The sequence below is a fragment of the Rhizobacter sp. P5_A1 genome, assembly GCF_056400745.1.
In genome coordinates this window covers 1-55,814 of sequence record NZ_JBFUKR010000022.1, presented here as the reverse complement: position 1 = coordinate 55,814, position 55,814 = coordinate 1, and the positions used below count along the sequence as shown (strand labels likewise).

Below are 55,814 nucleotides of genomic sequence, written 5' to 3'. Positions count from 1 at the left end.
GCAGCGAGGTCCAGGCCTGCAGGTCGCGCACCTGCTCCGGGAAGTTTTCGGCCGCGCTGTGCGCGTTCGGGTTCAGCGCACGCGCAGTACGCATGTCGCCGCCCGGCGCGCGCCCGACGCCGAGGTCGATGCGGCCCGGCGCCAGCGCCTCGAGCACGCGGAACTGCTCGGCGACTTTCAGCGCGCTGTAGTGCGGCAGCATCACGCCGGCGCTGCCGATGCGGATGCGCGTCGTGCGTGCCGCGATCGCGGCCATCAGCATCTCGGGTGCGCTGCCGACGATCGTCGGCAGACCGTGGTGCTCGCTGACCCAGAAGCGCGCGTAGCCGAGTTGCTCGCAGTGCTGCGCGAGCGCCAGCGTGTCGCGAATCGCCGCGCCTTCGCTGCTGCCTTCGACCGAGACCGATTGATCGAGAACCGAGAGCTTCAGCATCGGTTTCATTGCGGATGCGTCGGGTCGATCCAGCGCACCGACTCCGGCTTCTCGACCGGCTCGATGTCGAGGTTCACCGCGACCGCTTCACCATCGCTGCGCACCAGCACGCACTCGAGCGCCTCGGTCGGGCTCGCGTTGATCTCCTGGTGCGGCACGTACGGCGGCACGTAGATGAAGTCGCCCGGGCCGGCCTCGGCGGTAAATTCGAGCGCGTCGCCCCAGCGCATCCGCGCGCGGCCCTTGACGACATAGATCACGCTTTCGAGCGGCCCGTGATGATGCGCGCCGGTCTTCGCGTTGGCGTGGATGTGCACCGTGCCGGCCCACAGCTTGCGCGCGCCGACCCGTGCAAAGTTGATCGCGGCCTGCCGGTCCATGCCGGGCGTCTGCGCGGTGTTCGGGTCGAGCTGGTCGGCACCGACGACACGCACGCCATCGTGCTTCCAGTGGGTCGGCGGCGCCGCGGATGAAGGGTCGGATGACATGCCCGCGTTCCTCGCGTGATTCGAATCTGCTGTCGATTCTGGACCACAGTGCGCAGCGCTGCAGGCAAGGGCAAATCAAGCAGTGGCATGAAACCGGCCCGTTTCGTGTACAGTCCGCTCCACAGTTATGCGCAAGACAGTGGTTGCTAGAGATTCTTCCCCTTACCTGCTGCGGTGCTCGGTTCCCGAGATTCCTCAACAGGCTTCGATAGAAATCCCCCAGATCGTTTCTTGAGTGTCGCTGCATGCGCCGCATGTGCTGCGCATTCTTTGAAGATAGATAGGATAGTTTTCCATGACGACCCAAACCGGTACCGTGAAGTGGTTCAACGAGAGCAAGGGCTTCGGCTTCATCGCTCAAGACGCGGGCGGCGCTGACCTGTTCGCCCACTTCCGTGACATCCAGGGCAATGGCTTCAAGACCCTGCTGGAAAACCAGCGCGTCGAATTCGAAGTCAAGCAAGGCCAGAAGGGCCTGCAGGCCGCGAACATTCGCGTGCTGTAAGGCGCGGGGCGCAAGCCCCGCAACCAGAAGAACCGCGGCGACCCCGCGGTTTTTTTTCGCCTGCGCCGGGTCCGGCGTCCGTCGCGTGGGTGACTCGGTGCGCGCAGCCTGCGCTCTAAGATTCGGAGCTCACTCCAGGAGACACAAGATGACCACCCTCGCCGCGCTCACGAACCACCAGATCCGCCTGAAGGCACGCCCGAACGGCCTGCCGACGCGCGATGGCTGGGATTTCACGACCGAGCCGGTGAACGAACCGGGCGAAGGCGGCGTGCTCGTCAAGACCCTCGCGATCTCGCTCGACCCGGCGATGCGCGGCTGGATGAACGAAGGCAAGAGCTACATCCCGCCGGTCGCGATCGGCGAGGTGATGCGCGCCGGCGGCGTCGGCGAGGTGATCGCCTCGAAGAACCCGGCGTTCCAGGTCGGCGATGTCGTCGGCTGCACCCCCGGCGTGCAGGCGTACTGCCTGATCGCGGCCGACCAGATCAAGCGCAACGGCCTGTTCAAGCTCGACCTGCGCCTGGGCACACCGACGCAGTGGCTCAACGTGCTCGGCATGCCCGGCATGACGGCGTATTTCGGCTTGCTGGACATCGGCATGCCGCAGCCGGGCGAGACCGTCGTCGTCTCGGGCGCGGCCGGTGCGGTCGGCCAGACGGTCGGCCAGCTCGCGAAGATCAAGGGCTGCCGCGTCGTCGGCATCGCCGGCGGCGCGGCGAAGTGCGATTGGGTCGTCAAGGAACTCGGCTTCGATGCCTGCATCGACTACAAGGCCGGCAACGTCAAGGCCGACCTGCGCGACGCCTGCCCGAAGGGCGTCGACATCTACTTCGACAACGTCGGCGGCGAGATTCTCGACATCGTGCTGACGCGCCTCGCGCGCAAGGCCCGCATCGTCATCTGCGGCGCGATCAGCCAGTACAACAACACGACGCCGGTGAAGGGCCCGGCGAACTACCTGTCGCTGCTCGTGAATCGCGCGCGCATGGAAGGCATGGTCGTGTTCGACTACACCGATCGCTTCCCGGTCGCGGTCGCCGAACTCGCCGGCCACCTGAAAGCCGGCCGCATGAAGAGCAAGGAAGACGTCGTCGAAGGGGGTCTGAACGCCTTCCCCGAGACGCTGCTGAAGCTGTTCAACGGCGAGAATTTCGGCAAGCTCGTGCTGCAGTTCGCCTGAAGCCCCCGCCGGCGCCGCGAAAGCGGCGCTGATCGGGGCTTCCCGGGCGCAGGGCGCCGCTAGACTGGACGGCCGGCGCCGCATCTCGCGCGCGCCGCGATGCCGGCCCCGATGATCGATCCGACCGCTTCACCACCGCCTGCAGCTCCGCTCCCCGAGGGCGTGCTCGCGGCGTGGCTGGGCCAGAGCCACGACCTGCTGGCGCTGACCGACGCGGACGGGCGCCTGCACTGGTGCAACCCGGCGTTCACGTTGGCGACCGGCCTGCGTGCGCCGGCCGAGCTGCTCAGCCTGGCACCGCCCGACTGGCATGACGGCTCCTCCCACGCCACGCTCGCGACCGCGCTGCGCGGCCAGACGCTCGGCACGGCGCCGCTCGAACTGCGCGCGGCGAACGGCAGCGCGTTGTGGGTCGACGTGCGCGTGACCCGCATCGGCACCGAGTGGCTCTGGACCCTGCGCGACTGCAGCGCGGCGCACGAGCTTGCCGCGCGTGCACAGCACCTGTCCGAACTGCTCGACATGGCGCAGGAATTCGGCCGTCTCGGCGTCTGGGAGCGCAACCTGGTCACCGGCGTGGGCCGCTGGGATCGCCACGTCTTCAGCTTCTGGGGCATGGAGCCGACCGGCGGTACGCCCGACTATGCCGCCGCGGCGGCTCGCATCCATCCCGACGACCAGAACACGACCTACGTCGATTCGATGCGCCGGGCCGGCCGCTACGCGCAGCGCTATCGCGTGATCCAGCCCGACGGCAGCATGCGCTGGATCCACTCGCAGTGGGAGGTCAAGCATTCGCCGCGGGGCGTGCCCGAACGCACGATCGGCATCATGGTCGACGACACCGAGGTCTACGAGCTCGCCCGCTCGCGCGACGTGGCCGCGGCCCAGCTGAAGCTCGCGACCGAGCTCGCCGACATCGTGATCTGGCGCCATGACCTGAAGACCGGCCGGGTCCACTACAACGACCACGGCTTCAAGGTGCTGGGCATCCCGTACCGGCCCGGCGGCGTCTCGCTGGCCGAGGCCCGCGCGCCGACGCACCCGGAAGACGTCGGCAAGCTCGCGGCCTCGACCGCGCATGCGATGAAGACCGGCGTGCCGATCGACGTCGAAGTGCGCCACCGGCGCCGCGACGGCGCGTGGCGCTACATGCTGGTGCGCCGCGTGATCGAGCGCGACGCGGCCGGCGAGGTCGTCGCGTTCGTCGGCATCACGCTCGACGTGACCGCGCAGGTCGAGCAGTCACGCCGCGCCGAGCAGCTCGCGTTGCGCCTCGAGGCCGCCGCCGAGGGCGCGCGCATCGGCATCTGGACCACCGTCGTCGGGACGCGCCGGACCGAATGGAACACGCAGATGTACGAGCTGTTCGACCTGGTCGGCGCCAGCAAGCCGCCGACGCTCGGGCAGTGGATCGGCCAGTGCGTGCACCCCGACGACACCGCGCGCGTGACGCAGACGACGCGCTCGTTCCTGCGCCACGAGACGCAGGCGTTCGAGATCGAGTTCCGCATCCGGATGCGCGACGGGCGCATCCGCTGGATGGTGCTGCGCGCCAATCTCGACCGCAGCGGCGTCGACCCGACGCGCGTGTTCGGCATCGCGATGGACGTGACCGAACGCCACGACGCGATTCATGCGCTGCACGCCGCCAGCGAACGCGCCGCACTGATTGCCCGCCACGCCGGCATCGGCACCTGGGAGTCCGACCAGGACGACGTGCCGGTGCTGTGGGACGAGCAGATGTGGCGCCTGCGCGGCCTCGCACCACGCCCGACCCCGCCGGCTCGAGGCGAGCGCCTCGGCCTCGTCCACCCCGACGACCGGGCCCGCGTGATCGGTGCCAACCCCGGGTCGATCGGCGGCCAGGCCGCCTACGAGTTCCGCATCCGGTTGCCCGACGGCAGCCAGCGCTGGATCGCGTCGCGCTCGGCCGCGCTGCACGACGAGCATGGCAGGGTGATCCGCCGGGTCGGCGTGAACTGGGACATCACCGAGGCGAAGAACGCCGACCTCGCGCGCCAGCAGGTGCTGCTGGCCGAGCGCGAGAGCCTGGCGAAGTCGCAATTCCTGTCGCGCATGAGCCATGAGCTGCGCACGCCGCTGAACGCGGTGCTCGGCTTCACGCAGCTGCTGCAGCTCGAAGCCGGCACGGGCACCTTGGCCAGCCAGTCTGCCAAGCTCGACCACATCCGCGCCGCCGGCGAGCACCTGCTCACGCTGATCGACGATGCGCTCGACCTCTCGAGCCTGCAGGCCGGCATGCTGCGGCTCGAACTGCAGCCCGTGTCGATGGCGGCCGCAGTCGCGCAGACACTGCCGCTGGTCGACGCGCTCGCGGCCACGCACGGCACCACGCTGCACCACGGCGCGCTCGACGGCGCCGTGCTCGCCGACCCGACCCGGCTGCGCCAGGTGCTGCTGAACCTGCTGACGAACGCGATCAAGTACAACCGCGCAGGCGGCCAGGTGCTCGTCGACAGCGCGGTCGACCACGACACCGTTCGCTTCAGCGTGCGCGACACCGGCCGCGGTCTGCGGCCCGAGCAAGTGGCACACCTGTTCGAGCCCTTCAACCGGTTCGGTGTCGAGAGCGAAGGCATCGACGGTTCGGGCATCGGGCTGACGATCGTGAAGGCGCTGGTCGAGGGCATGGGCGGGCGCATCGGCGTCACCAGCCAGGCGGGGCGCGGCACGGTGTTCGAGGTCACGCTGCCGCTGGCACCGGCACCAGCACCGGCGGCCGCATCGCACGCCGCGGCGCCGCCCGCGCGCGTACCGATCCCGCGGCTGCGTTCCGGCCAGGTGCTCTACATCGAGGACAACCACGTCAACGTGCTGCTCGTCGAAGAGCTGGTGAAGAGCCTGTCGGGGCTGCGTATCGTCTCCGAGGCGACCGGCGCGGGCGGCGTCGCGCGTGCCCACGCGTTGCGACCGGACCTGATCCTGATCGACATGCAGCTGCCCGACTTCGACGGCTTCGAGGTGCTGCGCCGCCTGCGCGACCAGCCGGAGACCGCTTTGATCCCGTGCATCGCGCTGTCGGCGAACGCGATGCCCGCCGACATCGAGCGCGGCCTGGCCGCCGGCTTCAACGACTACTGGACCAAGCCGATCAAGTTCAAGGCTTTTCTCGATGCGCTCGACGAGCGCTTCCCGGTGTCAGGGGCCGGTCACTGATCCTGCGGCACGAGGCCGCGCTGCCTCAGCATCGGCAGCGGCGTCGGCCCGCGGCCGCGGAACGCGCGGTACGCCGCCGAGGGTTCGATCGAGTTGCCGGTCGAGTAGATGAACTCGCGCAGGCGCTGCGCGACCGCCGCGTCGAACGGGCTGCCGGCTTCCTTGAACGCGTCGAAGCCGTCGGCATCGAGCACCTCGGCCCACAGGTAGACGTAGTAGCCCGCGGCATAGCCGGAGCCCGCAAACAGGTGCTGGAAATGCGTCAGCCGGTGGTTCAGCCCGACCACCGCCGGCGCACCGATGCGCGCCAGCTCGGCGCGCTCGAACTCGACCACGTCGGGCGCTTCGGCGTCGGTCAGCGCGTGCGCCGCCATGTCGACGAGCGCCGAGGCGGTGTAGCGGACCGTCTCGTAGCCCTGGTTGAACAGGCGCGCGTCGTGCAGCTTCGCGATCAGCGCGTCGGGAATCGCCTCGCCGGTCAGGTAGTGGCGCGCATGGCGCTTCAGCACCTCGGGTTCGGCCAGCCAGTGCTCGAAGATCTGCGACGGCAGCTCGACGAAGTCGCGCAGCACGCTGGTGCCCGAGACGCGCTCGTAGGTCACGTTCGACAGCAGCCCGTGCAGCCCGTGGCCGAACTCGTGGAACAGCGTGCTCGCGTCGTCGAAGCTGAGCAGCGTCGGCTCGCCCGGCGCGCCCTTCGCGAAGTTGTTGTTGTTGATGATGATCGGCAGCGCATCGATGCCCGCGCTGCGCGACTGCTTGCGAAACGAGCTCATCCACGCACCGCTGCGCTTGCTGGCGCGCGCGAAGTTGTCGTGCAGGAACACGCCGATCGGCGCGGCATCGGCGCCGCGCACCTCGTAGACCTTGACATCCGGGTGGTACGCGCGAATTTCGGGCCTGGCGACGAAGGTGATGCCGAACAGGCGCTGCGCGCAGTCGAACACGGCCTCGACCATGCGATCGAGCGGGAAGTACGGCTTGACGACCGCCTCGTCGAGCTCGTAACGCAGCTGGCGCACCTTCTCGGCGTAGAAACGCCAATCCCAGGGCTCGAGCGGCGCGGCCTCGCCGCGCGACAGCGCGAGCGCCTTCAGCGCCGCGAGCTCTTCGGCGGCACGCGCCTTCGCCGGCTCCCAGACCTGCGTCAGCAGCGCCGTCACGGCCGCCTGCTGCCCGGCCATCGTGTCGGTCAGCGCGTAGTCGGCGTAGCTCGCGAAGCCGTGCAGCCGCGCCTGCTCGTTGCGCAGCGTCAGGATCTCGCGTGCGACCGGCCGGTTGTCGTGCTCGCCGGCGTGCTCGCCGCGGCTCGTCCAGGCGCGCCAGGCCTGCTCGCGCAGATCGCGCCGCTCGGAGAAGGTCAGGAACGGCACGATGTGCGATCGCGACAGCGTCACGAGCAGGCCGTCGTCGATGCCGCGCTCGCGCGCAGCCTGCTTCAATGCAGCCTGCACGAAGTCCGGCAGGCCGGCCGCCTCGGCCTCGCCGCGCAGCACGAGGCGAAAACCCGACTCGTCGGCGAGCACGTTCTGCCCGAAGCGCGTCGTCAATTCGGCCAGGCGCTCCATGACCTGCGCATAGCGCTTCTGCTCGGCTGCACCGAGCTTGGCGCCGGCGCGCACGAAGTCGAAATGAAAGCGCTCGAGCACGCGCTTCTGCTCGGGCGTCAGCGGCAGCGTTTCGCGCTGGGCGTGCAGTGCGTCGACGCGCGCGAACAGGCCGCGGTGCATCGACACCGCACTGCGGTGCGCCGCGAGCAGCGGGGCCATGCGCATCTCGACCGCCTGCAACGCCGGCGAGGTCTCGCTCGACGTGAGGTTGAAGAACAGCCCCTCGATGCGCCGCAGCAGCCGCGCGCCGCAGTCCATCGCGGCGATCGTGTTCTCGAAGCTCGGCGGGCGCGGATCGGCGGCGATCGCGTCGATCTCGCCGAGTTGCTCCTGCAGCGCCAGCGCGAACGCCGGTTCGAAATGTTCCGCCCGCACGGCCTCGAAGGGCGGCAGCTCGTACGGGGTCTCCCACGGCTGCAGAAGGGGGTTGCTCGTGGCAGGTGACATGGCGCTTCTCGGGGTGGGAGAAGCGCGGATTCTAGGGCTCGACCGAGCTGCCGCGGGTCGGTGCGGCGCGCCCGCCGAACCACAGCGGGCGGGCGTTCGTCACGGCTTGGGCCGAAATCATTTGCCCTTCTTGATCGCGGCCTCGTCTTCCTCGAAGTAGCGGCGGTTGCTGCAGGACTGGCCGAACGTGGCGTGCGCGGCCTGGTTCGCGTCGACCCGGCCGTTGAACGCGGTGACGCGCGCCTGGTACGCGTCGATCTGCTTGTCGCGCCCCTGCACGGCCTCGTTGTAGGCCGCGATCGCCTCGGCGTTCGTGCGGTCGACGGTCTCGAGCTGGCTCTTCAGCGTGTCGCCGGCGCGCGTGATCTGCTCCTTCTGCGCGGCGATCGTGGCCTGCTCGGCGAGCAGCTCGCCGTCATCGGCCTTGACCTTGTCGCGCTGCGCGATACAGCTGCGCAGCTGCTCCTTGGTCAGGTAGGCGCCGCTCGCCTTGTCGCCGAAGCCGCCCTCCTTCTTCGCCGGCTTGTCGGCGGCACAGGCGACCCCGGTGGCGAGGACGAACGGCAGCAGGATCAGCAGGGAACGGGTCGGATGGCGCATGGCGGTCGGCAACGGAACACAAAACGAGGCCGGCATCATGCCACCGGTTCGCGCATCGTCACGAACTCCTCGGCGGCGGTCGGGTGAATGCCGATCGTCGAGTCGAACACCGCCTTGGTCGCGCCGGCGCGCAGCGCGACCGCGAAGCCCTGGATCGTCTCGCCGGCATCGGCGCCGACCATGTGCAGGCCGACGACGCGGTCGGTCGCCGCATCGACGACCAGCTTCATCAGCGTGCGCTCGGTGCTGCCCGACAGGGTGTGGCGCAGCGCCTTGAACTCGCTGCGGAAGATGCGCACGTCGCCAAGCCGCGCGCGCGCCTGCGCCTCCGAGAGCCCGACGCTGCCGACGCTCGGGTGCGTGAACACCGCGGTCGGGATCATCTCGTAGTCGACCGCCCGCCTGCCCGCGTCGAACAGATGATCGACCAGCGCCATCGCCTCGGCCAGCGCGACCGGCGTCAGGTGGACGCGGTCGATCACGTCGCCGACCGCATGGAGGCTCGGCAGGTTGCTCGCGTAGTGCGCGTCGACCAGCACCGCGCCGTTCGCGGCGAGCTTCACGCCGAGCTCGGCCAGGCCGAGGCCCGCGGTGTTCGGCTGCCGGCCGGTCGCATAGAGCACCTGGTCGGCGAGCCGCGTGCCGCCGTCGCGCAGGCTGACGCGCAGGCGCCCGCCGGGCTCGCGCGCGATGCGCTCGACATCGCTGTGCGTGTGCAGGTCGATCCCCTTCTTGCGCATCTCGGTGGCGACGAATTCACTCACGTCGGCATCGAAGCCGCGCAGCACCTGCGCACCGCGGTACAGCTGCGTGACCTGCGCGCCGAGGCCGCGAAAGATCGACGCGAACTCGCAGGCGATGTAGCCGCCGCCGACGACGACCAGGTGCTGCGGGAACGTCGGCAGGTCGAAGATCTCGTCCGAGGTGATCGCCAGTTCGGAACCGGGGAACGGCGGCACGACCGGCCGGCCGCCGGTCGCGACCAGGATGTGCTTCGCGGCATGGCGCACGCCGTCGACCTCGACATCGTTCGCGCCGGTCACGCGTGCCCAGCCGCGCAGGATGCGAACGCCGGCATCGGTCAGCAGCTTCGCGTAGATCGCGTTCAGGCGGCCGATCTCGAGCGCGCGGTTCGCCTTCAGCTGCGCCCAGTCGAGCACCGGCGCGGCCGCGGACCAGCCGTAGCCGTGCGACTCCTCGAACGCCTCGGCGTAGTGGGCCGCGAAGCTGTAGAGCTTCTTCGGGATGCAGCCTAGGTTGACGCAGGTGCCGCCGAGCGGCGCCGCGTCCGCCACCGCGACACGCGCGCCGCGCAGCGCCGCCATGCGCGCGGCGCGCACGCCGCCGCTGCCGGCGCCGATCACGAACAGGTCGAAAGGCGATTCACTCATGCGCGGGCTCCGGCGGCGGGATGCGGGCGGCCGGCTCAGCCGAGCGCCTTCTGCAGGGCTTGCGCGACCAGCGCATTGACGCCGCCCTCGAAGGTCGCGGCGCGCTCGTGCAGTCGCTTGACCAGTTCGGCCGGCAACTTGCAGGCGAACGGCACGAGCCCGGCCGCGGCATCGCGGCGGCGCTGCTCGCGCTTGTCGACGGCCTCGGCCGCGCCCTGCGCGAAACGGTCCGGCACGCCGGCGGATTTCATGCGGCCGTCGAGCTTCTTCGCGAGGTGTTTGACGAGATCGGTCTTCTTCATGCTCATGGCGGGCCCTGTGCGGATGGTCGTTCGACGAATGGCGCGATTGTCTCGCGCTCCGCGGCCCGGCGCAGGCCTCTGGTCTAATCGGCCGCTTCCCTTTCGGCGCAGACCCCCACCCATGGCCATCAAGGCGATCATCTACAAGGCGAACCTGCAGATCGCCGACATGGACCGCAACGTCTATGTCGACCACGCGGTGACGATCGCGCGGCATCCGTCCGAGACCGACGAACGCATGATGATCCGCCTGCTCGCGCTGGCGCTGAACCTCCCGGTCGACCCGAATCACGGCATGCTCGAACTCGCGAAAGACCTCTGGGAAGCCGACGAGCCCGCGCTCTGGCACAAGGACCTGACCGGCGAGCTCAAGCACTGGGTCGAGATCGGCCAGCCCGACGACAAGCGCCTGATGAAGGCCAGCGGCCGCGCCGACCGCGTCGGTGTCTACAGCTTCAGCCAGAGCACGCCGATCTGGTGGGCCGGCATCGCGACGAAGATCACCCGCGCCAGCAACATCGCGGTCTGGCAGATCGACGCCGCGCAGAGCCAGGCGCTCGCCACGCTCGCCCAGCGCAGCATGCAGCTGCAGATCAGCGTGCAGGACGGCACCGCCTACCTCGGCGACGGCGAGCGCTCGGTCGAGATCACGCCGATCCGGCTGAACCCACGCTGAACCTGCGCCGGGCAAGGCGTTTCCGGCCTCGTCCACAATCGCGGCGTCGAGTTCTCCTTCACCGAACCGCAGGCGCCCCCATGGCCGAGACCGCAGCCCCGACATCACCCGATCCGATCGACCCGTTCCTGTGGCTCGAGGACGTGCTCGGCGACGCGGCGCTGGGCTGGGTCCGCGAGCGCAACGTGGAGTCGCAGCGCGTGCTGCAGGCACGGCCCGAGTACGAGCCGATCCGCGCCGCGCTGCTCGAGATGATGAACTCGAAGGAGCGCATCCCGCAGATCTCGCGCCGCGGCGACTTCTTCTACAACCTGTGGCAGGACGAGACCCACAAGCGCGGCCTGTGGCGCCGCACGGGCTTCGACGACTACCGCCGGCCCGAACCCGCCTGGGAGACCGTGCTCGACCTCGACGCGCTCGCCGCCGCCGAGGGCGAGAACTGGGTCTGGGGCGGCGCGGTCGGGCTGCCGCCGACGCATGGGCGGGTGTTGATCTCGCTGTCGCGCGGCGGCGCCGATGCCACGGTCGTGCGCGAGTTCGACACGGTCGCGAAGGCCTTCGTCGACGGCGGGTTCGCCCTGCCCGAAGCGAAGTCGGACGTCGACTGGATCGACGCCGACACGCTCTACGTCGGCACCGACTTCGGGCCCGGATCGATGACGAGTTCCGGCTACCCGCGCATCGTCAAGCGCTGGGCGCGCGGCACGCCGCTCGAGAGCGCGACGACGGTGTTCGAGGTCCGGCCCGACGACATGACCGCGGCGGTGTCGGTCGATGCGACGCCCGGCCACGAGCGCACGCTGTTCGTGCGCATGATCGACTTCTACACGCGCCAGTACTTCCTGCTGCGCGGCGCCGAGCAGCACCTGCTCGACGTGCCCGGCGACGCGTCGATCGCGTTCTGGAACAGCGCCGGCGCCCCCGAGGACACCTTGCTGATCGAGCTGCGCAGCACGTGGAGCGTTGCCGGCCAGACCTTCCCGAGCGGCGCGCTGCTCGCCGCCGATGCTGGCGCCTACCTTGCCGGCGAGCGCCGCTTCGAGGCGCTGTTCACGCCGACCGCGACGCGTTCGCTGGCCGGCTACACGACGACGCGCAGCCACCTCGTCGTCAACGTGCTCGACAACGTCGCGAGCCGGCTCGAGGAGTGGCGGCGCTCGGCGCGCGGCTTCACGAAACGCGACATCGCCGCACCCTTCCCCGGCACGCTCGGTGCGAGCGGCCTGCACGACACGATGCGCGCCGACGACCCGCTCGCCGAGCACTACCTGCTCAGCTACAGCGACTTCCTGACACCCGACACGCTGTGGCTCGGGCAGACCGGCAGCGATGCACGCGCGACGCTGAAATCGCAGCCGGCGCGCTTCGACGCCAGCGGCATGCACGTCGACCAGTTCTTCGCGACCAGTGTCGACGGCACGCAGGTGCCCTACTTCGTGATCTGGCCCAGCGGCGTGAGTGACGCGTGGCCGGCCGACGGCAGCACGCCGACGCTGCTGTACGGCTACGGCGGCTTCGAGATCTCGATGCAGCCGAGCTACCGCGCCGGCTACGGCCGCGGCTGGCTCGCGCGCGGCGGTGCACTCGTGATCGCGAACATCCGCGGCGGCGGCGAGTACGGCCCGGCCTGGCACCAGGCGGCGCTGAAGGCCCGCAAGCAACGCAGCTACGACGACTTCATCGCGGTCGCCGAAGACCTGATCGCGCGCCGCATCACGAGCCCGCAGCGCCTCGGCATCGAGGGCGGCAGCAACGGCGGGCTGCTCGTCGGCGCGAGCGTCACGCAGCGCCCCGAGCTGTTCGGCGCCGTCGTCTGCAGCGTGCCGCTGCTCGACATGCGGCGCTATCACCGCCTGCTGGCCGGCGCCTCGTGGATGGCCGAGTACGGCGACCCGGATGCGCCCGACGAGTGGGCCTTCATCTCGAAGTACAGCCCGTACCAGAACCTGAAGCCCGGCGCGGCGTACCCGGAAGTGCTGTTCACGACCTCGACCCGAGACGACCGCGTCCACCCCGGTCACGCCCGCAAGATGGCCGCGAAGATGCTCGCGCAGGGCCACCCGGTGCTGTACTACGAGAACATCGAAGGCGGCCACGGCGGCGCCGCCGACAACGAGCAGCGCGCGCACGTGCAGGCGCTCGAGATGAGCTACCTGTGGCGCCAGCTCGGCAGGCCATCATGAGCGGCGCCGCGAGCGCCACCGGCGCGTTACTGGCCGAGGCGCAGGCGGTGCTCGACTTCTGGTTCGGCGCGGTCGGCAGCCCCGAGCACGGCACCCTGCGCGAGTTCTGGTTCCGCAAGAGCGAGGCGACCGATCGCGAGATCGCGCAACGCTTCGGCGCGCTGATCGAGCGCGCGCTGCGCGGCGAGCTCGCCGACTGGGCCGCGCACCCGGCCGGCGCGCTCGCGCAGATCCTGCTGCTCGACCAGTTCACCCGCAACACCTGGCGCGACACGCCGCGCGCGTTCGCCGGCGACGCGCGTGCGTTGCGCGCCGCCACCGCGATGGTCGGCGCGCGCCAGGACGAAGCCCTGCCGCCGGCGCAGCGCAGCTTCGTCTACCTGCCGTTCGAGCATGCCGAAGGCCTCGCGATGCAGGACGAGGCGGTGCGCCTGTTCACGCGCCTCGCCGCCGAGGCGCCCGAGATGCGCGACATGCTCGCCTACGCCCACAGGCATCGAGCGGTGGTGCAACGCTTCGGCCGCTTCCCGCATCGCAACGAGACACTGGGCCGACAATCCACGGCCGAGGAATTGGCCTTTCTGCGCGAGCCCGGCTCGCGCTTCTGATTCATCGAGGTGACCCGGATGCGCTACACGGAACCCAAGGACCGCAGCGCCGAGCTGCTGCGCGTGGCACTCGGCCACATGGGTCGCCACGAGGCGGCGTTCAACCCGGTCACGTTCACGCTCTGGTACGAGTACGCTGCCGGCATCAACGCCGGCCTCCACGCGGCGATCGAGCAATTGCTTCAGGCCAACGCGACGATCGACGACGCAAGCGTCGCGCGGCTCTACCAGGACCACATCGTGGCGGGCAACGCGGCGGCCGTGCAGCGCATTGGCGGTGAACTGAACAAGGTGATGACGCGCATCGCGAGTTCGGCCTCGCACACCGGCACGCGTGCCGGCCTGTTCGGCGCGCAGCTCGACGGCCTCTCGGCCGCGCTGCGCTCGAACGATGTCGCGGCGCTCTCGCCGCAGCTCGACGAGGCGCTCGCCGGCACCGCCGAGATGAAGCACTCGGCCGATGCGCTGCAGCAGCAGGTCAGCGCGAGCCAGACCGAGATCGCGCGGCTGCGCACCGACCTCGACCGCGCCCGCGGCGAGGCGCTGCTCGACCCGCTGACCGGCCTGCTGAACCGCAAGGGCTTCGACCAGCGCATCGCCGCGCTGCTGCACGAGCCGCCCGGCGCGGGCCGCCAGCATTGCCTGGTGATGCTCGACATCGATCACTTCAAGAAGGTCAACGACGCGCACGGCCACGTGATGGGCGACCGCGTGATCCAGGGCCTCGGCGAGATCCTGCGCGACAGCGTCGCGCACGACGGCCATGCGGCGGCGCGCTACGGCGGCGAGGAATTCGCGATCGTGCTGCCGCACAGCACGCTGACCGACGCGCAGCAGCTCGCCGAGCAGGTGCGGCTGCGCGCGAAGGCGATGAAGATCCGCAACCGCAACACGCAGGAAGTGCTGTTCAGCGTGACGATCTCCGGCGGCGTCGCCGCGCTGCACGACGGCGACGACGCGCAGGCGCTGATCGCACGTGCCGACGGCGCGCTGTACGGCTCGAAGAACACCGGCCGCGACCGCGTCGGCTGCGGCTGAGCGAGGCGGCCGGTGCGCGCCGAGGTCGTCGCGGTCTGCGCCGGCGCCGCGCATGATTTCAGCAAGCCCGTGCGTGCATCGATTCGGCTGCTGGCCGGCCTCGGCGTGCAGGGCGACGCCCACCTCGGTGTCACGGTGCAGCATCGCTCGCGCGTCGCGATCGACCCGACGCAACCGAACCTGCGCCAGCTGCACCTGGTCCACGCCGAACTGCTCGACGAATTGCGCGATGCCGGCTTCGAGATCGGGCCGGGCCAGATCGGCGAGAACCTCACGACGCGCGGCATCGCGCTGCTCGACCTGCCGCGCGGCGCCCGCCTGCGGATCGGCGCCAGCGCGGTCGTCGAGGTCACCGGCCTGCGCAACCCCTGCGCCCAGCTCGATCGCTTCCGGCCCGGCCTGATGGCCGCGACGCTGGGCCGCGCCGCCGACGGCACGCTGCTGCGCAAGGCCGGCGTGATGGCGATCGTGCTCGCGGGCGGCGACGTGCGCGCCGGCGATGCGATTCGCGTCGAGCACCCCGCAGGGGCACACTTGCCGCTGGAGCGCGTTTGACGACGAGGAGACGAGCGATGACGAAGCCCCTGGTCGCAGCCCTGGCGCTGCTGTTCGCAAGCACCGGCGTCGTGGCCCAGGCCAGCGGCGCGCAACGCCTCGCCTGGTTGCAAGGCTGCTGGGCGCTGAACAGCCCCGAGCGCACGGTCGAGGAGCAATGGATGGCGCCGCGCGCCGGCAGCCTGCTCGGCATGAGCCGCACGCTGCGCGGCGGCAAGCTCGCGGCCTACGAATCGGTGCTGCTGCGCGAGCGCGACGAGCGCTTCGAGTACGTCGTCAGCCCATCGGGCCGGGCGGCGACGGTGTTCACGTCGACGACGGTCGGCGACAGCAGCATCGTGTTCGAGAACCTGCAGCACGACTTCCCGCAGCGCGTGGCCTACGAGCGCCGCGGTGCGGTGCTGCAGGCCTGGATCGAGGGACCGATGAACGGGCAGACGAAGCGCATCGAGTACGCGTACCAGCGCGTGTCGTGCGGCGGCGTCGACTGATCTTGGTCGTTGGGCCCCCTTTCTCCGCCGAGGATGTCTTCGCAGAAGCGCGCCGCATTGCCCCGTGAAGCAAGCGCGCTTCACGAGAGAGACTCGCTCCGAGTTGCTGGCTCAGACTGCCTACTACGAGACCATCCGTAAAGGTCTCGTACTGGCTGAGTCGTGTCCCGAGGAGTGACGGCTGACCCCTCGGTCAATCGGTCAGGCGCCCCAGCTTCAGCCGCAGCACGCGGTCGCAACGCGCCGCGAGGCCGGGGTCGTGGGTGACGACGACGAAGGCCATGCCCCGGTCGCGCGCCAGCTTCAGCATCAGCGCGAAGACGCCGTCGGCGGTCTCGCGATCGAGGTTGCCGGTCGGCTCGTCGGCGAGCACGCAGTCCGGCGCACCTGCCAGCGCACGCGCGATCGCGACGCGCTGGCGCTCGCCGCCCGAGAGCTGCGAGGGCCGGTGCTGCACCCGGTCGGCGAGGCCGACCTGCGCCAGCACCTCGCGCGCGCGCTCGCGCGCCTCGGGCTTCGTCTGGCGGCGGATGCGCAGCGGCATCGCGACGTTGTCGAGCGCGGTGAACTCGGGCAGCAGGTGGTGGAACTGGTAGATGAAGCCGAGGTGCCGGTTGCGCCAGTCGCCCTGCATCGCCGCGGTCATGCCGGCGAAATCGTGGCCGGCGAGCTCGACCTGGCCGCCGCTCGGCGCCTCGAGCCCGCCCATCAGGTGCAGCAAGGTACTCTTGCCCGAGCCCGACGCGCCGACGACGGCGATCGTCTCGCCGCGCCGCACCGTCAGGTCGACGCCTTGCAGCACGTGAACGTCGAGCGCGGCGTCGCCGCTGTGCTCGATGAAGCGTTTGTGCAGGCCGGTGGCCTGGATCACCACCTCATTCATACCTGAGCGCCTCGGCGGGTTGAACGCGGCTCGCGCGCCAGCTCGGGTAGAGCGTCGCGATGAACGACAGCAGCAGCGAGATCACGACGATCGGCGCGATGTCGGCGGCCTGCGGGTCGCTCGGCATGCGGCTGATCAGGTACACGCTCGACGGCAGGAAGCTGACGCGCAGCAGCGCCTCGATGCCCGCCACCAGCGTGCCGACGTTGAACGCGATCAGCAGCCCGAACAGCACGCCGGCCAGCGTGCCGATGATCCCCGACAGCGCGCCCTGCACCATGAAGATCCCCATCACCGAACGCGGGCTCGCGCCGAGCGTGCGCAGGATCGCGATGTCGGCCTGCTTGTCGGTGACCGTCATCACCAAGGTCGAGACCAGGTTGAACGCGGCGACCGCGACGATCAGGGTCAGGATGATGAACATCAGGCGCTTCTCGAGCTCGACCGCCGAGAACCAGTTGCTGTTCGTGCGCGTCCAGTCGCGCACCGCGAACTGCGGCCCGAGCGCATCCTGCAACTGGCTGCCGACGCTGCGCGCATCGTTCTGGCTCGTCAGGCGCAGCTGCACGCCGGTCGGGCCGTCGGTGCGGAACAGCTTGGCCGCGTCGTCCAGGTGCACCAGCGCCAGCGTGCTGTCGTATTCGTAATGGCCGGCGTTGAAGGTGCCGACGACGGTCAGCCGCTTGGTGCGCGGGATCGCACCGGCCGGCGTGACCTGCCCGCCCGGCAGCACGACGGTGACCTTGTCGCCCTCGCCCACCCCCAGCGCACGCGCGAGCTCGATGCCGAGCACGGCGTTCCATTCGCCGGGCACGAGGCGCGCGAGCACGGTGTCCTTCAGCTGCGCCGCGACGGCCGTGACCGTCGCCTCGTCGTTCGGCGAGATGCCGCGCACGATCGCGCCATGGATGTTGTCGTCGCCGCGCGTGATCAGCGCCTGCGCCGCGACGAACGGCGCCGCGCCGACGACCTGCGCGCCCGCCTCGGGCACGGCCTTGACCTTCGCGAGCGTCGCGCGCCAGTCGGGCAGCGCGTTGCCGTCGGCGCTGAGCACCTCGACGTGCGGGATCACCGACAGCATCCGGTCCTGCACCTCCTTGCGGAAGCCGTTCATCACCGACAGCACGATGATCAGCGCCGCGACGCCGAGCGCAATGCCGAGCATCGAGACGCCCGAGATGAACGAGATGAAGCGGTTGCGGCGCCCGGCGCGGCCGGCGCGCGTGTAGCGCCAGCCGATCTGCAATTCATAGGGCCAGTTCATGGGGACCGGATGCTACAGGACGGTGCGCGCGTCGAATCGCGGCGAGCACCCGCCGGGCCGCGCCGGATCGCACCGGATAATTGCTCGCATGCACTTGCTGATCCCTTTCGCGTCGGCGCTGTCCGAGGCCGCGCCGCACGTGCTGCGCGATCTGGCGCTGCCGAACCTGGCGTCGCTGCTGGCCCGGCTGACGCTGACCCGGCGCGACGACGCGGATGCCCACCGGCTGTCGCCGCCGCACGAGCGCGCGCTCGCCGCGGCGGCCGACTGGCACGGCAGCGACGGCTGCCTCCCGTTCGCGGCGCGCGCCGCCGTGGCCGACGGCATCGAGGTCGGCGATCTCGCCTGGGGCCTCGTGACGCCGAGCCACTGGCACGTCGGCCACGACCACGTGACGCTCCTCGACCCCGACGCGCTCGAGCTCGACGCGGCCGAATCGCGCGCCGCATTCGATGCGGTGCGCGCGCTGTTCGAGAGCGAAGGCTTTCGCCTCGAATGGGGCGCGCCGCTGCGCTGGTACGTGGCGCACGAGAGCCTCGCCGAGCTGCCCTGCGCATCGCTCGACCGCGTGATCGGGCGCGACGTCGAGCTCTGGATGCGCGGCAGCGAGGCGCGCAGCGAAGCCGCTCGACGCGTACGGCGCCTGCAGAGCGAACTGCAGCTGCTGCTCTACCCGCATGCGCTGAACGATGCGCGCGAACAGCGCGGCGCATTGACCGTGAATTCGTTCTGGCTCAGTGGCTGCGGGCCCGCGCAGCCCGAGGCCGGCGAGCCGGTCGAGGTCGACACGGCGCTGCGCGCGCCGCTGCTCGCCGGCGACTGGGCCGCGTGGTCCGAGGCCTGGCAGGCGCTCGATCGCGGCGCGATCGCCGACCTGCTCGCCGCGGTGCGCGCCGGGCGAACCGTCGCGTTGACCTTGTGCGGCGAGCGCAGTGCGCACCGCTTCGAGAACGCGCCGCGCTCGCTGTGGCGCAAGCTCGGCAGCCGCTGGTCGGCGCCGGCGCCGCACGCGCTGCTGGAGGCGCTTTGATGGCCGCCCCGCATGCGCCGACGATCCAGCTGCGCGACGCGCCGCCGCGCGCCGTCTGGGCGCTCGAGCAGGCCGGCGTGCCGCCGCTGCTCGCGCGCCTGTACGCGGGCCGCGGCGTGCGTGCCGCGGACGAACTCGACGACGGCCTCGCGCGCCTGCTGCCGCCCGCCGACCTGCTCGGCGTGCAGGCCGCCGCGCGCTTCCTCGCCGACGCGCTGGCCGCGCAGCGCCGCATCTGCGTCGTCGCCGACTACGACTGCGATGGCGCGACCGCCTGCGCCGTCGCGCTGCGCGGCCTGCGCCTGCTCGGCGCGGCCGAGGGCTCGCTGCACTACGTCGTGCCCGACCGTGCGGTGCACGGCTACGGGCTGACGCCGGCCATCGTCGACCTCGCGAGCGCGCTGCGGCCCGATGTGCTGCTGACGGTCGACAACGGCATCGCGAGCCTGCAGGGCGTCGCGCACGCGCGCGCGCTCGGCATCGCGGTGCTCGTGACCGACCACCACCTGCCGGCGCGGGTCGACGACGCGATCGTGCTGCCCGACGCGAACGTGATCGTGAACCCGAACCAGCCCGGCTGCGGCTTCGCGAGCAAGAACCTCGCCGGCGTCGGCGTGATCTTCTACGTGCTGCTCGCGCTGCGCGCCGAGCTGCGCGAGCGCGGCGTGTTCGCGGTCGGCGCGCAGCCGCGGCTCGACGCCCTGCTCGACCTGGTCGCGCTCGGCACGGTCGCCGATGTCGTGCGGCTCGACGCGAACAACCGCCGCCTCGTCGCGCAGGGCCTGCGGCGCATCCGCGCCGGCCAGATGCAGCCGGGCGTCGCTGCGCTGTTCCGCGCCGCGGCGCGCGACCCGCGGCGCGCGAGCGGCTTCGACTTCGGCTTCGCGCTCGGGCCGCGCATCAACGCGGCCGGCCGGCTCTCGGACATGACGCTCGGCATCGAGTGCCTGCTGACCGACGATCCGGCGCGCGCGGCCGAACTCGCCGGCCTGCTCGACACGATCAACCGCGAGCGGCGCGATGTCGAATCCGGCATGCGCGAACAGGCCGAGGCGATGCTCGAACGGCTGCTGCAGGCCGACGCTGCCGGCACGCCGACCGTGAAGATGGCCAGCGCGCTCGCGATCTTCGACGAGAGCTTCCACGAAGGCGTGGTCGGCATCGTCGCGTCGCGCCTGAAGGACCGCGTGCACCGCCCGACCTTCGTGTTCGCGCGGGGGCAGGACGGCCTGCTGAAGGGCTCGGGCCGATCGATCCCGGGCTTTCATCTGCGCGACGCGCTCGACCTGCTCAGCAAGCGCCACCCCGAGGTGCTCGTGCGCTTCGGCGGCCACGCGATGGCAGCCGGCTGCACGCTCGCCCAGGCGCACTTCGAGACCTTCGACGCCGCGTTCCAGCAGATCGCGAGCGAGTGGCTCGACGCCGCGACCTTGTCGCGCACGCTGCTCAGCGACGGCCCGCTCGGCATCGAGCACTTCAACGCGCCGACGGTGCGCGCGCTCGACGCACAGGTCTGGGGCCAGGCCTTCGAGGCGCCGCTGTTCGTCGACGAGGTCGAGGTCGTCTCGCAGCGCCTGGTCGGCGCGAAGCACCTGAAGCTGGCGCTGCGCTTCGTCGGCGAGGCACGCGGTGGCGCGTTGCGCGATGCCATCTGGTTCGGCCACAGCGAACCGGTCGCGGCGCGGCTGCGACTCGCGTATCGGCTCAGCATCGACGAGTACAACGGCCGCGAGCGTGTGCAGATGATCGTCGAGGCGGCAGGCTGACGCAGGTCGGGCGCGGGTCGAGGCTTCGAGCCGGGGCTTGCCCGCCTTGCCAGCGTCTGGCGATCCCGGCAGCATGGCCGTCATCCCGGCCCACGATTCGAGATCCGCCATGAACTCCCCTGCGTCGTTGAACGATCGTCGCCGCGCGCTGCGCCTGCTGTCGCTGACGCCGCTGATGGCCGCGGTCGCGGCCTGTGGCGGTGGTGGCGGCGATGCCGGCGGGCCGACCCCGGTGCCGCCGGCGCCGGTGCCACCGGCCCCCGGCGTTGCCGGCCCGGCCTGGTGGGGCTTCGGCCGCGACGCGCAGCATTCGGCGCTCGGCGCGATCGCGACCCAGGACCTGAACCGCATCGCGTGGTCGACGCCGCTCGACCTCGCGCCGCAGTACCAGCCGAGCGGCGCGCTGCTGATCCACTACGGCTCGCCCGTCGTGACCTCGATGAACACGGTGATCGTGCCGGTGAAGACCGGCGCGACGAACGGCTTTCGCTTCGAGGCGCGCTCGGGCGGCAACGGCGGGCTGATCTGGTCGGGCACCAGCGACTACGTGCTGCCGGCGCACAACTGGGTGCCGAGCTACAACCTCGCGCTGACGACCGGCAATCGCCTGTATGCGCCCGGCGCCGGCGGCAAGCTGCTGGTGCGCGACAACGCCGATTCGGCCGGCGGCAGCGTCACGACCGCGGTGTTCTACGGCGCCGCCCTGTACAACGCGAATCCCGCGGCCTTCGACAGCACGGTCTTCGTCAACGCGCCGATCACGGTCGATTCGGCCGGCAACGTGTTCTTCGGCTTCATCGTCACCGGCGCGAACCCGGCCGGTCTGGCGAGCGGCATCGCGCGCATCAGCGCCGCCGGTGTCGGCAGCTGGGCGGCCGCGTCGACGCTGGCCGGCGACCCGGCCATCGCGAAGCTCGCGATGAACTGCGCGCCGGCCGTCTCGGTCGACCTCGCGACGCTGTACGTCGCGGTGAACCGGCCGGTCGTCGCCGGCGCACTCCAGTCGGGCTACCTGCTCGCGCTCGACAGCAGCTCGCTGGCGCTGAAGGGCAAGGCGCCGCTGCTCGACCCGGGCACCGGCGGGCTCGCACGGGTCAGCGACGACGGCACCGCATCGCCGACCGTCGGCCCCGACGGCGAGGTCTTCTACGGCGTGCTCGAGGCCAGCTTCGGCACCCACAACGGCCGCGGCTGGCTGCTGCATTTCGATTCGACGCTGACGCAGAGCCGCCCGCCCGGCGGCTTCGGCTGGGACGACACCGCGTCGATCGTGCCGGCGAGCATGGTCGCGTCGTACACCGGCACCTCGAGCTACCTGCTGATGGTCAAGTACAACAACTACGAGGGCGCCGGCACCGGCGACGGGCTGAACCGCGTCGCGGTGCTGGACCCGAACGCGACCCAGCCCGACTCGGTCACCGGCTCCGGTGTGCCGACGATGAAGGAAGTGCTGACCCTCCTGGGCTCGACCTTCGAGAGCGGCAGCGCCGGGCCGGTGAAGGAGTGGTGCATCAACACCGCGGCCGTCGACCCGCTGACGAAATCGATCCTGGTCAACAGCGAAGACGGCTACCTGTACCGCTGGAGCATGACGAGCAACAGCTTCACGCAGCGCATCCAGCTGACCAGCGGCATCGCCGAGTCCTACACGCCGACCGCGATCGGCGCCGACGGCGCGGTCTACGCGGTCAACAACGCGGTGCTGTTCTCGATCGCGACGTAGGTGCCGTCCGCGGGCCGGCCCCGCAGTTCGTCCCCCCGCCCGTGCAGCCCGTCGCGCCGGGCTCGGGCGCGCGCGGCGTTGCTGGCAGACTCGCGCCATGGAACTGCACATCACCGGCCTGTCGAAAACCTATGCGAACGGCGTGCAGGCGCTCGACGATGTCACGCTGACGATCCCGACCGGCATGTTCGGCCTGCTCGGGCCGAACGGCGCCGGCAAGTCGACCTTGATGCGCACGCTGGCGACATTGCAGGACGCCGATCACGGCTCGGTCCAGCTGACCGGTGCCGGCCCGGCGAACATCAACGTATTGAGAGACAAGGACGCGGTGCGCCGCGTGCTCGGCTACCTGCCGCAGGACTTCGGCGTCTACCCGAAGGTCAGTGCCGAAGAGATGCTCGATCACCTGGCGCGGCTGAAGGGCCTGACGAACCGGGCCGAGCGCACCGAGGTCGTCGCCAGGCTGCTGCGCCAGACCAACCTGTACGACGTGCGCAAGAAGGCGCTGGGCGGCTACTCGGGCGGCATGCGCCAGCGCTTCGGCATCGCGCAGGCGCTGCTCGGCAGTCCGAAGCTGATCATCGTCGACGAGCCCACCGCCGGGCTCGATCCCGAGGAGCGCACGCGCTTCCACAACCTGCTGGTCGAGATCGGCGAGGAGGTGATCGTGCTGCTGTCGACGCACATCGTCTCCGACGTCAGCGACCTGTGCCCGAAGCTGGCGATCATGAACAAGGGCCGCGTGCTCGTGACCGGCACGCCGCAGCAGCTCGTCGCGGCGCTGGCCGGCCGCGTCTGGTCGACCTCGGTGCCGCGCGACCGGGTCGCCGCGCTGCGCGAGCGCCACGCGGTGATCTCGACGCGCCTGTACACCGGCCAGACGCAGATCAACGTGATCGCCGATGCCTCGCCGGGCCCGGGCTTCGCGCCGGTCGAGGCGACGCTCGAAGACGCCTACTTCGCCGCGATCGGCGGTTGGCTCGATGGCTCGCGCAGCGGCGTGGCCGAGGGCGCGATCACGACGGCGCCGGCGCTCTGAGACAGCGCGCCATGTTCACGATCGCCGGTTTCGAATTCAGGTCGCGCCTGAAGCTGATCTCGACCTGGGTCTACTTCACCGTCTTCTTCGCGCTCGCGATGACCTGGATGGCTGCCGCAGGCGGCTTGCTGAGCGCGGCCAGCGTCTCGTTCGGCAGCGGCAAGGTGGCGGTCAACTCGCCGTTCGGCATCGCGGTCACGACCAGCGTGCTCGGCATCTTCGGCACCACCGTGATGGCCGCGATCATGGGCCGCGCGGTGCAGCAGGATTTCGAGTACCGCACGCAGACCTTCTTCTTCACCGCGCCGATCGGCAAGGCGCAATACCTCGGCGGGCGATTCCTCGGGGCGCTCGGCGTCGTGCTCGTCGTGTTCGCGAGCATCTCGCTGGGCGAGTGGGTCGCCACGCTGCTGCCCGGCATGGATGCCCAGCGGCTCGGTCCGAACCGGCTCGCGGCGTACCTGCTGCCGATCGCCTATGTGCTGCTGCCGAACGCGCTGCTGATCGGCGGCGTGTTCTTCAGCCTCGCCGCGACGACACGCAAGATGCTGCCGGTCTACGTGGGCAGCGTGCTGGTGCTGATCGGCTGGCTGCTGTCATCGCAGCTGCTCGCCGACCTCGACAACAAGCTGCTGGCCTCGCTGGTCGACCCGTTCGGCAGCCGTGCGCTCGACGTGCTGACCGAGTACTGGACGATCGCCGAGCGCAACACGCGCCTGATCCCGCTCGACGGCGTGCTGCGCTGGAACCGCGCGCTGTGGCTCGGCGTGGCGGCGCTCGTCTGCGGCCTGTGCTTCTGGCGCTTCTCGTTCACGGCAGCCGCGCAGGAACGGGTGTCGAAGGCGGCGCGCAAGGCCCAGGCGGCGGCCGCGGCCGAGGCCGAGGCATCGCCACCCGCCGCCACGGCCCGCACCGCGCGCGGGGTTGCGCAGATCGACACCTCGCGCCCGATCGCGCTGCTGCCGCACCTCGTCTGGCTCAATCTGCGCGAGACGATCAAGAACATCTACTTCGGCGTGCTCGTGCTCGCCGGCCTGCTGTTCATGGTCTTCGCGAGCATGAACGCCGGCAGCCTCTTCGGCACCAGCACCTGGCCGGTGACCTTGCAGATGACGAGCATCGTCTCGGGCGGCTTCTCGGTCTTCATGCTGATCCTGATCGCGTTCTATGGCGGCGAGATGGTCTGGCGCGAGCGCGAGAACCGGCTCGACCAGATCCTCGACGGCACGCCCCGGCCCACCTGGCTGCCGATGCTGGCGAAGCTGCTCGCGCTGATGGCGATCCCGCTGCTGCTGCAGGCGCTGCTGATGCTGTGCGGTATGGGCATCCAGGCCTCGAAGGGCTACTTCCACTTCGAGCCCGGGCTGTACCTGCAGAAGCTGCTCGGCATCGACCTGTTGCGCTACTGGATGCTGTGCGCGCTCGCGATCGCGGTGCACAGCGTCGTGAATCAGAAGTACATCGGCCACTTCGTGATGATCGTGTACTACGTGCTGACCGTGTTCGGCAGCCAGCTCGGGTTCGAGCACCACCTGTACAAGTTCGCCGACATGCCGGGCGCGATGTACTCCGACATGAACGGCTTCGGCCACTTCATGCCGCGGCTGCGCTGGTTCGAGGCCTACTGGGGCGCCGCCTCGCTGCTGCTGCTCGTCGCGGCCTACCTGCTGTGGACGCGCGGCACCGTGAGCAGCGGGCGCGAGCGCCTCGTGCTGGCGCGTGCGCGCCTGAGCGCGTCGGTGCTGGGCCTCGTGGCGGCGTCGTCGCTCGCGTTCGTCGCGATCGGCGGCTTCATCTTCTACAACACCAACATGCTGAACGAGTACGTGAGCTCTCACGATCGTCAGCAGCGCAGGGTCGACTACGAGCGCCGCTACAAGCCGCTCGCTTTGCTGCCGCAGCCGAAGGTCACCGAGGTCAAGCTCGATGTGGCGCTCTTTCCGCGCGAGCAGCGCATCCGCATCCGCGGCAGCTACGCGCTGGTGAACAAGACCGCCGCGCCGATCGACACCGTCAACCTGAACTTCCTGCTCGGCGACGCGCTGACGATCCACGCCCTCGCGTTCGGCACGCCGGCGACGCTGGTCGACGACAACCTGAAGGTCGGCATGCGCCGCTACAAGCTCGACCGGGCGCTCGCGCCGGGCGAGAGCACGCGGCTCGACTTCGACCTCGAACATGCACCCCGCGGGTTCACGAACGAAGGCTCCGAGACCGACATCGTCTACAACGGCAGCTTCATCCGCAACAGCTCGATTCTCCCGGTGCTCGGCTACCGCGAAGACGCCGAACTCGAACGCGACCAGGACCGGCGCAAGTTCGGCCTCGCGCCGAAGGACCGCATGCGCGAGCGCGACGACCCCGTCGGGCTGCAAACCAACGTGGTCGGGCCGGATGCCGACTTCATCCGGTTCGAAGCCACCGTCAGCACCGAACCCGACCAGATCGCGATCTCGCCGGGCTACCTGCAGCGCGAGTGGGTCGACACTGGGCGCCGCTACTTCCAGTTCAAGATGGACGCGCCGATCCTGAACTACTTCGCGTTCCAGTCGGCGCGCTACGCGGTCAGGAAGGCGGTGTGGCCGGGGCCGAACGGCGATGTCGCGATCGAGATCTGGTACCAGCCGGGCCACGAGTTCAACCTCGACGCGATGGTCGATTCGGTCAAGGCCTCGCTGGCCTACAACAGCCGCAACTTCGGCGCCTACCAGTACCGCCAGTTCCGCATCATCGAGTTCCCGCGCTACCAGTCGTTCGCCGAGGCCTTCCCGAACACGATCCCGTTCTCCGAAGCGATCGGCTTCATCGCGCGCGTGCGGCCCGACGATCCGAAGGACATCGACTACCCGTACTACGTCACCTCGCACGAGGCGGCGCACCAGTGGTGGGGCCACCAGGTCGTGACCGGCGAGACGCAGGGCAGCACGATGCCGATCGAGTCGTTCGCGCAGTACTCGGCGCTGATGGTGATGAAGGCGCGCATCGGCGACGCGAAGATGCGCCGCTTCCTGAAGTACGAGCTCGAGCGCTACCTGCAGGGCCGCGCCTTCGAGCAGAAGAAGGAGCTGCCGCTGTCGAGGGTCGAGAACCAGCAGTACATCCACTATTCGAAGGGCAGCCTCGTGATGTACGCGATGGCCGACTATCTCGGCGAGGCGACGCTGAACCGCGCGCTGCGCGAGTTCCGCGACGAGTTCGCGTTCAAGGGCCCGCCGTACCCGAACAGCTCGGCCTTTCTCGCCAAGCTGCGCGCCGTGACGCCGCCGGAGATGCAGTACCTCGTCGACGACATGTTCGATCGCATCGTGCTCTACGACAACCGCGCCGTCAGCGCGAGCGCGAAAGTGCTCGCGGGCGGGCGCTACGAGGTGAGCGTGCAGGTCTCGGCGAAGAAGGCCGTCGCCGACGAGCTGGGCAAGGAGACCGACGTGCCACTCGCCGACTTCATCGACGTCGGCGTGGTCGACGACCAGGGCAACGCGATCGCGATCGAGCGCCACAAGATCGAACGCGCGGACAATACCTTCACACTGACGGTCGACCGCAAGCCGGCGAAGGCCGGGATCGACCCGCTGAACAAGCTGATCGACCGCACGCCGGACGACAACACGATCGCCGTGGAGTTCCGATGAAGCATGCCATTCGACACGCCCTGATCGGCGCCGCCTTGACGTTCAGCGCTGCGCTGGTGTGCGCGCAAGCGCTGAGGCCGGTCACGGTCGCGAGCGGCCTGCAGAACCCCTGGGGCCTCGCGTTCCTGCCCGACGGCCGGATGCTCGTGACCGAGCGCCCTGGCCGGATGCGCATCGTCACCCCTGACGGCAAGCTCGGGCCGCCGCTGCAGGGGCTGCCGAAGGTCGAGGTGGTCGGCCAGGGCGGTCTGCTCGATGTCGCGATCGACCCGAAGTTCGCCGACAACGCGCTCGTCTACTGGAGCTACAGCGAGGCCGATCCGCAAGGCGGCGGGGGCAACAGCACCGCGGTCGCGCGCGGCCGGCTCGATGGCGAGCGGCTCGACGACGTCAAGGTGATCTTCCGCCAGGCGCCGAAGTTCGCGAGCCGCGCGCACTTCGGTTCGCGCCTCGTGTTCGGGCGCGACGGCCGCCTGTTCATCACGCTCGGCGATCGCTTCCTGCGCCGCGACGACGCGCAGCTGCTCGGCAACCACCACGGCAAGATCGTGCGCATCGAGCCCGACGGCCGCGTGCCGGGCGACAACCCGTTCGTCGGCCGCGCCGGCGCGCTGCCCGAGATCTGGAGCTACGGGCATCGCAACGTGCAGGGCGCCGCGCTGAACCCCGCGACCGGCGAACTCTGGGCCGACGAGCACGGCCCGCAGGGCGGCGACGAGCTCAACGTCGTGCAGGCCGGCAAGAACTACGGCTGGCCAGTGATCACCTACGGCGCCGAATACGGCAGCGGCGCGAAGATCGGCGAGGGCACCGCGAAGGCCGGCATGGAACAGCCGCTGACCTACTGGGTGCCGTCGATCGCGACCAGCGGCCTGGCGTTCCTGACCAGCGAGCGCTACCCCGGCTGGAAAGGCAGCGCGTTCGTCGGCGCGCTGAAGGCGCAGCTGCTGGTGCGGCTCGAACTCGACGGCCGCAAGGTCGTGCGCGAGGAGCGGCTGCTGCAGGATTTCGGCGAGCGCATCCGCGATGTGCGCCAGGGCCCGGATGGCTGGCTCTACCTGCTGACCGACAGCACGAACGGGCGCATCGTCCGGCTCGAGCGCTGAGCGCCCGAGGGACCCGCGTCGGGCTCAAAGGGCTTGATCGCCAAAGGGAACGCGTCGCTTCCCTACAATCGGCTCGTGACTCAACTGCCGAGCTGGATGAACGCCGACCTGCACTGCCACTCCGTCGTCTCCGACGGCACCCTGGAGCCCGAAGCCCTCGCGGCGCGGGCCAAGGCCAACGGCGTGGAGTTGTGGGCGCTGACCGATCACGACGAGATCGGCGGCCAGCATCGCGCGATGGCCGCGGCGGCCAGCCTCGGCCTGCCCTACCTGACCGGCACCGAGATCTCGGTGACCTTCGCCGACGTGACCGTGCACATCGTCGGCCTCGGCTTCGATGCCGACGACGCCGCGCTGAAGGCCGGCCTGAGCGCGACGCGCGGTGGCCGCCGCGCGCGCGCGATGGAAATGTCGGATGGCCTCGCGAAGGTCGGCATCGAGGGCGCCTACGAAGGCGCGTTGCAGTACGTCGGCAACCCGGAGCTGATCTCGCGCACGCACTTCGCGCGCTTCCTGGTCGAGAACAAGGTCTGCGCCGACACGCAGGAGGTCTTCCGCAAGTACCTCGTCGAAGGCAAGCCCGGCTTCGTGCCGCACCGCTGGGCGACGCTGCGCAACGCGGTCACCTGGATCGTCGACGCCGGCGGCCTCGCGGTGATCGCGCACCCGGCGCGCTACAAGTTCAGCGCGAACGAGGAGTACGCGCTGTTCACCGAGTTCAAGGCGCACGGCGGGCGCGGCGTGGAGGTCGTCACCGGCAGCCACAGTTCGTCCGATGCGCTGCGCTACACCGAGACCGCGCTCGAGTTTGGGCTGCTCGCGTCGCGCGGCAGCGATTTCCACAGCCCCGACGAGAGCCACATCGACCTCGGCGCGCTGCCCGCGCTGCCCGCCAAGCTGACCCCCGTGTGGACCGCGCTCGAGCAGCGCATCCACTCACCCGCCTGATGCCCCGAGGCGCTTGCGCGTGACCGCGCAACGCCCCGGCCTGGGCATCGCGCTCGTGCTCGCGATGGGCGCGTGCTTCGCGGTCAGCGACACGCTGATCAAGTACCTCGGCGCGACGCTGCCGGTGCTGTTGCTGCTGTGGGCGCGCTATGCATTCCAGGCCGGCGCGATGGCGATCTGGCTCGCGCGCGACGGCGCACGCGGCTTCGCGACCGCGCATCCGAAATTCCAGTGGGCGCGCGGCACGCTGCTGCTGGTGACCAGCGGCATGTCGTTCTTCGGCCTGCAGCGGATGCCGGTCGCCGAGTTCACGGCGCTGGGCATGCTGACGCCGGTCGTCGTGACGATGCTCGCCGCCTGGGTGCTGCACGAGCCGGTCTCGCGGATGCGCTGGGCGCTGGTCTGCGGCGGCTTCGTCGGCGCCGTGATCGTGATCCGGCCTGGCAGCGGCGTGTTCGGCTGGGCCGCGATCTTCCCGCTGCTGATGGCGCTGTGCTATGGCTGCTTCCAGGTGCTGACGAGCCGGCTCGCGTCGCTCGAGAGCCCGTACATCACGCACTTCTACACCGGCTTCAGCGGCGCGCTGCTGGTGACGCCCCTGCTGCTGTTCCACGCCGGCGACTACGTGGCTGCCGCGCATGCGGCGCCGCTCTCGAAGCTGCTGCTGGTGCTCGCGATCGGCGCGTTCGCGACCGCCGGTCACCTGTGCCTGATCTTCGCGTTCGGCCACGCGCCGATGGCCACGCTGATGCCCTTCGTCTACACGCAGATCGCCTGCGCGCTGACGGTCAGCTGGCTCGTGTTCCGCCATGTGCCCGACGGCTGGGCCTGGCTCGGCATGGCCGGGATCGCCGCCTGCGGCGCAGTCAGCGCGTGGCTGAACGCGCGCCAGGCCGGACCCCGGCAAAAGCCCGCATCGATCGTGGCCGCCGACACCACCTACGATTGACGCATGTCGCAATACTTCGAAGTCCACCCCGAGAACCCGCAGCTGCGGCTGCTCAAGCAGGCCGCGCAGATCCTGCACGGCGGCGGCATCGCCGCGATCCCGACCGACTCGAGCTACGCGCTGGTCTGCCACCTCGACGACAAGGCCGCGGCCGAGAACCTGCGCCGCATCCGCGGTGTCGACGACAAGCACCACCTGACGCTGCTGTGCCGCGACCTGAGCGAGCTCGCGAGCTACGCGCGCGTCGACAACAAGCAATACCGGCTGTTGAAGGTCGGCACCCCCGGGCCATTCACGTTCATCCTCGAGGCGACCAAGGAGGTGCCGCGCCGCGTCTCGCACCCGTCGCGGCGCACGATCGGGCTGCGCGTGCCCGAGCACGCGGTGACGCAGGCGCTGCTCGAACTGCTCGGCCAGCCGCTGCTCGCGACGACGCTGATCGCGCTGGGCGAGACCGAGCCGATGAACGAGCCGCACGCGATCCGCGATCGCTTCCAGAAGCAGATCCAGGCGGTCGTCGACGCGGGCGCCTGCCCGATGCAGCCGACCACCGTCGTCGACCTGACCGGCGCGACGCCGGAACTGATCCGCCAGGGCCGCGGCGATCCGGCCTTGCTCGGCCTCAGCCTCGAAGAGAACGCTTGACAAGTCGACCGAGTCGATACTAGAGTGATATCACTTTGCGATCAGCGCCGGCGAACCCCGGCGCGCTCGCGAGGATGGTCACTCCGGGAGACTCGATGATGGACAAGATAGCTTCGCAGGAGCGCGTCGGCTCGTCGGCCAACGGCTTCGTCTACGTGGCGGTCGGCGTGCTGCTGATCGTCGGGCCGGCATTGCTGCTGCTCGGCCGGCCCGCGGCGGCCACGGTCGGCCTGTTCGCGGTCGGCATGCTGGTCGCGGCGTGGTGCCTGGCTGGGCTGTACATGCTGCAGCCGAACCAGGCCGCGTTGCTGATGCTGTTCGGGAGCTACCGCGGCACCGACCGCAGCGACGGGCTGCGCTGGGCGAACCCGTTCTACCTGAAGAAGAAGGTCTCGGTGCGCGCCCGCAACTTCAACAGCGAGAAGCTGAAGGTCAACGACATGCGCGGCAACCCGATCGAGATCGCCGCGGCGATCGTCTGGAAGGTCGAGGACACCGCGCAGGCGACCTTCGATGTCGACAACTTCGAGGCCTATGTGCTGACGCAGGCCGAGTCGGCGGTGCGCCACCTTGCGCTGAGCTACGCCTACGACAACATCGACGAGCCGGTCGCGGGCACCCAGCACGAGATCACGCTGCGCTCGGGCACCGACGAGGTCGCCGCGGCGCTGCGCGTCGAGCTGCAGGCGCGCTTCGCGCTCGCCGGCATCGTCGTCGTCGACGCGAAGCTGACCCACCTCGCGTATGCGCCCGAGATCGCCGGCACGATGCTGCGCCGCCAGCAGGCCGAGGCGATCATCGCGGCGCGGACCAAGATCGTGCACGGCGCGGTCGGCATGGTCGAGCTGGCGCTGAACGGCCTGGCCGACCGCGGCCTGCTGCAGCTCGACGACGAGCGCAAGGCCGCGATGGTCAGCAACCTGCTGGTCGTGCTGTGCTCCGACCACGACGCGACGCCGGTCGTCAACACCGGCACGCTGTACAACTGACGGGGCCACTGCGGCGCGAACGCACGGCGATGGCCAGCCCCGACAAGAAATCGTTTCTGCTGCGCATCGACCCGCAGCTGTGGGCCGAGATCGAGCGGCTCGCGGCGGGCGAATTGCGCAGCGTCAATGCGCAGGTCGAGTACCTGCTCAGGGACGCGCTGCGGGCGCGATCCGGCAAGGGCAAGGTGACGCCGCCGCCGCCGCCGACCCGCCCGCGCAAGCCGGATCGCTGATCGACAAGCGCCGCAACGCGCGTATGCTGGTCCGCCCAAGCCACGGAGGATCGTCATGACGCTCTGCCCGATTGCCATCGTCGCCGGTTGCCAGAAGTGCCCGGCCGTTTCGGTCTGCCCGCTGAAGTCGGTGATCGGCGACATGCCGAAGCCGGACGCCGCGAAGGCGCCCGACGCGAAGAAGAAGTAGCGGGAGTGCGCGCCGTGCGCGACTAAGTGCGCTCGATGCGCGCAAAGGCGCTGTGGTTGTGAATCGACTCGAAGTTCTCGACGTCGATGCTGTAGCGCCCGACGCGCGCGTCGGCGTTCAGACGCAGCGCGACATCGCGCACCATGTCTTCGACGAACTTCGGGTTCTCGTAGGCGCGTTCGGTGACCCACTTCTCGTCGGCGCGCTTGAGCATCGGCCAGATCTCGCTCGACGCGGAATCCTCGGCGAAGCGCACGAGCTCGGGCCACCCGATGTCTTCTTCGAGCAGCTCGACGCGGATCGTCACGTGCGAGCGCTGGTTGTGCGCGCCGTAGTCGGAAATTTCCTTCGAGCACGGGCACAGCGACTTGACCGGCACGATCACCTCGGCCCAGATCGTTTGCACGCCGGCGTGCGACTCGGCGATCCAGCGGCCCTGGTATTCGAGCAGGCTCTGCACGCCGGTCACCGGCGCGCGCTTGCGCAGGAAGAACGGGAACTGCGCGTCGATGCGGCCTTCGCTCGCATGCAGCTTGTCGAGCATCACCGCGAGCTGCGCGCGCAGGGTCGGCGCGTCGAGCGGTTCGTCGAGCGCGTCGAGCCACGCGACGAAGCGCGACATGTGCGTGCCTTTCGCTTCAGCCGGCAGCGCGACATCGAGGCTCCACAGCGCGACCGTCGGCGCGACGGTGTTGCCGATGCGCAGCTGCAGCGGGTAGCGCACGCCCTTCACGCCGACGCGCTGGATCGCGAGATGCCGTTCGTCGCGCGCGCTTTGCGTGTCGGGGATGTGGAGGGCGTCTTTCAGGTTGCTCATGGGTTTCATCTTGTCACCAGCCCTGAAGCATGCCAGCAAACCGCCGCCCGCGCGCCGGCGCGGATTTGAAGCGAGCGTTCGGCCCGCTTCAACGCTGCTCAATGGTTGACGGCGGAGCGCACCAGCGCGGGACGTGCGCCGAAGCGTTTCAGGATGGATTGCTCGATGCCCGCGGCGTCGAGCCCGCACAGCGCCATCAGCTTGACCGGGTCGCCGTGCTCGACGAACTCGTCGGGCAGCCCGAGCGTCAGCACCGGGATCAGGATGCCGGCCTCGGCCAGCGCCTGCTGCACCGCGCTGCCGGCGCCGCCCATCACGCAGCCGTCTTCGAGCGTGACGATCGCGTCGTGCGTGTTCGCGAGTTCGGTCACCAGCGCCACATCGAGCGGCTTGACGAAGCGCATGTTCGCGACCGTCGCGTCGATCTTCTCGGCCGCGGCCAGCGCCGGATAGAGCAGCGTGCCGAACGCGAGGATCGCGACGCGCGGGCCGCCCTGCCCGAGCCCGCGCCCGATGCTGCGACGGACCTCGCCCTTGCCGAACGGCAACTCGGAGAGGTCTTCGCCCGCCGCGATGCCGACGCCGGCGCCGCGCGGATAGCGCACCGCGACCGCGTGGTTCTGGCGGAACGCGGTCGTCAGCAACTGGCGGCACTCGCGCTCGTCGGCCGGTGTCAGCACGCTGATGTTCGGGATGCAGCGCAGGTAGGCGATGTCGTAGTTGCCGGCATGCGTCGCGCCATCGGCGCCGACGAGGCCGGCGCGGTCGAGCGCGAACACGACCGGCAGGTTCTGGATCGCGACATCGTGGATCAGCTGGTCGTAGGCGCGCTGCAGAAAGGTCGAGTAGATCGCGACGACCGGCTTCAGCCCTTCGCAGGCCAGGCCCGCGGCGAACGTGACCGCGTGCTGCTCGGCAATGCCGACATCGTGGTAGCGCTTCGGAAAGCGCTTCTCGAACTCGACCATGCCCGAACCTTCGCGCATCGCCGGCGTGATGCCGATCAGGCGCTCGTCGGCGGCCGCCATGTCGCAGAGCCAGTTGCCGAAGACCTGCGTGAAGGTCGCCTTGCCGGGTGTGGCCGGCTTGACGATCCCGACGGCCGGATCGAACTTGCCGGGCCCGTGGTAATTGACCGGATCGGCCTCGGCCAGCTTGTACCCATAGCCCTTCTTCGTGACCACGTGCAGGAACTGCGGCCCCTTCAGGTCGCGCAGGTTCTCGAGCGTCGGGATCAGCGAGTCGAGGTCGTGGCCGTCGATCGGGCCGACGTAGTTGAAGCCGAACTCCTCGAAGATCGTGCCCGGCACGACCATGCCCTTCGCGTGCTCCTCGAACCGCTTCGCGAGCTCGAACAGCGGCGGCGCGTTCTTCAGCACGGTCTTCGCGGTGTCGCGCGCGGCGACATAGAACTTGCCGCTCATCAGGCGCGCCAGATGGCGGTTCAGCGCGCCCACCGGCGGCGAGATCGACATGTCGTTGTCGTTCAGCACGACCAGCATGTCGGCGTGCGCGACACCGCCGTTGTTCAGTGCCTCGAAGGCCATGCCGGCGCTCATCGCACCGTCGCCGATGATCGCGACGGCCTTGCGGTCTTCGCCCTTCAGCCGCGCCGCGACCGCCATGCCGAGCGCGGCCGAGATCGAGGTCGACGAATGCGCGGTGCCGAAGCTGTCGTACTCGCTCTCGTCGCGCCGCGGGAAGCCCGAGATGCCGCCGAGCTGGCGCAGCGAGCCCATGCGCTCGCGCCGCCCGGTCAGGATCTTGTGCGGATAGGTCTGGTGGCCGACATCCCACACCAGGCGATCGCGCGGCGTGTCGAAGACGTAGTGCAACGCGATCGTCAGCTCGATCGTGCCGAGGTTCGACGACAGGTGCCCGCCCGTCTGCGAGACGCTCTGCACGACGAAATCGCGCAGCTCCGTCGCGAGCTGCTTCAGCTCGGTGCGCGTGAGCTTGCGCAGGTCGGCGGGGCTTGCGATCGATTCGAGGAGGGTGTGCTTCATGTCAGTTGTCTCGCTCCACGACCTTGTCCGCGAGCAGGCTCAGCCAGGCCGCGTCGGGCAGGCCGCTGCGTGACAGCGCCGCCTGCGCCTTGTCGCGCAGCTCGATCGCGTGGCGGCGCGCGGCGTCGAGGCCGAGCACGGTGACATAGGTCGGCTTGTTGTTGTCGAGGTCCTTGCCGGCGGTCTTGCCGAGCGTCGCAGAGGCCTGGGTCACATCGAGGATGTCGTCGACGACCTGGAACGCCAGGCCGAGCGCATCGCCGTAATCGGCCAGCGCATCCCATTGCGCCTTGGTCGCCGTGCCGCAGGCGGCGCCCATCAGCACGCTGGCCTGGAGCAAGGCGCCGGTCTTGCGGTGGTGCATGTCGCGCAGCGCGTGCTCGTCGAGCGGCTTGCCGGTGCTGGCCAGATCGATCGCCTGCCCGCCGGCCATGCCGGCATGGCCGGCCGAGCGCGCGAGCAGCGAGCACAGGCGCGCCTGCAGCGCGGCCGGCATCGCGGCGCTGTCGCAGGGCGTCAGCACCTCGAATGCGAGGGCCTGCATCGCGTCGCCGGCGAGCATCGCCTGGGCCTCGCCGAACTGCACGTGCACCGTGGGCTTGCCGCGACGCAGCACGTCGTTGTCCATGCACGGCATGTCGTCGTGGACCAGCGAGTAGGCGTGGATCAGCTCGACCGCGCAGGCCGCACGCAGCGCGGCTTCGGGGAGGCCGTGCACCGCCTGCGACGCGGCGAGCACGAGCAGCGGGCGCACGCGCTTGCCGCCGTCGAGCACGCCGTAGCGCATCGCTTCGCCGAGGCCCGCGGGGCTGTCGGCCGGCACCCAGGCCTGCAAGGCGGCCTCGACCGCATCGGCCTCGGCACGCATCCATGAATCGAATTCGGCCAGCTTCATGCGTTGGGGGCGAAGGGCTTGAGTTGCCCGTCTTCGAGTACCTTGACCTGCTGCTCGACCGCTTCGAGCTGCGCGCGACAGAAGCTCAGCAGCTCGGCGCCGCGGCGGTAGCTCTCGAGCAGGCGATCGAGCGGCAGCTGGCCGGCCTCCATCGCGGTCACGAGACGATCGAGTTCGCCCAGTGCGTCTTCGTAGCTGGCGGGCGCGGCGGCCGTTGCGGAAGTGAGACTTGTCTTTGCCATTGCCGGATCGTGAAAACGCGATTGTAGTCAGGCGGGTCGAAATCACCCTCCCACGAATCCGACGTGCGGTGACCAGTCGTGACAAGGGCAAGGAACGCCGCGGGCGCGCGCCCGGCCGCAACCCCGCGGGTACAATCCGCGGCCTGCCGAGCCCGGCAGTTCATGCCATCCGCAGCACCCAGCACTGGCCGCCGCGGGCCGATGCCCACCCTGTTTCTGGAGATTCGCCGGGATCATGTCCGACCTGAGCGTCACCCTTGCAGCGCTCGAGCGCAGCCGCTCGCAACTCTCGGTCAGCAGCTACTTCGACGACGGATTGTTCCGGCGCGAGATGGCGAGCCTCTTCGCCGATCGCCCGCGCTACCTGGGCCACGCGCTCGCGGTGCCCGAGCTCGGCGATTTCTACACGCTGCCTCAAGAGGCCGAAGGCCGCGCGCTGGTACGCACCGCCGGCGGCATCGAGCTGATCTCGAACGTCTGCCGGCATCGCCAGGCATTGATGCTGCGCGGCCGCGGCAATGTTCGCGGGCACGGTGGCGGCAGCCACATCGTCTGCCCGTTGCACCGCTGGACCTACGACCTGCAGGGGCAGCTGATCGGCGCGCCGCATTTCGCCGACGATCCGTGCCTGAACCTGAACAACTACCCGGTCCAGACCTGGAACGGCATGGTCTTCGAGGGCCACGGGCGCGATGTGGCGGCGGATCTGGCCGGCGTCGGCCCGATCGCCGACCTGAACTTCGACGGCCACGTGCTCGACCACGTGCAACTGCACGAGTGCGACTACAACTGGAAGACCTTCATCGAGGTCTACCTCGAGGACTACCACGTCGCGCCGTTCCATCCCGGGCTCGGCCAGTTCGTGACCTGCGAAGACCTGCGCTGGGAGTTCGGCGCGCAGCACTCGGTGCAGACGGTGGGCCTGAAGAACGAACTCGCGAAGCCCGGCTCGCCGGCCTACCGCAAGTGGCACGACGCGGTGATCAAGTACCGGGGCGGCGTACCGCCGAAGCACGGCGCGATCTGGTTGACCTACTACCCGACGGTGATGGTCGAGTGGTACCCGCATGTGCTCGTCGTCTCGACGCTGTACCCGAAGGGCCCGCAGAAGACGCTCAACGTCGTCGAGTTCTACTACCCCGAGGAGATCGCCGCATTCGAGCGCGAGTTCGTCGAGGCCGAACAGGCCGCGTACTGGGAGACCTGCGCCGAAGACGACGAGATCGCGCTGCGCATGGACGCCGGCCGGCGCGCCCTGATGGAACGCGGCGACGATGAGGTCGGCCCGTACCAGAGCCCGATGGAAGACGGCATGCAGCAGTTCCACGAGTGGTACCGCCAGGCGATGCAGGATCAGCTCTAGGTGGGCCGCAAGATTTCGCCGGCATGGCTGATGGTGCTGGCGTCGTTTCTGTTTGCATCGATGGGCGTGTGCGTGAAGCTCGCGTCGGCCGGGTATTCGCCCGGCGAGATCATCTTCTACCGCGGCCTGATCGGCGCTTCGCTGATCTCGATGCTCGCGCGCTCGCGCCGGGTCTCGCTCGCGACCCGTGTGCCGGCGACGCACTTCTGGCGCAGCCTGACCGGCGTGGTCGCGATGTTCCTGTGGTTCTACGCGCTCGGCAACCTGCCGCTAGCGACCGCGATGACGCTGAACTACATGTCGTCGGTGTGGATGGCGTTGTTCCTGCTCGGCGGCGCCGCGATGCTCGGCGCCGCGCGCGTCGACGGGCGCCTGATCGGCACGGTGCTGCTCGGCTTCGCCGGCGTCGCGCTGATCCTGCGGCCGACGATCGAGCACGACCAGCTGTGGCACGGCCTGATCGGGCTGCTGTCGGGGATGATCTCGGCGACCGCCTACCTGCAGGTCACCGCACTGGCGCGCGCCGGCGAGCCCGAGGTGCGCATCGTCTTCTACTTCTCGCTCGGCAGTGCGCTGTTCGGCCTGCTGACGACGATCTACACCGGCATGCACCAGCACTCGCTGCGCGGCGCGGCGCTGTTGCTCGCGGTCGGCGGGCTCGCCACCGTCGCGCAGCTGCTGATGACGCGCGCCTACAGCACCGGTCGCACGCTGGTGATCGCGAGCCTGCAATACCTGGGCATCGCGTTCTCGTTCGGCTACGGCGTGCTGCTGTTCGCCGACCGCGTGACGTGGATGGCGCTCGCCGGCATGATCCTGATCGTCGGTGCCGGCCTCGCCGCGACGCTGCTGCGCAGCCGCAGCGGCGCACCCGAAACCGCCAACGCGCCGCTGGAGCCTTGATGAGCACGACGCCGATTTTCACGACGCTGATCTCTGCCGCCGAACTCCGCGCCGCGCTCGCCGCCGGCCGCGAGACGGTCCTCGTCGACACGAGCTTCGACCTCGCCGACGTGAACGCCGGCGAAGCGAGCTGGCGCGCCGGTCACCTGCCCGGCGCGCTGTACCTGCACCTGGACCGTGACCTGTGCGGCGAGAAGACCGGCCACAACGGCCGGCACCCGCTGCCGACGCGCGGCGCCTTCGCCGCGACGCTCGGCCGCTGCGGCATCACGCCGGCGACGCAGGTGGTCGCCTTCGATGCCCAGGGTGGCATGTACGCCGCGCGGCTGTGGTGGATGCTGCGCTGGATGGGCCACGAGGCGGTCGCGGTGCTCGACGGCGGTGTCGCCGCATGGACTGCCGGCGGCGCCGCGCTGGTCACCGAGACACCGACCCCGCAAGCCGCACCGCCCTACCCCGAGCGCCCGCCCCTCGCCGAGACGATGACCGCGGATGCGCTGGCCGCCGAGCTCGGCCGCGTGCGCCTGCTCGACGCCCGCGCCGCCGAGCGCTTCCGCGGCGATGTCGAGCCGCTCGACGCCGCGGCCGGCCACATTCCCGGCGCACTGAACCGCTTCTTCAAGGACAACCTCGGCGCCGACGGCCGCTTCAAGCCCGCCGCGCAGCTGCGCGCGGATTTCGCTGCGCTGCTCGGCATGCACGGCGCGCCGGCCACCGTCCACCAGTGTGGCTCGGGCGTCACCGCGTGCCACAACCTGCTCGCGATGGAGCACGCGGGGCTGACCGGCTCGCGGCTCTACCCGGGCTCCTGGAGCGAGTGGTCGTCCGACCCGGCGCGTCCGGTCGCGCGGGGCGGCTGACGGGCGCCTCCGAGCCCTCCAGGTTCTTGTCCTACGTCAAGCCCGGGCGCCGCAGACCCCTCGCCTGCGAACGTTCTCCGTAGCATGATGTCTCACCGCTCACGACAGCGACGAAGGAGACGACCATGTTCAAGCGAATCCTCGTTCCGACCGACGGTTCCGAGATCACCGCGAAGGCGATCGATGCCGCGATCGAACTCGCGAAGTCGGTGGGCGCGCAGCTCTACACGATCAGCGTGAAGGAGCCGTTCCCGTACAGCGCGATCTCCGAGATGCAGCCGACGCCGCCGCAGGAGTTCTTCGATGCCCAGGAACGCATCGCCTCGAAGCGCGTGCAGGCTGTCGTCGATCTGAGCCAGCAGGCGGGTGTGCACTGCCAGCCGTACACCGTCGAGGCGCTGCACCCGTGGGAAGCCATCATCGACCACGCCAAGCGCATGGAGTGCGACCTGCTCGTGATGGCCTCGCACGGCCGCCGCGGCGTCTCCGCGCTGCTGCTCGGCAGCGAGACGCAGAAGGTGCTGACGCACTCGAAGGTGCCGGTGCTGGTGGTGCGCTGACCCGTTCGTCGTCTGATCAGGCCACGCCGTTCGCCTTGAACCAGGCGACGCAGCGCTTCCAGCCGTCCTGCGCGGCGTCTTGCTGGTAGCTCGGCCGGTAGTCGGCGTTGAAGGCGTGCCCGGCGCCGGGGTAGACGACGAACTGCGAGGCCTTCGCGCTCGCGCTGCCGGTCGCGAGCGCGGTCTTCATCCGCTCGACCGTCGCGACCGGGATGCCCTGGTCTTCGGCACCGTACAGCCCGAGCACCGGCGCACGGATCTGGCCGACCAGGTCGATCGGGTTCTGCGGCTTCAGCGGGTTCGGTGGGTCGACCAGCTTGCCGTACCAGGCGACTGCCGCCTTGACGGCCGGGCTGTGGGCGGCATAGAGCCAGGTGATGCGCCCGCCCCAGCAAAAGCCCGTGACGCCGAGCTTGCCGGTGTTGCCGCCATTGGCCCTGGCCCACGCGACGCAGGCGTCGAGGTCGCCCATCACCTGCGCATCGGGCACCTTGTTGACGACCTCGCTCAGCAGCTTGGCCGTTTCGCCGAAGGACTGCGCGTCGCCCTGGCGCACGAACAGCTCGGGCGCGATCGCGAGGTAGCCGAGCTTCGCGAAGCGCCGCGCGACATCGGCGATGTGCTCGTGCACGCCGAAGATCTCCGAGACCACGAGCACGACCGGCAGGTCCGCCTTGCCGCTCGGCATCGCGCGGTACGCGGGCATCTTGAAGTCGCCGACCCTGATCGTGACTTCGCCGACCGTCAGCCCGGTGCTGTCGGTCCTGATCGTCTGCGCGGTGACCGGCAGCACCGCCGCGGCGAAGCCGGTGCCGACGGCCGCCGCGCGAACAAAGTCGCGGCGGGTCAGATCGAGCGTGGCGTTCGGACGATCGAGTTCGGTGGTCGGCATGCGCGGGCTCCGGCTGGGGATGAAAGGCGGCATTCTAGAAACCCCCGGCATGCGCCGCCCCGTGTCACGAGGAACCCCGCCCTTTGCACGGACAATGCGGCATGCAATTTTCAGACTCCCGCAGCGCGCCGGCCGATGCGCCGCGCTGGCCCGGCCAGCTGGCCGCGATCGACATGGGCTCGAACAGCTTTCGACTCGAGATCGGCCAGCTGATCGACGGCCGCTACCGCCGCATCGACTACCTGAAGGAGACCGTGCGCCTCGGCGCCGGCCTCGACACCAACGGCCTGCTGACCGAAGAGGCCGGCGCGCGCGGCCTGGCCTGCCTGGCGCGCTTCGCGCAGCGGCTGAAGGGCTTCACGCCGGCGCAGGTGCGTGCGGTCGCGACGCAGACGCTGCGCGAGGCGCGCAACCGCGACGAGTTCCTGACCCGCGCGCAGGCCCAGCTCGGCCTTCCGGTCGAGGTGATCTCGGGCCGCGAGGAGGCGCGCCTGATCTACGCCGGCGTCGCGCGGCTGCAGCCTTCGGCGCTGTCGCGGCTGGTCGTCGACATCGGCGGTCGGTCGACCGAGATGATCCTCGGCCGCGGCCGCAAGTCCGCACGCGCCGAGTCGTTCCAGGTCGGCAGCGTGAGCCTGTCGCTGAAGTATTTCGGCGAAGGCCGCTTCACCGAGAGCGCGTTCCGGCAGGCGCAGATCGCCGCCGGCGCCGAGCTCGAGGAGGCGCTCGAGCCGTTCGCGCCGATGCACTGGGAAGAAGCGCTCGGTTCGTCCGGCACGGTCGGCGCGGTCTCGCAGCTGCTCGCCGCCAGCGGCGTCACCGACGGCCGCATCACCCCCGAAGGCCTGCGCTGGCTGATGGAGCAATGCCTGCGTGCCGGCCGGGTCGAGAAACTCGCGCTGCCGGGGCTGAAGGACGACCGCCGCGCGGTGATCGCCGGCGGCCTGTCGATCCTGTACACGCTGGCCGCGAACTTCGGCATCGCCGAGCTGCTGCCGGCACGCGGCGCGCTGCGCCAGGGCGTGATCTTCGACCTCGACGAGCGCCTGCACGCGACCGCGCTGCGCCAGGACGGCCACGACGTGCGCGACGCCTCGGTGCGCGAGCTGCAGCGCCGCTTCATGGTCGACACGCTGCAGGCGGCGCGCGTGACCGGCATCGCGCAGTCGCTGTACGTGGGTGTGCAGCCGAAGGCCGGTGCCGAGACGCGCCGCGAGCTGCTCTGGGCCTGCGCACTGCACGAGATCGGCATGATGATCTCGCACCACGACCACCACCGCCACAGCGCCTACGTGCTCGCGCATGCCGATGCCGCGGGCTTCTCGCAGAGCCAGCTGCGGCGCGTCGGCGAGCTCGTGCTCGGGCAGCGCGGCGGGCTGCGCAAGGTCGAGAACAGCCTGGTGCGAGACGACTTCGCGTGGCAGGTGCTGTGCCTGCGCCTGGCCATCATCAAGTGCCACGCGCGCGGCGATGTCAGCGTCGATGCGATGCGGCTGAAGCGCAACGGCGCGGCCGCCGAACTCGAGTTCGCGCCCGGCTGGGCCGAGGCCCATCCGCGCACCCGTCACCTGCTCGACGAAGAGACGGCGATGTGGGAGCGCAGCGGGCCGCTGCGGCTGGCGTCGCGGCGCTGAGCGCGCGCGGCGGGACAGCTCAAAGGCAGTCGGGCGACTGCACCGCCTGCAGGATCACCTGCTCGGTGTCTTCGCGGTTGCGGCTGCGAATCCACCAGACCGCGCCCTTCTTCATCGTCCAGGCCTGCGGCTGCCCGCACAGCAGGTACGACGCGACGAAGCCGAGCGTCGGCTGGTGCCCGACGATCAGCACCGGCTCGGCGCCGTCGGGCCAGCGCGCAGCCTTCAGCAAGGCCTCGCCGTTGCCATCGGGCGCGAGCTCGGCAAGCGTCTTGAACTTCTTGCCGAGCGCCTTCGCGGTCTGCTGGCAACGCAGTGCCGGGCTGACATAGATGCGCGTCGAGTGTGCGAGGCGCTGCCCCAGCCAGTCGGCCATGCGCTGCGCCTGGCGCTCGCCCTTGGGCGTCAGCGCGCGCGCGAGGTCGTCCTCGACCTCGCGCATCTCGAAGGCTTCGGCGTGGCGCCAGAGGATCAGGTCCATCAGCCACCTCTCTCGCTGTAGCGCTGCACGAGGGCCTGCTGCGCGCTCGGCCCATCGGTGCCGACGCGGGTGTAGCTCCCCTGCGCATCGAGCTGCCAGGCGTCCTGCCGGTCGTGCAGGTAGGGCACGAGGCATTCGTCGATCACGCGCTGGCGCATTTTCGCATCGCGCACCGGCCACGCCACCTCGATGCGGCCGAACATGTTGCGGCCCATCCAGTCGGCGCTCGACAGGAACAGCGCCTGGTCGTCCGGCGCGTCGCCCCAGCAGAAATAGCAGACACGAGAGTGCTCGAGAAAGCGCCCGACCAACGAGCGCACGCGGATGCGGTCCGTCGCCCCGGGAATGCCCGGCGCGAGCATGCAGGCGCCGCGCACGATCAGGTCGATGTCGGCGCCGGCCTGCCCGGCCGCGACCAGCGCACGGATCAGCGGCACATCGGTCAGCGCGTTGATCTTCACGACGATGCGCGCGCGGCCGCCGGCGCGCGCCGAGGCGGTGACCTTCTCGATGTGCGCGACCATCTGCCTGTGGAGCGTGAACGGCGCCTGCAGCAGCGCGCGCAACGGCTTCGTGCGGCCCAGGCTCGCGAGCTGCTGGAACACCGCGTCGGCGTCGCTCGTCAGGTCGGGCTCGGCGGTGAAGTGCCCGAGGTCGGTGTAGAGCTGCGCGGTCTTCGGGTTGTAGTTGCCGGTCGACAGGTGCACGTAGCGGCGCAGCCGCCCCTGCTCGCGCCGCGTGATCAGCAGCAGCTTCGCGTGCGTCTTCAGCCCGACGACGCCGTACACGACCTGCACGCCGACCGCCTCGAGCCGCTCGGCCCAGTTGATGTTCGCCTCCTCGTCGAAGCGCGCCTGCAGCTCGACGACGACCATCACCTCTTTGCCGCGCCGCGCCGCCTCGATCAGCAGGTCCATCAGCGGCGATTCGCTGCCGGTGCGGTAGATCGTCTGCTTGATCGCGAGCACGTCGGGATCGTAGACCGCCTCGCGCAGGAACTGCACGACCGGCTCGAACGACTCGAAAGGCTGGTGCAGCAGCACATCGCCTTCGCGCAGCCGATCGAACATCGACTCCTGGCGCGGCAGCGTGGCTTGCGGCCAGGCCGGCTCGAACGGCGCGAAGCGCAGTGCGGGCCGCGCGGGGTCGTCGACGACCTGGTCGATCAGCTGGATCAGCCGCACCAGGTTCACCGGGCCGTTGACGCGGTACAGCGCCGCCGGCGGCAGCCCGAACTGCTGCAGCAGGAACTCGTAGAGCTCCGGCGGGCAGGTGTTGACGACCTCGAGCCGCAGCGCCTGGCCGAAGTGCCGCGTCGTCAGGCCGGAGCGCAGCGCCTGGCGCAGGTTCTTGACGTCGTCCTGGTCGACCTCGAGATCGGAGTCGCGCGTGACGCGGAACTGCGAGAACGCCTCGACCTCGCGGCCGGGAAACAACTCGGCCAGGTGCGCGCGGATCACGCTGGTCAACAGCACGAACGCCTGACGCCCCGGCGCGTTCTCGCCCGCGAGCTTGTCGGGCAGGCGGATCACGCGCGGCAGCACGCGCGGCACCTTGACGATCGCGAAGGTGTTCTCGCGGCCGAACGCGTCCTTGCCGCCGAGCCGTGCGATGAAGTTCAACGACTTGTTCGCGACCTGCGGAAACGGATGCGACGGGTCCAGGCCGACCGGCACCAGCAGCGGCCGGACCTCGCGCTCGAAGAAGCTCGCGACCCAGCGCCGTTGTGCCGCGTCGCGTTCCTCGTGGTTCAGCACCACGATGCCCTGCTGCTTCAGCGCCGGCATGACCTCGTCGTTGAACGCGGCGTACTGATCGTCGATCAACGCGTGCGCATCGGCCGCCACCGATTCGAGATCGCGCAGCGAGACGCCCGAACCGGCGCGCCGCGCGGCCTCGAGGTAATCGGCGAAGCGGACCTCGAAGAACTCGTCCATGTTCGAGGAGACGATGCAGACATAGCGCAGCCGCTCGAGCAACGGCACGTCCGCACGCCGCGCCTGCGCCAGCACGCGGCGGTTGAACTCGAGGATTGCGCGTTCGCGATTCAGCAACGCAGGCATCTCGGGCGGACTCGGGGCGCGGGTGTCCATCGTCATGCGGCCGAGTTTATGAATGAATTGCGACACGCCCGTGACAGGCGGCGGGCGCCGCCGCCGTGCGTGTCATGGAACCGTCACGCGTCTGTCGCAAACTCGCGGCTTTGCCGCCGCCCCGAGCCGCCGACCGTGAACCCACCGACCTATGGCGCCGACCCTTCCGGCCTGATCTACGGCTACCGCATCGAGGCCGGACAGCGCAGTCAGCCGATCGACTGCGCGGCAGCGGCAGGCTGGCTCGCCGAACCCGGCGCGCCAGGCTTCCTGTGGCTGCATTTCAACCTCGCGCACACCGGCGCGCTGCCATGGCTGCAGCAGCACGCCGCACTGTCCGATGCGTTCTTCGAGACGCTGCACGACGGCCTGCATTCGACCCGCATCGAGCGCAGCGAGCAGGCGCTGATCGCGGTCGTCAACGATGTGCACTTCGACTTCGCGTTCGAGCCCTCCGACATCGCGACGCTGTGGATCCATGTCGAGCAGCGCCTCGTGATCACCGCGCGGCGCCAGCCGCTGCGTTCGGTCGACAAGCTGCGCGAGGCGGTCAAGGGCGGCCAGCCGCTGCGCTCGGCCGCCGAGCTGCTCGAGCACCTGATGCGCGCGCAGGCCGATGTGCTGGTCGAGATCGTGCGCGGCGCGAGCGAGCGCGTCGACCGCATCGAGGACGATCTGCTCGCGACCCGGCTCGACCCGCGGCGCGCGCGGCTCGGCGCGCTGCGCCGCCTGCTGGTGCGCCTGCAGCGCCTGCTCGCGCCCGAACCGGCGGCGCTGTTTCGGCTGCTGCAGCACCCGCCGGCCTGGATGGCCGAGCTCGACGTGCAGGAGCTGCGTCAGGCGAGCGAGGAGTTTTCGGTCGTGCTGCGCGACATGACGAGCCTGCAGGAGCGCATCAAGCTGCTGCAGGAGGAGATCGCGGCCCAGGTCGTCGAGGCGACGAACCGCAGCCTGTTCGTGCTGACCATCGTGACCGTGCTGGCGCTGCCCATCAACATCGTCGCCGGGCTGCTCGGCATGAACGTCGGCGGCGTGCCGCTGGCGCAGAACGGGCACGGCTTCTGGATCGTCGTCGCGATCGTCGCGACGTTCACCGTGCTCGCCGGCTGGCTCGTCGTGCGCCGCCAGCGCGACAGCTGACAGGCGCTCGCCGGCGCCGCGCGGCCGGCGCCGTCACGCGGTCGTGAGCGCCTTGCAGAAGTGGCCGTGGCGCGCGTCCTGCATCAGCTGCCTGAAGGCCGGTCCGGGCATGCGCAGCAGGCGCTCGTGATCGCCGCATTCGAGGTAGACGTCGGTGTTCTCGTCGAGCTCGTCGTCGACCAGCGTCGGCATGCCCCAGGCCATCCCGACCGGCGGCACCGCGCCGCGCTCGCAGTCGGTGAACAGCTCCGCGACACGTTCCTCGTCGGCCAGGCGCAGACCCTTGCGTCCGAGCAGGTGCGCCGCCTCGCGCAGCATCACCTGCGTGTCGGCCGGCACGACGGCCATCACGACACCGGTGTCGTCTTCGAGGATCACCGACTTGGCCACCTGATGCGGCTGCACATGCGCGGCGCGGGCGGTCTCGACGCTGGTGCGGCTGTGGCGGTGCGCGCAGATTTCGTAATCGGTGCCGCGCTGTTCGAGGTACGCACTGAGGCGTGACGGGATGCTCATGATGACCTCCGCAAGGGACAGGTGGGATGGGCGAGGGGGCGGGCGCTTCTCGGGTCGCGGTACCGGCGCGGTCAGGCGGCCGAGGTCTCCTGCTGGCGCCGCAACTCGTCCCAGTGGGCCTGGATTTCATCGGCTTGCTGCGCGAGCAGGTCGCGCACCGGCTCGGGCAGGTCGGTGCGGCCGAGCACGCCGCGGTAGCGCGCGAGCGCATGCGCCTCGCCACGCTGGCACTCGTCGAGCAACTCGGCATCGGTGACGCCCGCGAGCGCCTCCTTCAGCCGCATCCAGCCGCGGTGCAACGCACCCACCGCGCTCCCGTGCAGCGCCGGCCGGCCGCCGCATTCGAGCACCATGTCGTTCAATTCGGCGATGTGGTTCGACAGCACCGCGGCGCGGCGTTCGAAACCCTGGCGGTGCACATCGGCCTCGGCGTGAGCGGCACAGGTCTGGAACCCGTGCGCGCAGTCTTTGGTGGTTTCGATCAGGTCGTTCAGGACCTGAGCGACGTCGGTCTGTCTCATCTGCAACTCCTCGGCAACGAGGCGCGGACAAACGATCACGGCGACAGCGACCGGGCGGCCGCGGAACGCGCCGCCGATCGTCGGCCACGCCCGGACTTGAATGTCTGAAAGTTAGTTCGGCCGCACCACGCTGTCAAATTGACCCGCGCCCGGCGCGGCCGCGGGCCGACCTGTCGCTGGCATGCTTTCCCCTGGCAACAACACGGGTACGATCGATCCGGTGTTAACGTGGGTCAACCGGGAGATCCTTTGACGTCGCATCACGCTGCCAGCCACACCGAAGCCTTGCGCAACGATCTTCTGGCCACCGTCGAGGCGTTGCAACGACGCCGCGCCGATCTGGTCAGCGAGGCGCTGATCGCACAGTACGTCGCGCTGTACTGGCTCGAATGGAACGGTGGCACGCTGCGCCTGACGCAGACCGGCAAGAACGTCTGCGACCAGATGCGTGCCGCCGCACGCAGCCCGTGATCCGCCTGCAACTCTCGCTGCAGCTCGACTACGAAGTCTTCGCTCCGGGCTGCGACTTCGTCTTCAACATCCACGCAGCGCGCACGGCGCGCCAGCAGGTGCTCGACGAGGCGCTGATGTTGAGTCAGAACATGCCCTGGCGCGTCGAGATCGAGCCGTCGACCGGCAACCGCTACCTGCGGCTGACCGGCTGCCCAGGCCCGCTGCAGGTGCTGTACCGGGCGACGGTCGAGATCGATCACCACATCCAGATGCCGGCGACGATCGGCGAGGTGCCGGTCGCTCGCCTGCCGGCATCGGTGCTGGGCTACATCTATCCGAGCCGCTACTGCCAGTCCGACCGGCTGCATCATTTCGCGATGCGCGAGTTCGGCACGCGCTGGCAGGGCTACAGCCGCGTGCAGGGCATTCGCGACTGGGTTCTCGAGCGCACGACCTTCACGCCGAACACCAGCAACTCGCAGACCTCCGCGCTCGACACGCTGCTCGAGCAGACCGGCGTGTGCCGCGATTTCGCGCACCTGATGATCGCGCTGTGCCGCGCGATCAACATCCCGGCGCGCTTCGCGACCGGCGTCGACTACGGCGCCGACCCCGCCCTCGGACCGACCGACTTCCACGCCTACGTCGAGGCCTACCTCGGCGACCGCTGGTACATCTTCGACCCATCGGGCACCGCGATCCCGATGGGCTTCGTGCGCTTCGGCACCGGCCGCGACGCGGCCGACGTCGCGTTCGCGACGATCTTCGGCGGTGTGCGGACGGCCGCGCCGGTCATACGGATCGAAGCGGTGGCCGGTGCGGACGGGCGTGTCGTGACGCCCTACCACCGGGTCGAGGCGTTGTCGACCGACGGTTAGGGTGCGGGCCGCGAAGCGCTCTTCGCCAGGCTCAGTGCGCCTCGTCCCAGTTCGCGCCGATGCCGACCTCGGCGAGCAGCGGCACCTTGAACTGCGCGACCGACGCCATGATGCGCGGCACTTCGGTGCGCGCCCAGTCGAGCTCGGCGGCGGGCACATCGAACACGAGTTCGTCGTGGACCTGCATGATCATCTTCGTCGCGCGCTGCTCGCGGTCGAGCACGCCCTGCACCGCGATCATCGCGAGCTTGATCAGGTCGGCCGCGGTGCCCTGCATCGGCGCGTTGATGGCCTGGCGCTCGGCCGCGCTCTTGCGCGGGCCGTTGCCGCCGTTGATCTCGGGCAGGTAGATGCGCCGGCCGAACAGCGTCTCGACATAGCCCTTCACGCGCGCCGAGGCCTTGGTCTCGTCCATGTAGCGGCGCACGCCGGCGAAGCGCTGAAAGTAGCGCTCGATGTAGGCGGTGGCCGCGCTGCGCTCGATGCCCAGGCTTTGCGCCAGGCCGAACGCGCCCATGCCGTAGATCAGCCCGAAGTTGATCGTCTTCGCATAGCGCCGCTGCTCGCTGCTGATCTCGGCCAGCGCGGTGCCGAAGACCTCGCTCGCGGTCGCGCGGTGCACGTCCACGCCCTCCGCGAACGCACGCAGCAGGCCCGGGTCGCCGGACATGTGCGCCATGATGCGCAGCTCGATCTGCGAGTAGTCGGCGCTCAGGATCGAATGCCTCGGCGGCGGGATGAACGCCTCGCGCACGCGCCGGCCCTCGGGCGTGCGGATCGGAATGTTCTGCAGGTTCGGATCGTTGCTCGACAGCCGCCCGGTCACCGCGACCGCCTGTGCGTAGTTGGTGTGCACGCGGCCGGTCGCCGGGTTCACCATCAGCGGCAGCTTGTCGGTGTAGGTGCCCTTCAGCTTCGACAGGCCGCGGTGCTCGAGCAGTTTCGCGGGCAGCGGATAGTCGGCCGCGAGCTCGGCCAGCACGTCTTCATCGGTGCTCGGCGCACCGCTCGCGGTCTTCTTCTTCGCCGGCAGGCCGAGCTTGCCGAACAGGATCTCGCCGATCTGCTTCGGGCTGCCGAGGTTGAACGGCTGGCCGGCGAGCTCGTAGGCCTGCTGCTCGAGCGCGACCATGCGCTCGGCGAGCTGCTGGCTCTGCGCGGCGAGCTTCGGGCCGTCGATCAGCACGCCGGTGCGCTCGATGCGGCCGAGGATCGCGCTGGTCGGCATCTCGATCTGCTGGTAGACGAAGAGCAGCCCGGCATCGGTCTCGATCTGCGGCCACAGCCGCTGGTGCACGTGCAGCGTCATCTCGCTGTCTTCGCAGGCGTATTCGGCGGCCTTGTCGAGCTCGACCTGCGCGAACGGGATCTGGTGCGCGCCCTTGCCGCACATGTCTTCGTAGCTCAGGCCCTTGCGGCCGAGGTGGCGATCGGCAAGGCTTTCGAGGCCGTGCGGGCGGTGCGCCTCGAGCACGTAGCTCTGCAGCATCGTGTCGTGCACGTAGCCTTGCGCCGCGATGCCGGCGTTCGCGAACACGTGCGTGTCGTACTTGACGTTCTGCCCGAGCTTCAATGCCGCGGGGTTCTCGAGCCAGGGCTTCAGCGCGGCGAGCACCTCGTCGAACGGCAGCTGGTCGGGTGCGCCGGCGTAGGTGTGGCGCAGTGGGATGTAGGCGGCTTCGCCGACCTGCGTCGCGAGCGAGATGCCGATGATGCGCGCGCGCATCGGGTCGAGCGAATCGGTCTCGGTGTCGATCGCGGTCAGCACGGCGGCGTCGATCTTCGCGATCCACACCGCGAGCTGCGCCGGCGTCAGCACGGTCTCGTAGCGCTTTTCGATGACCGGGCCGGTCGCCGCGGCGACGGCCGGCGCGGTCGGCGCGGGCAGGCCCGCGGCGCTCTCGAGCTCGCGCTTGAACGACTTGAAATCGTAGTGGTCGTAGAACGCGATCAGGCGCTCGGCCTCGACCGGCGCGAAGGTCAGCGACTCGAACGCCGGCCAGCCGGGCACGTGGCCGCTGAGGTCGCAGTCGGTCGCGACCGTGATCAACCGGCGCCCCTGCGGCAACCAGTCGAGCGCCTTGCGCAGGTTCTCGCCGACGGCGCCCTTCATCGTCGCCGCCGCGGCGATCACGCCTTCGAGCGAGCCATGTTCGGCGATCCACTTCGCGGCCGTCTTCGGGCCGACCTTCTCGACGCCGGGAATGTTGTCGACCGTGTCGCCGACCAAGGTCAGGTAATCGATGATGCGGTCCGGCGCGACGCCGAACTTCGCAAGCACGCCGGCCGGGTCGAGGCGCTCGTTGCTCATCGTGTTGACCAGCGTGACCTGCGCGTCGACCAACTGCGCCAGATCCTTGTCGCCGGTCGACACGATGACCCGGTAGCCGGCGGCGGCGGCGGTCTTGCACAGTGTGCCGATCGCGTCGTCGGCCTCGATGCCGGGCACCGAGAGCACCGGCCAGCCGAGCAGTCTGACGGCCTCGTGGATCGGCTCGATCTGCAGCGCCAGATCGGTCGGCATCGCGCTGCGGTTCGCCTTGTACTCGGCGTACAGGTCATCGCGGAAGGTCTTGCCCTTCGCGTCGAAGACGCACGCGCCGAGCGCCGCCGGATGCTGCTCGCGCAGCAGCTTGAGCATCGCGACGACGCCGCGCAGCGCGCCGGTCGGCACGCCGCCGGGCCCGCGCAGGTCGGGCAGCGCGTGGTACGCGCGGTAAAGGTAGCTGGAGCCATCCACCAACAACAAGGTCTTCTCACTCATGTCGGCGCCCCTCGTCCGACGAGTACGTCGGCCGATCCCCCGAGGGGATGCGGGCCGGCTTGGGGCGGCCCGGCGCTCGGCCCGCGAAAACATTTGTCGAACGGCTATATCTCATACGGCGTCATTGTGAAGCAGCCCCGTCGGACGATCTCCGACCCGCACCCTAGAATGACCGCATGAACCCGAAACTCGCGCTGGCCCTCGTCTTCGTGTGTGCGCCCTGCTGGTCGCAGCCGGCGCCCGCCGCGGTGGCGCCGACGCCGGCGCCCGCACCGGCGCGAATCGTGCAAGCCGACGAGCGCGTCGATCGCTACGAGCCGAACGTCAAGCACACGATCATCGAGGACGAAGGCTCGAAGATCGACGAGATGCGGGTGCGCGGCCAGGTCACGCAGGTCACGGTCACGCCCAAGATCGGCACGCACAAGAGCTACGAGATCATCGTCGGTCGCGGCGGCCGCGAGTCGGTCGATGGCACCGGTGGCGCGAACAGCGCGGTCGGCAAGCGCGTGTGGAACGTGCTGGCGTTCTAGGCCCCCCAGGAAATGCCTTCGACATTCCCGCCCCCAGGGATCAAGCAAAGTGGCAAAGCCACATTTGCTTGAGACCCTCCGAGCGCCCCCGACCTTCATGGCCGTCTACACCGAAGTCTCGTTCGACGAGGCTGCTGCGCTCGTGGCCCGGCTCGACCTGGGCGAGCTGACCGCGCTGCACGGTATCCGCAGCGGCATCGAGAACACCAACTACTTCGTCGACACGACCGAAGGCCGCTACGTGCTGACGCTGTTCGAGCGGCTGACGTTCGAGCAGCTGCCGTTCTACCTGCATCTGATGAAGCACCTGGCGGTGCGCGGCATCCCGGTGCCGGAACCGAAGGCCGATCGTCACGGCGAGATCCTGCATGCGCTGCACGGCAAGCCGGCGGCCGTCGTCGATCGCCTCACGGGCCGTCACCACCTCGCGCCCGACGCCGCGCACTGCGCGAGCCTGGGCGAGGTGCTCGCGCGCCTGCACCTGGCCGGCGCCGACTTTCCGATGCAGCAGCCGAATCTGCGCGGCCTGGCGTGGTGGGCCGAGACGGTGCCGGTCGTGCTGCCGTTCCTGACCGACGCGCAGCGCGAGCTGGTCGAGACCGAGCTCGCTTTCCAGCAGCACCTCGCCGCATCGGCGGCATACGCGACGCTGCCGCGCGGCGTGATTCACGCCGACGTGTTCCGCGACAACGTGATGTTCGACGCGTCGCCCGCCGGCGGCGACGTGCTCACCGGCCTGTTCGATTTCTACTTCGCCGGCATCGATACCTACCTGTTCGACATCGCGGTGTGCCTGAACGACTGGTGCATCGATCTCGAGTCGGGCCGGCTGGTCGAGGAACGCGCGACGGCACTCGTCGCTGCCTATGCGGGCGTGCGCGCGCTGACCGGCGGCGAGCGCCGCCTGCTGCCGGCGTTGATGCGCGCGGGCGCGCTGCGCTTCTGGCTCTCGCGGCTGTGGGACCTGCACCTGCCGCGCGATGCGAGCCTGCTGACCGCGCACGACCCGAGCCACTTCGAGCGCGTGCTGCGCGAGCGCATCGCGGCGCCGTGGCATCCGCCGGCGTCCGAGTCCGAACCGCAATGAGATTGCAGACGGTTCCGGCCGGGCGCGGCGCGTTGTGGGTGCGCCAGGGCTTTCGCACGTTCTTCAAACGCCCGCTCGCGTTTGCCGCGCTGTTCGCGACCTTCATGTTCGTCGTGTTCCTGCTTGCACTGCTGCCCTGGCTCGGCGCGCTGGTCGTGCTCGCGCTGCTGCCGCTGGTGTCGCTCGGTTTCATGATCGCGACGCGCACTGCGGTCGCCGGCGGCCTGCCGACCGCGCGCGTGTTCGTCGAGCCGCTGCGCGGGTCGGCGGCGCAGCGCAACGCGATGCTCCAGCTCGGCGTGATCTACGCGCTCGCGACCTTCGCGGTGATGTGGCTCAGCGGGCTCGTCGACGGCGGCGCGTTCGTTGCGCTGATGGAGGATATGCCGGGCAGCGAGACCTCGCCCGATGCCGTCGCATCCCGGCTCGGCGCGCCGGGCCTCGGTCTCGGGCTGCTGTTGCGCTTCGGGCTGGCCGGGCTGCTGTCGATTCCGTTCTGGCACGCGCCGGCCCTCGTGCACTGGGACGGCCACGGCTGCGCGAAGGCCCTGTTCTCGAGCACGCTCGCCTGCTGGCGCAACCGCGGCGCGTTCACGGTCTACTGCCTCGCGTGGTTCGCGCTGATCGTCAGCTTCGGCATGGTCGGCAGCCTGGTGTTCGCGATGCTCGGCCAGGCGCCGCTGTTCGCGGTCGCCGCGGTGCCGCTGTCGCTGCTCTTCACGACGGTGTTCTACGTCTCGCTGTATTTCACGTTCGCCGACTGCTTCGTCGCCAGCGATGGCGAGACCTCGGTCGATCCCGCCACCGGCCCGGCCTGATGCCGGCTCACCACATCCCGAAGGAGCGTTCATGAAGATTGCCATGGTCACCGGCGCAGGCAGCGGCATCGGCCGCGCGACCTCGCTCGCGCTGCTCGCAGCCGGCTACAAGGTCGTGCTCGCCGGCCGCCGCGCCGACGCGCTGAACGAAACCAAGGCGCTGGCCGGCGCACTCGCCGAGCACGCGCTCGCGGTGCCGACCGACGTGACCGACCCGGCCGCGGTCGCGGCGCTGTTCGACGCGAACGCGCGCGCGTTCGGCCGGCTCGATGTGCTCTTCAACAACGCCGGCACCGGCGCGCCGGCGATCCCGATGGACGAGCTGACGTTCGAGCAGTGGAAGGCCGTCGTCGACATCAACCTGACCGCCGTCTTCCTGTGCACGCAGCAGGCGTTCAAGATGATGAAGAACCAGAGCCCGCGCGGCGGCCGCATCATCAACAACGGCTCGATCTCGGCCTACGCGCCGCGGCCGTTCAGCGCACCCTACACCGCGACCAAGCACGCGATCACCGGGCTGACGAAGGCGACCTCGCTCGACGGCCGCGCCCACGACATCGCCTGCGGCCAGATCGACATCGGCAATGCCGCCAGCGACATGACCCAGCGCATGACCAGCGGCGTGCCGCAGGCCAACGGCACGATGATGGTCGAGCCGCGCATGGACCTGAAGCATGTCGCCGATGCGGTCGTTCACATGGCGAGCCTGCCGCTCGAGGCGAACGTGCAGTTCATGACCGTGATGGCGACCAAGATGCCGTTCGTCGGCCGCGGCTGACGGCGCAGGCCTGCGTCGCGCCCCCCACGACTGTGGGGTTGTGACGAGTTGTAACTGAGGCGCTTCCGGCCCCAGAATCGGGCCGTGCTCGATATCGCCTCCCCCATCGCCGCGCCGCCCGGCGCGGCGTCGCTGCAGGGCTTCGAGCCGCTTCAGCCCGCGGAGCTGATCGTGCTGCGCGCGGCGGCCAGCGGCGAGATCGCGAAAGTAGGCTACCGCCGGCCGCGCGCGACGACACCCGATGCGCGACTGCGCGCCGAGTTTCTCGCCTTCCTTGCCTGTGGCGGCGGCGACGGTGCGCCGGTCGCCGGGCGGCGGTTGCAAATCATCGGCGCGCGCGTCGTCGGCCGGCTCGACCTGAGCGCGGCAACGTTGCCGCTGAGCCTGTGGCTCTACCGCTGCAGCTTTGTGGCCGCGCCATCGTTCGACGGTGCCCAGGTCCGCGGCAGCCTCACGTTCGCCGACTGCGAGTTGCCGGGGCTGCGCGCCGAGGGCTGCCGGATCGATGGCGATCTCGCGCTGAGCGCCGGCTGCAGCGTCGACGGCGAGATCGAGCTCGCGCATGCGCAGGTCGGCCTCGGCCTGAACTGCGAGCGGCTGCGCCTGTGCGGCAACGGCGGCGCCGGGGCCGCCGCACGCCCGCTGCGGCGCCGGCTCAACGCCGACGCGATGCGGATCGGCGGCGATGTGAACCTGCAGGGCGGCGTCGAGGCCGTCGGCGAGCTGCGTTTCATCGCGGCGCAGATCGGCGGCGACCTGCGCGCCGGCGGCGCGCGCATGACCGCCGACATCGATGCGACCGGCGGGCGCGGCGTGGCGCTGAACCTCGACCGGGCGCGCATCGGCGGCAGCGTGGCGCTCGACGCCGGCTTCTCGGCCGCCGGCACGGTGCGCCTGCAGCAGGCGCAGATCGGGGGTGACCTCGATTGCAGCGATGCCGATCTGGACGCCGTCGGCGACGCGAGCTGGGGCGAGAACGGCAGTGCGTTGCGGCTCGACCATGCGCGCATCGGCGGCGCGCTGATCCTGCGCCGGCTGCAGGGTCCGCTGCAGGCCGCGTCGCTCGCCGGTGCCCGTGTCGACACGCTGGCCGACGACGCCGGCAGCTGGGGCCAGGACCATGTGCTCGACGGCTTCGCCTACGCCCGCTTCGGCGGCGGTGCGCCGACCGACGCGGCGACGCGTCTCGATTGGCTCGAGCGCCAGCACGCGGCCCACCTCGACCTCGACTACCGCCCCGGCCCATGGCGCCACGCGATCGGCGTGCTGCGCCGCAGCGGCAGTGCCGACGACGCGGATGCTGTCGCGATCGGCCGCGAGCGCCAGCTGCGCCGCGTCGGCCGCATCGGGCTCGGCGCGCCGCCGGCGCTGCGCTGGCTCGCGCGCCTCGGCCACGACGCCTACGGCGCCTGCGCCGGCTACGGTTACCGGCCGCTGCGGCTGCTCGCTGGCGCGGCGATCGTCTGGGCGCTGTGTGGCGGCGCGTACTGGGC

At 70.1% G+C, this 55,814-nt stretch carries 52 protein-coding genes (1 of these 52 running past the window's edge); 34 read left to right on the top strand and 18 right to left on the bottom strand.

Annotated features, from left to right (window positions below):
• Together AC1DTW_RS21080 and AC1DTW_RS21075 are read right to left on the bottom strand one after the other, a co-directional pair.
• A protein-coding gene (locus tag AC1DTW_RS21080) for an LLM class flavin-dependent oxidoreductase (protein WP_477983368.1) crosses the window boundary here: on the bottom strand, positions 1–430 show its 5' end (the start). Its footprint begins 560 nt before the window's first position; only the first 430 of its 990 coding nucleotides appear in the window; its start codon is at positions 428–430; the stop codon falls past the left edge of the window.
• An 8-nt stretch (positions 431–438) separates the two neighbouring features.
• Positions 439–921 (bottom strand): cupin domain-containing protein, encoded by a 483-nt coding sequence (locus AC1DTW_RS21075; RefSeq protein WP_477983341.1) that lies wholly within the window; start codon positions 919–921, stop codon positions 439–441.
• A 295-nt stretch (positions 922–1,216) separates the two neighbouring features.
• Here AC1DTW_RS21075 and AC1DTW_RS21070 point away from each other — a divergent pair, with 295 nt between their 5' ends.
• The 3 genes from AC1DTW_RS21070 (at position 1,217) to AC1DTW_RS21060 (ending at position 5,789) form a co-directional block, all read left to right on the top strand.
• A complete protein-coding gene (locus AC1DTW_RS21070) occupies positions 1,217–1,426 on the top strand; it encodes a cold-shock protein (protein WP_056467777.1) in 210 nt (69 codons plus the stop codon).
• Positions 1,427–1,574: 148 nt separating this feature from the next.
• On the top strand, positions 1,575–2,609 hold the full coding sequence (locus tag AC1DTW_RS21065; protein ID WP_477983340.1) for an NADP-dependent oxidoreductase: 1,035 nt from the start codon (positions 1,575–1,577) through the stop codon (positions 2,607–2,609).
• A 111-nt stretch (positions 2,610–2,720) separates the two neighbouring features.
• Complete coding sequence (locus AC1DTW_RS21060) at positions 2,721–5,789, top strand: PAS domain-containing protein (protein WP_477983339.1); 3,069 nt, start codon at positions 2,721–2,723, stop codon at positions 5,787–5,789.
• Here the strand turns inward: AC1DTW_RS21060 and AC1DTW_RS21055 are convergent.
• The 4 genes from AC1DTW_RS21055 to AC1DTW_RS21040 form a co-directional block, all read right to left on the bottom strand.
• The gene (locus tag AC1DTW_RS21055) at positions 5,783–7,846 is read right to left on the bottom strand and encodes a M3 family metallopeptidase (protein WP_477983338.1); all 2,064 of its coding nucleotides are present in this window, start codon (positions 7,844–7,846) and stop codon (positions 5,783–5,785) included. The genes AC1DTW_RS21060 and AC1DTW_RS21055 overlap by 7 nt on opposite strands.
• Positions 7,847–7,963: 117 nt before the next feature.
• The gene (locus tag AC1DTW_RS21050; RefSeq protein ID WP_477983337.1) at positions 7,964–8,446 is read right to left on the bottom strand and encodes a hypothetical protein; all 483 of its coding nucleotides are present in this window, start codon (positions 8,444–8,446) and stop codon (positions 7,964–7,966) included.
• 35 nt (positions 8,447–8,481) lie between these two features.
• On the bottom strand, positions 8,482–9,837 hold the full coding sequence (gorA, locus tag AC1DTW_RS21045; RefSeq protein WP_477983336.1) for a glutathione-disulfide reductase: 1,356 nt from the start codon (positions 9,835–9,837) through the stop codon (positions 8,482–8,484).
• A 35-nt stretch (positions 9,838–9,872) separates the two neighbouring features.
• The gene (locus AC1DTW_RS21040; protein WP_477983335.1) at positions 9,873–10,145 is read right to left on the bottom strand and encodes a hypothetical protein; all 273 of its coding nucleotides are present in this window, start codon (positions 10,143–10,145) and stop codon (positions 9,873–9,875) included.
• 115 nt (positions 10,146–10,260) lie between these two features.
• Here AC1DTW_RS21040 and AC1DTW_RS21035 point away from each other — a divergent pair, with 115 nt between their 5' ends.
• From AC1DTW_RS21035 to AC1DTW_RS21010, 6 genes are all read left to right on the top strand, one after another.
• A complete protein-coding gene (locus tag AC1DTW_RS21035) occupies positions 10,261–10,815 on the top strand; it encodes a YaeQ family protein (protein WP_477983334.1) in 555 nt (184 codons plus the stop codon).
• 80 nt (positions 10,816–10,895) lie between these two features.
• Positions 10,896–12,998: a prolyl oligopeptidase family serine peptidase gene (locus AC1DTW_RS21030; RefSeq protein ID WP_477983333.1), complete on the top strand. Its 2,103-nt coding sequence runs from the start codon at positions 10,896–10,898 to the stop codon at positions 12,996–12,998.
• On the top strand, positions 12,995–13,606 hold the full coding sequence (locus AC1DTW_RS21025) for a DUF924 family protein (RefSeq protein ID WP_477983332.1): 612 nt from the start codon (positions 12,995–12,997) through the stop codon (positions 13,604–13,606). The genes AC1DTW_RS21030 and AC1DTW_RS21025 overlap by 4 nt, the downstream gene beginning before the upstream one ends.
• Positions 13,607–13,624: 18 nt before the next feature.
• A complete protein-coding gene (locus tag AC1DTW_RS21020; protein WP_477983331.1) occupies positions 13,625–14,644 on the top strand; it encodes a GGDEF domain-containing protein in 1,020 nt (339 codons plus the stop codon).
• 12 nt (positions 14,645–14,656) lie between these two features.
• Positions 14,657–15,199, top strand: a complete 543-nt coding sequence (locus AC1DTW_RS21015; RefSeq protein WP_477983330.1) for an MOSC domain-containing protein — start codon at positions 14,657–14,659, stop codon at positions 15,197–15,199.
• 17 nt (positions 15,200–15,216) lie between these two features.
• Positions 15,217–15,690, top strand: coding sequence for a DUF6265 family protein (locus AC1DTW_RS21010; protein ID WP_477983329.1), 474 nt, complete (start codon positions 15,217–15,219; stop codon positions 15,688–15,690).
• A 193-nt stretch (positions 15,691–15,883) separates the two neighbouring features.
• Here the strand turns inward: AC1DTW_RS21010 and AC1DTW_RS21005 are convergent, their stop codons facing one another.
• Together AC1DTW_RS21005 and AC1DTW_RS21000 are read right to left on the bottom strand one after the other, a co-directional pair.
• Entirely contained in the window at positions 15,884–16,573 is a 690-nt protein-coding gene (locus tag AC1DTW_RS21005) for an ABC transporter ATP-binding protein (RefSeq protein ID WP_477983328.1), read from the bottom strand.
• On the bottom strand, positions 16,566–17,837 hold the full coding sequence (locus tag AC1DTW_RS21000) for a lipoprotein-releasing ABC transporter permease subunit (RefSeq protein ID WP_477983327.1): 1,272 nt from the start codon (positions 17,835–17,837) through the stop codon (positions 16,566–16,568). The genes AC1DTW_RS21005 and AC1DTW_RS21000 overlap by 8 nt, the downstream gene beginning before the upstream one ends.
• 88 nt (positions 17,838–17,925) lie before the next feature.
• On the opposite strand from AC1DTW_RS21000, the gene AC1DTW_RS20995 reads away from it, so the two are divergent.
• From AC1DTW_RS20995 to AC1DTW_RS20940, 12 genes are all read left to right on the top strand, one after another.
• The gene (locus AC1DTW_RS20995; RefSeq protein ID WP_477983326.1) at positions 17,926–18,867 is read left to right on the top strand and encodes a hypothetical protein; all 942 of its coding nucleotides are present in this window, start codon (positions 17,926–17,928) and stop codon (positions 18,865–18,867) included.
• Positions 18,867–20,633, top strand: coding sequence for a single-stranded-DNA-specific exonuclease RecJ (gene recJ, locus AC1DTW_RS20990; protein WP_477983325.1), 1,767 nt, complete (start codon positions 18,867–18,869; stop codon positions 20,631–20,633). The genes AC1DTW_RS20995 and recJ overlap by 1 nt, the downstream gene beginning before the upstream one ends.
• 109 nt (positions 20,634–20,742) lie before the next feature.
• Complete coding sequence (locus tag AC1DTW_RS20985; RefSeq protein WP_477983324.1) at positions 20,743–22,356, top strand: hypothetical protein; 1,614 nt, start codon at positions 20,743–20,745, stop codon at positions 22,354–22,356.
• Between the two features lie 97 nt (positions 22,357–22,453).
• On the top strand, positions 22,454–23,395 hold the full coding sequence (locus AC1DTW_RS20980) for an ABC transporter ATP-binding protein (RefSeq protein ID WP_477983323.1): 942 nt from the start codon (positions 22,454–22,456) through the stop codon (positions 23,393–23,395).
• An 11-nt stretch (positions 23,396–23,406) separates the two neighbouring features.
• On the top strand, positions 23,407–27,027 hold the full coding sequence (locus AC1DTW_RS20975) for an ABC transporter permease/M1 family aminopeptidase (protein ID WP_477983322.1): 3,621 nt from the start codon (positions 23,407–23,409) through the stop codon (positions 27,025–27,027).
• Complete coding sequence (locus AC1DTW_RS20970; RefSeq protein ID WP_477983321.1) at positions 27,024–28,133, top strand: PQQ-dependent sugar dehydrogenase; 1,110 nt, start codon at positions 27,024–27,026, stop codon at positions 28,131–28,133. Before AC1DTW_RS20975 ends, AC1DTW_RS20970 begins: the two co-directional genes overlap by 4 nt.
• A gap of 96 nt (positions 28,134–28,229) precedes the next feature.
• A complete protein-coding gene (locus AC1DTW_RS20965; protein WP_477983367.1) occupies positions 28,230–29,081 on the top strand; it encodes a 3',5'-nucleoside bisphosphate phosphatase in 852 nt (283 codons plus the stop codon).
• Between the two features lie 19 nt (positions 29,082–29,100).
• Positions 29,101–30,030 carry a DMT family transporter gene (locus AC1DTW_RS20960; protein WP_477983320.1) on the top strand — a complete coding sequence of 310 codons (930 nt, stop codon included), beginning with the start codon at positions 29,101–29,103 and terminating at the stop codon, positions 30,028–30,030.
• Between the two features lie 3 nt (positions 30,031–30,033).
• A complete protein-coding gene (locus AC1DTW_RS20955; RefSeq protein ID WP_477983319.1) occupies positions 30,034–30,675 on the top strand; it encodes an L-threonylcarbamoyladenylate synthase in 642 nt (213 codons plus the stop codon).
• A gap of 98 nt (positions 30,676–30,773) precedes the next feature.
• Complete coding sequence (locus AC1DTW_RS20950) at positions 30,774–31,664, top strand: SPFH domain-containing protein (RefSeq protein WP_477983318.1); 891 nt, start codon at positions 30,774–30,776, stop codon at positions 31,662–31,664.
• Between the two features lie 29 nt (positions 31,665–31,693).
• Positions 31,694–31,897 (top strand): type II toxin-antitoxin system antitoxin, encoded by a 204-nt coding sequence (locus tag AC1DTW_RS20945; protein WP_477983317.1) that lies wholly within the window; start codon positions 31,694–31,696, stop codon positions 31,895–31,897.
• Between the two features lie 55 nt (positions 31,898–31,952).
• On the top strand, positions 31,953–32,087 hold the full coding sequence (locus AC1DTW_RS20940; protein WP_477983316.1) for a hypothetical protein: 135 nt from the start codon (positions 31,953–31,955) through the stop codon (positions 32,085–32,087).
• Between the two features lie 22 nt (positions 32,088–32,109).
• Here AC1DTW_RS20940 and folE2 read toward each other — a convergent pair whose 3' ends face one another.
• The 4 genes from folE2 to AC1DTW_RS20920 form a co-directional block, all read right to left on the bottom strand.
• Positions 32,110–32,904 (bottom strand): GTP cyclohydrolase FolE2, encoded by a 795-nt coding sequence (gene folE2 / locus AC1DTW_RS20935; RefSeq protein WP_477983315.1) that lies wholly within the window; start codon positions 32,902–32,904, stop codon positions 32,110–32,112.
• Positions 32,905–33,002: 98 nt separating this feature from the next.
• Positions 33,003–34,910, bottom strand: a complete 1,908-nt coding sequence (gene dxs / locus AC1DTW_RS20930; RefSeq protein WP_477983314.1) for a 1-deoxy-D-xylulose-5-phosphate synthase — start codon at positions 34,908–34,910, stop codon at positions 33,003–33,005.
• A gap of 1 nt (position 34,911) precedes the next feature.
• Positions 34,912–35,805 carry a polyprenyl synthetase family protein gene (locus AC1DTW_RS20925; protein WP_477983313.1) on the bottom strand — a complete coding sequence of 298 codons (894 nt, stop codon included), beginning with the start codon at positions 35,803–35,805 and terminating at the stop codon, positions 34,912–34,914.
• Complete coding sequence (locus AC1DTW_RS20920) at positions 35,802–36,047, bottom strand: exodeoxyribonuclease VII small subunit (protein ID WP_477983312.1); 246 nt, start codon at positions 36,045–36,047, stop codon at positions 35,802–35,804. The genes AC1DTW_RS20925 and AC1DTW_RS20920 overlap by 4 nt, the downstream gene beginning before the upstream one ends.
• 235 nt (positions 36,048–36,282) lie before the next feature.
• Between AC1DTW_RS20920 and AC1DTW_RS20915 the strand changes: the two genes are divergently transcribed.
• The 4 genes from AC1DTW_RS20915 to AC1DTW_RS20900 all read left to right on the top strand — a co-directional run bounded on the left by AC1DTW_RS20915 (position 36,283) and on the right by AC1DTW_RS20900 (position 39,733).
• Positions 36,283–37,410: an aromatic ring-hydroxylating oxygenase subunit alpha gene (locus tag AC1DTW_RS20915; protein ID WP_477983311.1), complete on the top strand. Its 1,128-nt coding sequence runs from the start codon at positions 36,283–36,285 to the stop codon at positions 37,408–37,410.
• 30 nt (positions 37,411–37,440) lie between these two features.
• Positions 37,441–38,313: a DMT family transporter gene (locus AC1DTW_RS20910; RefSeq protein ID WP_477983366.1), complete on the top strand. Its 873-nt coding sequence runs from the start codon at positions 37,441–37,443 to the stop codon at positions 38,311–38,313.
• On the top strand, positions 38,313–39,173 hold the full coding sequence (locus AC1DTW_RS20905; RefSeq protein ID WP_477983310.1) for a sulfurtransferase: 861 nt from the start codon (positions 38,313–38,315) through the stop codon (positions 39,171–39,173). The genes AC1DTW_RS20910 and AC1DTW_RS20905 overlap by 1 nt, the downstream gene beginning before the upstream one ends.
• A gap of 125 nt (positions 39,174–39,298) precedes the next feature.
• Positions 39,299–39,733: a universal stress protein gene (locus tag AC1DTW_RS20900; protein ID WP_477983309.1), complete on the top strand. Its 435-nt coding sequence runs from the start codon at positions 39,299–39,301 to the stop codon at positions 39,731–39,733.
• 16 nt (positions 39,734–39,749) lie between these two features.
• Here the strand turns inward: AC1DTW_RS20900 and AC1DTW_RS20895 are convergent, their stop codons facing one another.
• Positions 39,750–40,625 carry a dienelactone hydrolase family protein gene (locus AC1DTW_RS20895; RefSeq protein ID WP_477983308.1) on the bottom strand — a complete coding sequence of 292 codons (876 nt, stop codon included), beginning with the start codon at positions 40,623–40,625 and terminating at the stop codon, positions 39,750–39,752.
• Positions 40,626–40,726: 101 nt separating this feature from the next.
• On the opposite strand from AC1DTW_RS20895, the gene AC1DTW_RS20890 reads away from it, so the two are divergent.
• Complete coding sequence (locus AC1DTW_RS20890) at positions 40,727–42,259, top strand: Ppx/GppA phosphatase family protein (RefSeq protein ID WP_477983307.1); 1,533 nt, start codon at positions 40,727–40,729, stop codon at positions 42,257–42,259.
• Between the two features lie 19 nt (positions 42,260–42,278).
• On the opposite strand, the gene sixA is transcribed toward AC1DTW_RS20890, so the two are convergent.
• Together sixA and ppk1 are read right to left on the bottom strand one after the other, a co-directional pair.
• Positions 42,279–42,740 carry a phosphohistidine phosphatase SixA gene (gene sixA / locus AC1DTW_RS20885; protein ID WP_477983306.1) on the bottom strand — a complete coding sequence of 154 codons (462 nt, stop codon included), beginning with the start codon at positions 42,738–42,740 and terminating at the stop codon, positions 42,279–42,281.
• Positions 42,740–44,839, bottom strand: coding sequence for a polyphosphate kinase 1 (gene ppk1 / locus AC1DTW_RS20880; protein ID WP_477983305.1), 2,100 nt, complete (start codon positions 44,837–44,839; stop codon positions 42,740–42,742). Before ppk1 ends, sixA begins: the two co-directional genes overlap by 1 nt.
• A 129-nt stretch (positions 44,840–44,968) precedes the next feature.
• Between ppk1 and AC1DTW_RS20875 the strand changes: the two genes are divergently transcribed.
• Positions 44,969–45,973 (top strand): transporter, encoded by a 1,005-nt coding sequence (locus AC1DTW_RS20875; protein WP_477983304.1) that lies wholly within the window; start codon positions 44,969–44,971, stop codon positions 45,971–45,973.
• A 33-nt stretch (positions 45,974–46,006) separates the two neighbouring features.
• Here the strand turns inward: AC1DTW_RS20875 and AC1DTW_RS20870 are convergent, their stop codons facing one another.
• Entirely contained in the window at positions 46,007–46,489 is a 483-nt protein-coding gene (locus tag AC1DTW_RS20870) for an aminoacyl-tRNA deacylase (protein ID WP_477983303.1), read from the bottom strand.
• A gap of 71 nt (positions 46,490–46,560) precedes the next feature.
• Complete coding sequence (locus AC1DTW_RS20865) at positions 46,561–47,010, bottom strand: ferritin-like domain-containing protein (protein WP_477983302.1); 450 nt, start codon at positions 47,008–47,010, stop codon at positions 46,561–46,563.
• A 285-nt stretch (positions 47,011–47,295) separates the two neighbouring features.
• Here AC1DTW_RS20865 and AC1DTW_RS20860 point away from each other — a divergent pair, with 285 nt between their 5' ends.
• Both AC1DTW_RS20860 and AC1DTW_RS20855 read left to right on the top strand, forming a co-directional pair.
• Entirely contained in the window at positions 47,296–47,481 is a 186-nt protein-coding gene (locus AC1DTW_RS20860; RefSeq protein ID WP_477983301.1) for a hypothetical protein, read from the top strand.
• On the top strand, positions 47,478–48,341 hold the full coding sequence (locus AC1DTW_RS20855; RefSeq protein WP_477983300.1) for a transglutaminase-like domain-containing protein: 864 nt from the start codon (positions 47,478–47,480) through the stop codon (positions 48,339–48,341). The genes AC1DTW_RS20860 and AC1DTW_RS20855 overlap by 4 nt, the downstream gene beginning before the upstream one ends.
• 31 nt (positions 48,342–48,372) lie before the next feature.
• Here AC1DTW_RS20855 and polA read toward each other — a convergent pair whose 3' ends face one another.
• Positions 48,373–51,105 carry a DNA polymerase I gene (polA, locus tag AC1DTW_RS20850; protein WP_477983299.1) on the bottom strand — a complete coding sequence of 911 codons (2,733 nt, stop codon included), beginning with the start codon at positions 51,103–51,105 and terminating at the stop codon, positions 48,373–48,375.
• A gap of 176 nt (positions 51,106–51,281) precedes the next feature.
• On the opposite strand from polA, the gene AC1DTW_RS20845 reads away from it, so the two are divergent.
• The 5 genes from AC1DTW_RS20845 to AC1DTW_RS20825 all read left to right on the top strand — a co-directional run.
• Positions 51,282–51,638, top strand: coding sequence for a DUF2782 domain-containing protein (locus AC1DTW_RS20845; protein WP_477983298.1), 357 nt, complete (start codon positions 51,282–51,284; stop codon positions 51,636–51,638).
• Positions 51,639–51,735: 97 nt separating this feature from the next.
• Positions 51,736–52,725 carry a homoserine kinase gene (locus tag AC1DTW_RS20840; RefSeq protein WP_477983297.1) on the top strand — a complete coding sequence of 330 codons (990 nt, stop codon included), beginning with the start codon at positions 51,736–51,738 and terminating at the stop codon, positions 52,723–52,725.
• Entirely contained in the window at positions 52,722–53,543 is an 822-nt protein-coding gene (locus AC1DTW_RS20835) for a BPSS1780 family membrane protein (protein WP_477983296.1), read from the top strand. The genes AC1DTW_RS20840 and AC1DTW_RS20835 overlap by 4 nt, the downstream gene beginning before the upstream one ends.
• Before the next feature lie 31 nt (positions 53,544–53,574).
• Entirely contained in the window at positions 53,575–54,321 is a 747-nt protein-coding gene (locus AC1DTW_RS20830; RefSeq protein ID WP_477983295.1) for an SDR family oxidoreductase, read from the top strand.
• A gap of 84 nt (positions 54,322–54,405) precedes the next feature.
• The coding region (locus AC1DTW_RS20825; protein ID WP_477983294.1) for a hypothetical protein at positions 54,406–55,814 on the top strand (1,409 nt) is incomplete at its 3' end.

Bases quoted from the DNA above. Each gene is read 5' to 3' on its own strand.
- AC1DTW_RS21030 (WP_477983333.1), top strand. From the start codon at position 10,896: ATGGCCGAGACCGCAGCCCCGACATCACCCGATCCGATCGACCCGTTC.
- AC1DTW_RS20830 (WP_477983295.1), top strand. From the start codon at position 53,575: ATGAAGATTGCCATGGTCACCGGCGCAGGCAGCGGCATCGGCCGCGCG.
- AC1DTW_RS20865 (WP_477983302.1), bottom strand. From the start codon at position 47,010: ATGAGACAGACCGACGTCGCTCAGGTCCTGAACGACCTGATCGAAACC.
- folE2 (WP_477983315.1), bottom strand. From the start codon at position 32,904: ATGAGCAACCTGAAAGACGCCCTCCACATCCCCGACACGCAAAGCGCG.
- AC1DTW_RS20980 (WP_477983323.1), top strand. From the start codon at position 22,454: ATGGAACTGCACATCACCGGCCTGTCGAAAACCTATGCGAACGGCGTG.
- AC1DTW_RS20955 (WP_477983319.1), top strand. From the start codon at position 30,034: ATGTCGCAATACTTCGAAGTCCACCCCGAGAACCCGCAGCTGCGGCTG.
- dxs (WP_477983314.1), bottom strand. From the start codon at position 34,910: ATGAAGCACACCCTCCTCGAATCGATCGCAAGCCCCGCCGACCTGCGC.
- AC1DTW_RS21065 (WP_477983340.1), top strand. From the start codon at position 1,575: ATGACCACCCTCGCCGCGCTCACGAACCACCAGATCCGCCTGAAGGCA.
- AC1DTW_RS20970 (WP_477983321.1), top strand. From the start codon at position 27,024: ATGAAGCATGCCATTCGACACGCCCTGATCGGCGCCGCCTTGACGTTC.
- gorA (WP_477983336.1), bottom strand. From the start codon at position 9,837: ATGAGTGAATCGCCTTTCGACCTGTTCGTGATCGGCGCCGGCAGCGGC.
- sixA (WP_477983306.1), bottom strand. From the start codon at position 42,740: ATGGACCTGATCCTCTGGCGCCACGCCGAAGCCTTCGAGATGCGCGAG.
- AC1DTW_RS20840 (WP_477983297.1), top strand. From the start codon at position 51,736: ATGGCCGTCTACACCGAAGTCTCGTTCGACGAGGCTGCTGCGCTCGTG.
- AC1DTW_RS21010 (WP_477983329.1), top strand. From the start codon at position 15,217: ATGACGAAGCCCCTGGTCGCAGCCCTGGCGCTGCTGTTCGCAAGCACC.
- polA (WP_477983299.1), bottom strand. From the start codon at position 51,105: ATGAGTGAGAAGACCTTGTTGTTGGTGGATGGCTCCAGCTACCTTTAC.
- AC1DTW_RS20940 (WP_477983316.1), top strand. From the start codon at position 31,953: ATGACGCTCTGCCCGATTGCCATCGTCGCCGGTTGCCAGAAGTGCCCG.
- AC1DTW_RS20845 (WP_477983298.1), top strand. From the start codon at position 51,282: ATGAACCCGAAACTCGCGCTGGCCCTCGTCTTCGTGTGTGCGCCCTGC.
- recJ (WP_477983325.1), top strand. From the start codon at position 18,867: ATGGCCGCCCCGCATGCGCCGACGATCCAGCTGCGCGACGCGCCGCCG.
- AC1DTW_RS20975 (WP_477983322.1), top strand. From the start codon at position 23,407: ATGTTCACGATCGCCGGTTTCGAATTCAGGTCGCGCCTGAAGCTGATC.
- AC1DTW_RS20870 (WP_477983303.1), bottom strand. From the start codon at position 46,489: ATGAGCATCCCGTCACGCCTCAGTGCGTACCTCGAACAGCGCGGCACC.
- ppk1 (WP_477983305.1), bottom strand. From the start codon at position 44,839: ATGACGATGGACACCCGCGCCCCGAGTCCGCCCGAGATGCCTGCGTTG.
- AC1DTW_RS20950 (WP_477983318.1), top strand. From the start codon at position 30,774: ATGGACAAGATAGCTTCGCAGGAGCGCGTCGGCTCGTCGGCCAACGGC.
- AC1DTW_RS21000 (WP_477983327.1), bottom strand. From the start codon at position 17,837: ATGAACTGGCCCTATGAATTGCAGATCGGCTGGCGCTACACGCGCGCC.
- AC1DTW_RS20945 (WP_477983317.1), top strand. From the start codon at position 31,694: ATGGCCAGCCCCGACAAGAAATCGTTTCTGCTGCGCATCGACCCGCAG.
- AC1DTW_RS20985 (WP_477983324.1), top strand. From the start codon at position 20,743: ATGAACTCCCCTGCGTCGTTGAACGATCGTCGCCGCGCGCTGCGCCTG.
- AC1DTW_RS21055 (WP_477983338.1), bottom strand. From the start codon at position 7,846: ATGTCACCTGCCACGAGCAACCCCCTTCTGCAGCCGTGGGAGACCCCG.
- AC1DTW_RS21025 (WP_477983332.1), top strand. From the start codon at position 12,995: ATGAGCGGCGCCGCGAGCGCCACCGGCGCGTTACTGGCCGAGGCGCAG.
- AC1DTW_RS20925 (WP_477983313.1), bottom strand. From the start codon at position 35,805: ATGAAGCTGGCCGAATTCGATTCATGGATGCGTGCCGAGGCCGATGCG.
- AC1DTW_RS20965 (WP_477983367.1), top strand. From the start codon at position 28,230: ATGAACGCCGACCTGCACTGCCACTCCGTCGTCTCCGACGGCACCCTG.
- AC1DTW_RS20890 (WP_477983307.1), top strand. From the start codon at position 40,727: ATGCAATTTTCAGACTCCCGCAGCGCGCCGGCCGATGCGCCGCGCTGG.
- AC1DTW_RS21075 (WP_477983341.1), bottom strand. From the start codon at position 921: ATGTCATCCGACCCTTCATCCGCGGCGCCGCCGACCCACTGGAAGCAC.
- AC1DTW_RS20910 (WP_477983366.1), top strand. From the start codon at position 37,441: ATGGTGCTGGCGTCGTTTCTGTTTGCATCGATGGGCGTGTGCGTGAAG.
- AC1DTW_RS20900 (WP_477983309.1), top strand. From the start codon at position 39,299: ATGTTCAAGCGAATCCTCGTTCCGACCGACGGTTCCGAGATCACCGCG.
- AC1DTW_RS20915 (WP_477983311.1), top strand. From the start codon at position 36,283: ATGTCCGACCTGAGCGTCACCCTTGCAGCGCTCGAGCGCAGCCGCTCG.
- AC1DTW_RS21005 (WP_477983328.1), bottom strand. From the start codon at position 16,573: ATGAATGAGGTGGTGATCCAGGCCACCGGCCTGCACAAACGCTTCATC.
- AC1DTW_RS20995 (WP_477983326.1), top strand. From the start codon at position 17,926: ATGCACTTGCTGATCCCTTTCGCGTCGGCGCTGTCCGAGGCCGCGCCG.
- AC1DTW_RS20835 (WP_477983296.1), top strand. From the start codon at position 52,722: ATGAGATTGCAGACGGTTCCGGCCGGGCGCGGCGCGTTGTGGGTGCGC.
- AC1DTW_RS21020 (WP_477983331.1), top strand. From the start codon at position 13,625: ATGCGCTACACGGAACCCAAGGACCGCAGCGCCGAGCTGCTGCGCGTG.
- AC1DTW_RS20920 (WP_477983312.1), bottom strand. From the start codon at position 36,047: ATGGCAAAGACAAGTCTCACTTCCGCAACGGCCGCCGCGCCCGCCAGC.
- AC1DTW_RS21040 (WP_477983335.1), bottom strand. From the start codon at position 10,145: ATGAGCATGAAGAAGACCGATCTCGTCAAACACCTCGCGAAGAAGCTC.
- AC1DTW_RS21060 (WP_477983339.1), top strand. From the start codon at position 2,721: ATGATCGATCCGACCGCTTCACCACCGCCTGCAGCTCCGCTCCCCGAG.
- AC1DTW_RS20905 (WP_477983310.1), top strand. From the start codon at position 38,313: ATGAGCACGACGCCGATTTTCACGACGCTGATCTCTGCCGCCGAACTC.
- AC1DTW_RS21035 (WP_477983334.1), top strand. From the start codon at position 10,261: ATGGCCATCAAGGCGATCATCTACAAGGCGAACCTGCAGATCGCCGAC.
- AC1DTW_RS21050 (WP_477983337.1), bottom strand. From the start codon at position 8,446: ATGCGCCATCCGACCCGTTCCCTGCTGATCCTGCTGCCGTTCGTCCTC.
- AC1DTW_RS21070 (WP_056467777.1), top strand. From the start codon at position 1,217: ATGACGACCCAAACCGGTACCGTGAAGTGGTTCAACGAGAGCAAGGGC.
- AC1DTW_RS20895 (WP_477983308.1), bottom strand. From the start codon at position 40,625: ATGCCGACCACCGAACTCGATCGTCCGAACGCCACGCTCGATCTGACC.